Raw genomic sequence first — 57,494 nt, 5'->3', positions numbered from 1 at the left:
GCCAGCTGATAAGCGAATTGCGGACGCTCGACCCTTTACTGCCCATCGCGGTAATCTCGGGGAATCCCGAACAAACCGCAGTCCGTTACAGTGTCCCGGCCTTCGGACGATTGGCGCTCGGGCAGTTACAGTCCCATTTCCGGAACATGAAATGGTTGATCGGTGGCGGCGGCAACCTGTTTCAGGATCGTTCCAGTTTGCGAAGCCTGGTGTACTATTCCGGTTTGGTTCAATTGGCGAAGTATTGCGGGATGAAAATCTTCCTTTACGGACAAGGAATCGGTCCGGTTCGGTCCCGGGTCGGCCAAAGTATCGCCAGGTCGGCCTTGAATCAGGCGGATCTGATCAGCCTGCGCGACAAATTGTCATGGCTGGCTTTGGCGGATCTGGGGGTAACTCGCCCGGAGGTTCACTGGACCGCCGATCCGTTATTGATGATGAATCCGATTTCGAAGACGGCTGTCCGCCGGTTTTGGGGGGAGACCCCGGACCATTGCTCCCGGGTTGGCGTGGTTTTGCGCCGCGAACGCGTCATTCCCATTCGGGCTTGGATAGACCTGGTCCGGTCGCTCCGGAAGGAAAACCGAGTGGCCGTGTATCTCATCATTACCGAACCGAGCGACTTTCAGCTGGCAGCAACGGTGGCGGAAGCCGCCGGAGTCATGCTGTTACCGCCGGCAGCAGATTGGGAAGAGTTGCAGGCGGCGATCGGCGGCCTTGATCTGGTGGTCAGCGCACGTCTGCATGGTTTGGTAGCCGGGGTTGTACAGGGAGTTGAAGGTTTCGGCCTTTCCTGTGACCCCAAAATCGAAGGCTTTTGCCTTCAGTTGAACCTGCCGTTCCAGCAGATGCAAAAAGCTCTGGATTTGGAAGTGCTCAGCGGGCGGATTCTGCGCCAGCTTTATCAGCCGGATCTGGAAGAAACTTGCACTCAAGCGAAGGTATCTTTCTGGCAAAACCGGGCAAGGGAAAATCGAGTATTATTGAAAAAGGTGATTGCTCCAAGGTAAAATGCGTATTCTTATACAGGACATCCCCGTTGATCTGTTGGCTCGGCCGGTATTGCTGGAATCCATTATTGAGTGGTTGAAATTCCCGGGGCAGCCGCGCCAGATTATCACTTTAAACTCTTTGATGCTGGTCAATGCCGGACGGAATCAAGAATTGAAGCGAATTCTATGCGCCGCCGACCTCGTAACCATCGATGGGTTTGGAATCGAGCTATTGTTGCGACGCCGGGGGCATCAGGAAGTTACTCGTTGGGCGGGAATCGACTTGGTCCGCGATTTGTTGGGCTGGTGTTCCGGGAGCGGATTTCCGGTATTTTTCTATGGCGGCCCGCCAGCCATGAATGCCCCGCTCAGACAGGCCATGGCCAACCTCTTCCCGCGGCTCCGGATCGTCGGAATCCGGGATGGATTTAACAACATGGCACCCCAGCCGGCGGTGGTGGAGGAAGTGGAGCGCATTGGACCGTGTCTTCTGTTGGCGGGTCTGGGCTCACCGGCGCAGGAGATCTTTCTGGCCCGGCATTTGCCGCGAATGCCGGGAACAGTCGGGATCGGCGTCGGTGGCGCTTTAGAAGTCTTATCCGGAATGAAAAAGGAAGTCCCCCGCTTCTTCCGGAATTGCGGTTGGGAGTGGCTATACCGTATGGTCCGTGAGCCGGAGCGGTTGCGGAACCTACCGGATTTGCTCTGGTTTTGGTATCAATTCATTCGATTACGCAAGGACGGAGGTGAGTCAAATTGATGAAATTACCACGCATAACCTTCAATCGAGAGACGATCCGGCGAGAGTTCCTGGATTACCTGGGGATCTTAGTCGGAGTCAGCCTGACCTCACTGGCCCTGGCCTGGTTGCAGATTCCCAATAAAATTGCCGCCGGGGGCGTCAGCGGTTTGGCGATTGTGCTGTATTATCTGTGGGGCTGGTCCGTTTCCTGGACGATGTTCATGTTGAATTTGCCGTTATTCCTGGCCTGTTTATGGGTTTTCGGGCCGCGTTTCGGCGCGAAAACGCTCTTTGGAGCGGCATTTATCTCTATTACGCTGGAGTTTTGGGAAAAAGTCATCAAATTGCTGCCGTTGACCCGCGATCCTTTTCTGGCCGCTTTATATGGCGGAGTCGTAGCGGGCATCGGCATGGGAATCGCGTTTCGCTTCCGCGGTACTACCGGGGGAACGGATCTGGCGGCGCAGTTGCTTCACAGATTCACCGGGATTTCGGTGGGACAATCGCTATTGATCTTTGACGGTACGATCATTGCCTTGGCGGGGGTGGTCTTTCGCAGCACTGAACTGGCTTTATACGCCATTATAACTCTTTTTGTGACCGGAAAGATTGTGGATATTATATTGGAGGGTTTTGACTACGCCAAAGCAGCTTTTATCATTTCCGAACATTCGGAAGCGATCGGCCAAAAAATACTCAGTGAACTACAGCGTGGCGCCACTGGTCTGACCGGACGAGGCCTTTATTCCACCACGCGCAAAGAAGTGATTTTATGCGTCATCTCCCGCGCGGAGGTGGTAAAAATGAAGGAGTTGGTCCACCAGATCGATCCCAAAGCGTTTGTGATTATCTCGGACGTCCATGAAGTGCTGGGAGAAGGGTTTAAAGAGTAATAGGCCTTTGAAAGATTATTTTAAACGATTGGATACGGCCTTTTGCCTAATGTAAAATTTAGAAAACTCCCTTTCATCGAAGGGAGTTTTCTTTGACATTCCAGCCTTTTTTCGTGAGACGATATCATGAATTAGGAACCCGGCTGCCTCATATATTTCTTTGGGAGCCTTATCCCTAAAGAGAGATAAAGACCTCAGGATTTTTTAAAGGGGGAGCATACCAATTTTTGAACAAATTTTTGTACAGGAGATTCGGCCTCATGTAAAGATTATTGCAGAGGCAGGGGTAAATCATAATGGCGACCTCGATTTGGCTGTCGCTTTACTGGAAGAAGCGGCGCGGGCCGGTGCCGATGCTGTTAAATTCCAGGCCTTCATTCCGGAAGAGATGATCTTGCAAGGAACCGGAAAAGCGCGCTATCAGCGTGGGGTAGGCGATGACGAAGACCAATATCAAATGCTGAAACGGCTACAAATGTCCCAAAAGAATTTAAAGCTGTTACTCCAAAAGGCGAACGAGTTAGGTATCTTTTTTTTAGCATCGGTATTTGACGAGCAAAGCGCCGATGAACTTCAAGCAATTGCGGCCCAGGCATTCAAGATTCCGTCGGGGGAAATTACCAATTTACCCTTGATACGAAAAGTAGCCGCCTATGGAAAGCCTCTGATTATTTCGACGGGTATGGCGTTGCTTGGGGAAATTGAAGAGGCAGTCCATGCGGTTTTTCAGACCGGTAATCGACAATTGATGCTACTCCACTGTGTCTCCAGTTACCCTGCTCCGTATGACAGTCTCAATCTATCGGTCATCAAATCCTTACAAGCTGCCTTTCAAGTACCGGTCGGTTATTCCGATCACGCCGAAGGCATTGAAGCGGCGGTTGTCGCGGTCGCCTTGGGAGCAAAGTTATTAGAGAAGCACTTCACGCTGGATAAGAATCTCCCAGGTCCGGATCATCAAGCGTCTCTCAATCCGGGAGAATTTCGTCAATATGTGACATCCATCCGGAAAGTGGAGACGGCTCTGGGTAACGGTTGCAAGAACATCGTGGAGGCTGAAAAAGAAGTAAGGATCTTAACCCGGAAGAGTATTGTTGCAACCACCCAAATCGAACGCCACATGGTGATAACCCGGGATATGATAGCACTGAAACGACCCGGGACCGGAGTACCCCCGAAGTATCTCGATTATTTTATCGGAGCACGGGCCAGTCACAGGATTCTCGAAAATACGCAACTTTTATGGAGCGATTTGGAATGGAATTGCGAATAGAGTCCTGTACAATTTACTTATGTCCGGATTAAGCATCAAACATCACTCGGATTTTTACCCAAAACTTACGATATCAATGCCTATTTCTAATCTATCGTTGGTCCCTAATAATGAAAAGCGGGGGTCTATTTCGAATCGTCCCATTTAAGAAGATTCATGACATCGACCTTTTGTACCAGTTTAAGAATCTCTGGTTTGGAAAGAGGGATCTGTTCGCCAGAGTTTAAAACCAATTTCGCCGTTTTTTGAGCGCTTAAGAGAGTTCCTGGGATTGAATTGCTGAATTCTGAAGGAATAATGATTAAATCATTCAATAGAAAGGCTTTGGTGGACTCTTCCGCAAAAACCAGATCTTCGTGTAATTTTTCCCCGCTTCGTAATCCGGTTATTTCTAGAGTAATTTTTTCCCCGTACACTGTCTCGTATCGCTCTAACATTGCTTCAGCCACATCAATCACACGAACGGATGGCATCGGCAGGATAAAAACCGCTCCTCCGATTCCCAAGGCAGCCGCTTTGAGAATCAGCTCCACCGCTTCATCGGATGACATGATAAACCGCGATGCCAAGGGGTCGGTTACGGTCAAGCTCTTTTTGCGGCGCAATTGCTCGAGAAATAAAGGGATAACGGATCCCCGGGCGCCTGCGACATTACCGAACCGTACACAGCTAAAAATGGTCTGATGTCTTCCTTTGATTCCATTACCGGCAATTAGCAACTTTTCTGCAAGTAATTTTGTTGTTCCCAAAATGCTGATCGGATTGACTACTTTATCAGTACTAATGCCGATAACTTGCTTTACGCCTTTATCGATGCACTGGTCGATCAGATTTTGGGTTCCCAGCACATTGGTTTTGACCGCTTCAAAGGGGTTATACTCACAGGCGGATAAGTGTTTGAGCGCCGCAGTATGATAGACCGTATGGACATCTTCTAGAGCTAGCCCGAGTCGTTGCCGATCCCGAACATCGCCAATCAGAAAACGGACATTCTTGGCATTGTCCAAGCTTTGATAGAGTTCGAATTGTTTCGTTTCATCGCGACTATAGATTCGGACTACCGCTGGATGGTATTGCAAAATTTTATGGACAAGCGCCCTGCCAATGGAACCAGTTCCTCCAGTGATCAAGATATTTTTTCCTCGAATCATTTGTTCAAGGCTATTGTTTAGCATCATCAGCACCACTCCATATCTTTACTAGTCTATTATCAAAAAACATGAGCGTACCAAGATTTTAGTATTTTGCTAGGGCAGTGAAGTCAATTTGTCGTCAACCGTTGCGTTTAGGAAGAACAAGAGTCGATGAAAACGCCGAAGTCTTGGTGGGTTGTGCCAGGGAGAATAAAACTTCTGGATAGGCCCATTCATATATTAGTATTACGAATGATAGGTTTCTTTGTGTTTTGGAATGCAGATTTTAAAGACTCGGAGCATTGATCCTCGGGGTTAAGGAGAGATTTAAAGGGGAGATTGGGATGGCGGTTTTTATAATAGCCGAAATCGGAATCAATCATAACGGAGATATCAATATCGCAAAGAAGCTGATTGAAATTGCGAAAGAAGCCGGTTGTGATGCAGTTAAATTTCAAAAAAGGACTATTGAGAAAGTTTATACCAAGGAATTTCTTGATTCCCCGCGTGAGAGTCCCTGGGGGAGTACTCAGCGCGCCCAAAAAGAGGGTTTGGAGTTCGGATTGGCTGATTATCAGGAGATTGACCGTTTTTGCCGGGAAAAAGGGATTGATTGGTTCGCATCAGCGTGGGACTTGGAAAGTCAGGAATTCTTAAGCCAATTCAATTGCAAATACAATAAGATCGCCTCGGCCATGCTTTTATACGAACCGCTTTTACAGGCGGTCGCTTCCGAGGGTAAACATACTTTCATCTCTACCGGGATGAGCGAACTGACCGACATCGAACGGGCCGTACATATTTTCAAGGAAGCCGGTTGTCCCTTCGAACTCATGCACTGTGTCTCCACCTATCCCATGGATGATGAAGATGCCAATTTAAACCGGATTAAGATGTTACAGGATATCTTCAAATGCAATGTGGGGTATAGCGGACATGAAGTAGGATTGGCGATATCATATGCCGCAGTCGCTTTGGGAATCACCTCCCTGGAACGGCATATTACGTTAGATCGAGCCATGTACGGTTCGGACCAGGCGGCTTCCCTCGAACCCGCAGGATTAAGGATGTTAGTGGGAGCGGTGCGGAAGATCGAAAAAGCGATGGAAAGCTGTTCATTTTCCATTACACCCAAGGAAGTCTCCATCAGTAAAAAATTAAGGGCTCATTACTTAAATAATGATTAAGGGAGACTAAAGCTTTATGAAGCCGTGCTATCTATGCGGGGAACAGTCTTTTTTTAAAAGACCGGGCAGTGTGAGGGATAATCCAGATCTTCAAGTCATGGAATGCCGTACTTGCGGCCTGGTCTTTCTTTCTTCCTTCGATCATATCGGCGAAGGATTTTATGAGAATTCACAAATGCATGCTGCTGATTCCACTGTAGAGGATTGGCTTCGGGAAACGGCCGCTGACGATCAACGTCGTTTTGACGTACTTCAATCGCTGATGACGAAGAAGTCGGTTTTAGATGTTGGCTGCGGTAACGGCGGATTTCTTTCTCGCGCCGGCCGGGTGGCTGCAACAGTCATAGGAGTGGAACCGGAAAAGAGATTAAAACCCTATTTCGACCAAGCACAACTGCGAGTTTTTCCCCATATTCGGGAAGCCAATCAATGCTTTGACGTGATTACGCTCTTTCACGTCCTCGAACACTTGCCCGATCCCATAAGTACCTTGAAAGAATTAGCAATGAAGCTGAATCCAGGCGGTTATATCATTATTGAAGTTCCAAATGCCAATGATGCGTTGTTAACGTTTTACCGGAATGAAGCTTTTTCAGAGTTTACTTATTGGAGCTGCCACTTGTTTTTGTTTACCACTCATACCCTGGAACTTGTGGGAAAAAAGGCTGGTCTTCAGGTAAAATACATTAAGCAAACTCAAAGATACCCATTATCGAATCACTTATATTGGTTGGCGGAGAATAAGCCTGGAGGGCATATTCAATGGAGCTTCCTGGACAGTCCGGAATTGCATGCCGCCTATGAGAAACAGCTGGGTTTGATAGGGTGCAGTGATACGTTGTTTGCTTGTTTTGGGGTGAATCAAGATGAATAAGCTCGGTGTGATGCAAGGAAGGTTACTCCCCAAATATCATGGACGATATCAAGCTCATCCGGTCGGTTATTGGCAGGATGAGTTCGAAATTGCCCACACACTGGGCCTCGAGCTTATCGAATTCATCTTTGATCATGAGCAAGCCGAATCCAATCCTTTGCTTCACGAAACCGGGCTCACAGCAATTCAAACGGTTTCCGAACAGACAAAAGTAGAAGTCAAAACTATCTGTGCCGATTATTTCATGGAAGCACCCATCCATCATTCTGTTCAGGAGTTGGCGATTCAAAGCAGTCAGATGCTGCAGAAACTTTTGCGGAATGCTAAAAAGATCGGGGTTACGGATATCGTCATTCCCTGTGTAGACCAGTCTTCACTGAAAAACGAAGCCGACGTGCTGAGTTTTCTCAGAAATATCCGCCCTGCTAAAGATGTGGCGGAAAACTTAGGAATCAACTTGGCGTTGGAGACTGATCTTCCCCCAAGAGCCTTTCGAGAGTTTTTAGCGACCTTGGACTCGAAAATCTTTACCGTTAACTATGATACGGGTAACAGCGCTGCCTTGGGATATGATCCTTTAGAAGAATTGGCCGCCTATGGCGATCGGATTTCGGATATTCACTTGAAGGATCGTCCAAAAGGGGGAAGCTCGGTTCCGCTAGGAACGGGAGATGCGGATTTTCAAGCGTTCTTTGCTGCGCTGGCACAAGTTGGATATGATGGTCCTCTGATTATGCAGGCCTATCGTGATGATGAGGGTATCCAAGTCTTTCGTCGACAATTGGCATGGCTTCGGCCGAGATTGACCGAGTGGGAAGAGCAGAAAAAAAGCATTCCTGAACATAAGGAAGATGTCCAATGAATATTCTGGCGATTATTCCGGCGCGGGGCGGCTCCAAAGGAGTACCAGGGAAGAACATTCGGTTGTTGGGGGGCTATCCGCTGATCGCATTCTCCATTGCCGCTGCGAAATTAGCGAATGATATCACGCGGGTTGTCGTTTCCACTGATTCGGCGGAGATTGCCGCAATCGCCCAATCCTATGGGGCGGAAACGCCATTTCTGCGTCCCGCGGAGTTAGCCCGAGACCAGTCCGCCGATTTAGAATTTATGAGGCACGCGCTCGAATGGTTTCAAAAACATGAAGCTAAAATCCCCGATTATTTGGTACACTTGCGCCCGACCACTCCGTTGCGGGAGCCGCAAGTGATTGAAGCAGCCATTAACCGATTGCTTAATCATCCGGAAGCCAGTTCCCTACGGTCCGCGCATTTAGCTCCGGAATCTCCCTGGAAATGGTTCCGTCTGGACGAACTAGGCTATTTTCGCAGTTTTGGCGGGAATATCGACAATGAAGTTCTGAATAACCCCAGGCAAGCCTTTTCCGATGCATACATCCCCGATGGATATGTGGATGTGGTAATTCCGGCTTTAATCCTCAGTTCCGGGCGGCTCCATGGAGAAAAAATGCTGGCCTTCGTATCGCCGAACTGCACGGAAGTCGATACTGTGAGCGATTTTGAATTATTACAATATCAACTTGAAAAAAACGGCAGCGTATTATGGGACTACTTGAAAGAAAATTATCCGAAAAGAGGCTTCGTTTAAATGTCCGGGTTTAAATTTAGCTTGATACCGAAAGATGTGCCGAGGATTGAGACAGAATTCCGGCGGATCGTGACTCCCATTCCCGTGCCGGAAAGCCTCGACCTATTGTACGCTTTGGAGAAGTATGAATCGGTTTCCATGCACGGCCAGCTGCCGGTAGTTTGGGAGCGGGCGCAAGATTTTCTGGTGTCCGATGCCTGGGGCAATCAATGGATCGACTTTACCAGCACGATCTTTGTAACTAACGCTGGCCACGGCAACCCGCGGATTCTCCAATCATTGCGAGATGTTTTGGCTAAACCCCTTTTGCATACCTACACATACGCCAGTAAAGAACGGGCCGAGTACTTACAATACCTGATTGAAAATACTCCCGCCCCATTTGAGAAAGCTTTTCTCGTATCAGCCGGGACGGAAGCTACCGAAGCCGGCTTGAAACTGATGCGGATGGCTGGATGGAAAAAAGGGAAGAAACGACCCGGCGTGATCTGTTTTGAGGGAAACTGGCATGGTCGTACCATGGGAGCCCAGATGATGGGAGGAAATACTGCCCAGCAAGAATGGATCGGCTACCTCGACCCCAACATTTATCATCTGCCATTCCCCTATCCGTGGCGGGAAGATGCCGTTCGGAATCCCCGAGAATACTTCCGGCGCAGTATGGAGGAATTGCTTCGGGATCAAAAACTGGATGCCGATGCCGATTTATGCGGTTTCATGATCGAAACGTTTCAAGGTTGGGGAGCGATTTTTTATCCTGCCGAATATATCCAGGAACTTGTCGACTTCGCCCGGCAACACCATCTTTTGGTAGCTTTCGATGAAATGCAGTCGGGCTTCGGCCGGACCGGAAAACTCTTCGGTTACATGCACTATGGCGTTGAGCCCGACCTGCTCTGCTGCGGCAAGGGTGCCGGATCGAGCCTGCCGCTGGCGTTGGTGTTGGGAAGGGCGAAGATCATGGATTTACCGGAGATTGGCTCCATGAGTTCAACTCACTCCGCCAACCCGATGGTTTGCGCTGCTGGTAAAGCCAATCTGCAGGCGTTGTTGGAAGATGGGATCATTGAGCGGTCGATACCGCGCGGCGAATTATTCCAGCAGCGGCTGAGGGCAATCCAAGCGAAGTACCCGGATCAGATCCGGTATGTATTGGGTAAAGGAATGGTGGCAGCCCTGCTGTTTTATGATGCCGATGGCAATCCATTGTCCGAACTTTGTTCCCGGATCGCAGAGATCGCCATGGGCAAAGGATTATTGGTAGTCTGCACCGGAAGGGAGTCTATCAAGCTGGGGCCACCATTAACCATTTGCGATGAAGCGCTAATGGAAGGGTTGGAAGTCCTGGATGAAGCGATTAAAGAAGCTTTGGAAGGGCAACCATGATCGGAGGATACCGCCATACTGGCGTGGTGGTGCGAGACCTCGCGCGCGCGGTGGCTTTTTATCAGGAAGTTTTGAATTATACCATTTGGAAACGAGCCGAGGAGCGAGGGACTTATATCGAAAGGGTCGTCGGAATCCCCGGAGTGATTCTGGAGTGGGTCAAATTAAAAGCCCCGGATGGTTCGGTGCTGGAACTTTTGCAGTATGTTTCGCACCCTGATTCCGGAGGGAACCCGGGGCTGCAACCGGCCAACCGGCTCGGTTGCTCTCATATTGCCCTGACAGTCGAGGATATCACCGGATTATATCAGCTCCTCTGCCAAAAGGGCGTTCCTTGTAAAAGTCCACCCCAAATAGCACCGGATGGCAAAGCGAAAGTATTATACTGCCATGACCCGGATGGGAATATCATTGAATTGGTGGAGGACTGCTGAGTCCGGGTATCCTCTTGAATAAGGAGAGGATGCAATGAGTCGGCATGTCAATTTAATCGCCTATAATCAGGTTGAAGAACTCCAAAATTTCAATGACGAAAGTTTCCGGAGTTATTGTTCGGCCAAACTCGCTTCCTGTGATCCGTATGTCAGATTTTTACGAAAATACTGTGTGTCGGTCGCACCTTCCTGGCAAGGAAAGATATGCGAGATCGGTTCGGGAAATAGTAAATTGTTATATCGCCTGGAACAAGCGGGGTTATTAAGAGAAGGGATTGGCTATGAGATCAGCGCATCCCGGCATCGGTTTGCCGAAAAATTTCGAGAATGGGTTCATAGTGAGCATGTCATCAATATCAATGACAATATTCTGAATGCTGCCCATTTGCAACAGTACGATTTGATTATCGGGGTTGATCTGGTCTTCCAACTGATTGCGCCTGTTGCTCCCCATGCCGAAGCTTCTTTAGTGCAGTGGATAACTCAGTCGCTCAGGGAGGATGGTTTCTTACTTTTGCAATTAATGGATTTTAGGAATATTCTGGAAATGATCCGTCTTCAAAACGGAGTATATCATTGGTGGGAAAGGTTTCCCGAATATGACCCTTGGGAATTGGTTTTGGTTCAATTTTCCTTGAATGACCAAAAGGATATCATCTGGAATAAAACCTTTATCAAACGAAACTCCACGGAGCGCTCCCACTTCATCAATGTTTTGCGCAATTATACTCCAGAAACAATGCTAAGCATTCTAGCAAAAGCCGGTTTTACGGGTCGGGTCTTTTCCGGGGATAATTGTGATATTCCGTTGGAACAAGGCGAATATGTTATCCTCGCAAAAAAACAAAGTAGTAGTACCGCGAAAGCGTGATACGGAATGGAATTGCTATTGCATCAAAAACGGGTATTGGTTACCGGATCGTCGCGGGGAATTGGTTTGGCGATCGCAAAAGAATTCCTGGCCGAAGGCGCCCGGGTTGTTTTGACCAGTCGCCATCAGTCGGATCTCGATCGATTGCATCGGAATCTGTCCCAGGCTTATATTGGCAGCGAGTTACTGGCTTTGGCATGTGATTTTACCGACAGCGACTCGATTCTAGGCTTGAAAAATAAAATCGTTACCTCCTGGAGCGGCCTGGATATTCTGGTGGTCAATGTAGGAAGCGGCGAAAGCGTGGCTGAGCCGCTTCCACCCGCAGCCCATTTTAAGCGGGTGGTTCGAGTGAACTTCGATTCAGCAGTGGATACGGTCCGGGAATTCTTCCCATTGCTCCAAACAACGCGGGGGAATATTCTTTTCATCGCGTCAATAGCCGGGCTGGAAGCCTTTGGGGCACCGGTAGACTATGCGGCAGCCAAGAGCGCGCTAATCGCCTTTGCCAAGAATCTGGCGCGCAAGGTAGGCGGTATGGGCGTCCGGGTCAATTGCATTGCGCCAGGTAATATTTATTTCCAAGGCGGGAGTTGGGCCGGAAAAGTTAAAGCCGATCCGGAACGGGTCCAAACGATGTTGCAAATGAACGTGCCGCTCCAACGTTTTGGCCGGCCGGAAGAGATCGCTGTGGCGGCTGTTTTTTTGGCGTCGGAACGTTCTTCCTTCACCACGGGCGCTTGTTTGGTTATCGACGGTGGGCAAACGGTAGGCATATAAAAGCGTTGTGATAAACCCTGTCCGAAGGCCAGGGTGAACACAAAAGCTCAGAGAAGCAAGTGATAAAGTCGGTTTTAATATCCTTTTGCAGGTCGAATCGAAGTGAAAGAGACTTTATCACATGGCTTTTAATCGATATAGCATTTTGTGAAAGCGTAAACGGCTTTGTTCTCGAAAAGTGCGGTGAAGCGTTCGCGCTTTTCGTTCCAAACCCGCCAACGCTTTCGCAAAATGCTGTAGGAATCGGGTGGAACATTATGCGAGAGCTGTTTGATTTATCCGGCAAAGTAGCGGTGATCACCGGCGGGGCTGGCTTTTTGGGGCAGAAGCACGCTGAAGTCATTGCCGAATACGGTGGCACACCGGTATTAATTGATCTTAACCCGGCCCAATTGGATGCCGCGCTAAAGAATCTGGCATCCCAATATGCGATGCCAGCCGCCAGTTTTGTGGCGGATATTACTCGGGAAGATCAGGTACGGGATGTTTATCGTCAGATCATGGACCGTTTTGAGCGTATCGATATTTTGATTAATAACGCGGCCAATAATCCCAAAGTGGACGATTCCAATCAACTTTTGAATACTTCGCGTTTGGAAAATTTTCCGTTGGAATTATGGCTTGATGATATCGCGGTAGGTTTAACCGGTTCTTTTCTATGCTGTAAATATTTCGGGCAGGCCATGGCCACGGCCGGAAGAGGCAATATCATCAATATCTCTTCCGATCTCGGGATTATCGCTCCCAACCAGCACCTGTATGAAAAAGAGGGTCTGCCGGACTCGCAACAGAGCGTTAAACCGGTGACCTATTCAGTAGTCAAAACCGGACTGATCGGGCTTACCCGGTATTTGGCCACTTACTGGGCGGAATACGGCGTCCGCTGCAACGCTCTGTGCCCGGGCGGGGTATACAGTGGTCAGGGTCAAGAATTCTTGACGCGGATCCAGACTTTGATTCCCATGGCGCGAATGGCACAGCCCGATGAACTGAAGGGGGCGGTGCTGTTTCTGGCTTCGGAAGCATCTTCCTATGTTACCGGGGCGGTTATCGTAGTGGATGGCGGCCGTAGCGTTTGGTGAACCATCGGTAAAATCAGTATTTCCCATGTACCGGCCTCACGGTTGTGTGGCCCACTATCTACAAAGATCCCGAGTCTGTTCCTCATAATACGCCAAGTAGTAATTCCGCCAGCCGCAGATCGTCTTCCGTGTCAATATCCACTGACCGGAGATCGGGCATGCGATAGGAAATTATTTTTTCCCCCAGCAACTGCCCGCTCTCCAGGACGGTTTGCGTACGAGAAATATAAATCGCTCCGTTTAACCTAAATAAGGCAGCTTCATGGCTGTAGAAGCCGCGCGCTGGATTGATGAAACCATTCTCTTCCGTCACTAAATGGGAGGAGAATATGGGATTTCGGTTGACGCTGACGACACTGTCCGCCGAAGCTGTGCGGAGCAATTGAAAGGCGGTCTCCAGGTCAATCGCTGTCCGGAGAGGAGAAGTGGGTTGGAGCAGCACGAAATAATCGTAATGAATCCCCTCGGCGGCTTGGAGATAATTTAGTGTGTGGCGAACTACCTCGACGGTCGGTGTTTCATCGCCTGCCAATTCTTTGGGGCGCAAGAACGGAGCGTCGGCCCCGGCTTTTTGAGAGAGTTCCCGGATCTCCGGCGAATCGGTCGATACAATCACCCGAGCCACACTCGGGCTCCTCAAGGCGCATTCGATACTGTAAACGATCAACGGCTTCCCCGCCAGCAACCGAATATTCTTGCCGGGGATCCGCTTGGAGCCGGACCGAGCCGGAATGATCGCCAATAGCGTTGTGGAAGAATTCATGATAACCTCCATTCTGGCCATCGCCACAAATCTTATCTTTCACGCTACACCTGGAGGCAGTTCGTACGGATTTTTACTTGACGGTAAATGTATAATTAGGCATAAATATATTTATGTCATGGAGAATCGATAACCCAAGCCTTATATAAAGCAAAAACACGGAAAAATGCGGTTATCACCATGAATTGAGGTATTGATGCAGAGGCCAGTTGGTCAAGATTTTGTTTCTTTACGAATGCTCTATGAACAGATCGAGCTTCTCCGTAACCGGATGCAGCAGCTGTGGAATGAAAAAGGTTATACCGATCGGGAAGTCTTAAACGCCAGCATTGAATGGGATCACTTACTGAATGAATATCAACGGCGGGTCGCGGAAAAAGGCCGGCGCTGAAAGTCCATGGAACCGGGAATCCCGGCGGCTTTTGACCTGGGCCGTTCAAAGAGGTGAAAGTTTCAAAGCTGCTATCGCCGCGTGATTGCAGAGAGCTCAAATGGGTGGGCTTTCTTTTCTTTTCGCATCGTTTTGTGGATACGTGATCAGGTTGAGGAGCTGAAAGAAAACGTTTTGTGAATCACGGATCTCTTTGGTGACTGAGAGAGCTCTTTCAGTCGCTCAGCAAGCTCGTTTTGTGAATAAGAGAGCTCTCTCAGTCATTCAACAAGCTCTTTTTGTGGATGAGAGAGCTTGTTTTGTGAATCAGCAAGCTCGTTTTGTGAATAAGTGAGCTCTCTCAATCGCTCAGCAAGCTCGTTTTGTGGATAAGCGAGCTTGTTTTGTGAATGGGAGAGCTTGCTCAGTCGTTCAGCAAGCTCTTTTTGTGAATAAGCCATCTGTTTTTGTGGATAAACGGTTCCGTTTGACGGAGTAAATGGTTTTGGTTGTGGATAAGCCGGAGAAGTGCAGCTAAAACTGCATAAAGTCAGGACGAAATAATCCCGCCATATCCCAATCTCCCAGCTGTCAGCTTCAAAAATTATTCCAAAAAATCAACAAAATCCATTGACTAAAAATAACGTCTGCGGTATAATATAGCCATGATGCAACCTTCCGGAAGGGTTCATGCTACCCATTCTATTTACAGGAGGCAATGAACATGTCACAAGAGGTAAACGAACGGACCCCTTCAACCATGGATTCAACGCCGGATCCAACGAGAAAAACCGGCCCGTCCCGCTCGCTCGACGCCAAACTGGCCCGGATTGCCGAATTGATCGCCGGGATTCAAGCCCATGCCGAGCCGTTGGAGAAACGGGGCATTGATGCGGCGTTTATTACCCAATTCAGCGCCGCTTATCAGGCGCTGGTCGACGCCCACAACGCGCGGTTGGCCTGCAAAGCCCGGATGATGGAGAAGACCGAGGAGATCCGGGCCAAACTCAGCCAGATTCAACGGACTTATTCGGATGCCCGCGCCCAAGTGAAACGGATCTTCCCCAAATCCACCTGGCGCGAATTCGGTATCACCGACCAAAGGCTTTAATCACTGACCATTGGACCCGGACGGATGCCTTTGACGGATTGCCGGAGAAGAAAAACAGAGGCGTTTATTTTTTACCCCTTGTGTTCATCTCAGACAATGAATGGCGACAGAAAGTAAACGTTCTATCCCAAGGCCGGTTGGTCGGACGGGGCAAGGGTCGAAAAAGCCTGGTGACCTTCGGTCATCGGGCTTTTTTGTATTTTAGACAATTTTAAAAGCCATGTGATAAAGTCTTTTGAATCGGAAATCAGAAGGCAAAAAGGTTTATAAACGACTTTATCACTTGCTTTTCTGAGCTTTTGTGAATACCCCGACCTTTCGGACGGGGTTTATCACAACGCTTTTAAGAGATGGAAGGTTTGGGCGAATTTTGCTGCGAAGCGATCACTATATCCTGCGTCATCAGGATGGAAAAGGGATTTAGCAATGGAAATTCCGAAGGAGTTTTAGGCAATCCCTCCTTGATGGCAGAGTCTCTCTATTTCGGCGAAGAGACGTTTGGATGCTGAGCCATCGGGAATACAAAATTCAGCCAGGAACTTCTGGTACTGATTCACCGCATTGGTTCGATAGCTTTCATCGCCAAGCAGGCGTTGAACCACTTGCTGTAATTGCGGGGCCTCGGTTACTTTCAAGGAGGCGCCCAAAGCTCCAAAAGAAAAAGTAGGCCGAATGGGTTCGACTGTAATGACGGGGAGTTTGAAGAACATAGCCTCCAGGGCCGCCGTCGAGTAATAGGTGATGAAGATGTCGGCTCCGCTGAGCGCGTCATAAAGACTGATATGACCGAAACGAACCACTTTGCAATTGGGATATCCAGCGGCCAATTGTTCGTGGGGCAAGGGATTTTCCCCGGGGTGTAGCATGATCACGAGGAATAGATTCGGTATGGAACGCAACCCTTCCAGCACAATCGGGGTTACTGTTTGGGCGTATCGAAAGATCTGCGTAGCGTACACCACTACCTTTAAGGTTGGGCTAATCCCCAACATCCGGCGTAGTTTCTCCGGACCGCACCACTGATGATTGAAAACAATATCAAACCGTGGCGAACCGATGACGCCCACTCGTGACTCGGGAAAACCGAATTGTTGATACCATTTTTTGAACGATTCCCCCCAGACCAACTTTTTGGTAGCCAAAATTGGGATATGGGAGAAGAGATCGTTTTCAGCAATCAAACCGTGTTGCACGGTGAATGAGGGAATGCGGTGGGACCGGGCAATTAGATTTAGCGCACCATCCATCGAGTAGGTGGAGGAGATAGTCAGAACCGCCGCGACATTGAGCCTGGCGAAGAGCGAATGAACGGCATCAAAGACCCGGACCAGGTCGGGAATGACTTTTTCGAACCAATGCAGTAAATCAAGGCTTCCGAATAGAGGATCGTCCTTATGATTCTGAATTACTTTCGCGATTTGACGATTGAGTCGTGAAACCGCTGTGGGATTATCGGAATAATTATTTTGGATATTATGGGAGATCAGGTCCGGGCGATTGAGTTTGATAAGATCGACTTCAGCCTGGTTTGGACTGATTAGAAAAAAACGGTCGTGGGGCAGATAGAGTGAAGCATTGTCGCCAAACCCGCCTCGCATTACGATGACGCCCTCAGGGTGCGGATCATATGGATAGGGCCCATCTAGCCATGAATAGATTTGGGAGTTAACTATCTTTCTCATCTCGTCCTGGACGTATGGAAGATATGTTTGTAAGCGGCTTTCCCCAATAAAACTCATAAAATGGCGATAAACATAATGACAGATCGGCACGCGGTGGTACGTAACCCCTTGAAAGGCCTCAAAAAAACGGCGTAATGTAACGCAGTAAAAAGAGTTTTTTGCTTTCATCGGCAACCCCTTATGAGAAGTTTTTAGAAGCCATGGGATAAAGTCTCTTTCCAATCGATTCGACTGGCAAGAGGATTTCAAAACGACTTTATCCCTTGCTTCTCTGAGCTTTTGTGTTCACCCTGGCCTTCGGACAGGGTGAATCACAACGCTTTTAGACAACGCCTCCGCTGCGGCAGACCATTTTTAACTGGTCAAAGAGTCGTTTGGATGCATCACCGTCGGGTATACAATACTGGGCAATGAACTGCTGATAGCGCTGGATGGCATTTTTTCGAAAGTCTGCATCATTCATCAGCTTCAAGATGGTCTCGTTGAGTTCGGCGGAGGTGGTGACGCGTAATGAGGCGCCAAGCTCTCCATACGAAAAGTAGGATGACAACGGTTCCACCGTGATGACCGGAAGCTGAAAGAGCATTGCTTCCAAGCCGGCGGTCGAACAATGGGTAATAAAGAAGTCGGCACCGCTAAGGGCGTCATAGAGGCTAATCTGCCCGAATCGAACCACTTTACAGTTGGAGTAGCCGGCAGCTAATTGTTCATACTGGGGGACTAGCGCGCTTTCGGCCGGATGCAATAACATCACCAGGTAGAGACCGGGAATGGACCGAAGGCCATTCACAATCAGTGGTACAATGGTTTTCATTTCGGTGCCGGTGGCATAGACCATGATTTTTTGCGTTGGATTGATGCCGAGCTTTTGGCAGAGTTCCTGTTTGCCGCACCATTTTCTATTGAAAATAACATCAAAGCGCGGCGAACCAATGACGGAGAGGCGCGATGCGGGGAACCCCAATTTCTGATACCATTGTGCCACCGCATTGCCCCAGACCATTTTTTGCGTAGCCCCGATCGGAATATGGCAAAAAAGATCACGTTCGACGATTAACCCGTGTTGCAGGGTGAACGACGGGATGCGGTTGGCTTTGGCAAACAAATTGAGAGCGCAATCCATCCAGACAATCGAGGAGATAGTCAATACTGCCCCGATATTCAACGTTTCAAAAATCGAATGAACCGCATCGAAAACGCGGACGATTTCCGGTGTTTTCCCGTACAACCACCGCAGTAAATCGGCGCTTCCAAAAATTGGATCGTTCTGTTGTTTCTGTATTACCTTGGCAATCTGTTGATTCAGCAACTCTACCGCGCGGGGATTGGGCCGGTAATAAGATTCAATATTCAAAGCGGCCAGATCCGGACGGTTACGGTGGATCACATCTACCTCTGCCTGGTTCGGGCTCAATAGTACAAAACGCTCTTTCGGCAAATGCGACGAAGCAATATCGCCAAATCCTCCCCGCATTAAAATAACTCCATCGGGGTGCGGATCGTACTGATAGGGTTCATCAAACTGATGGTAGAGTGCAGTATCGGTTATTTGGGCCATTTCCGACTTCAAGCCGGGCAAATTATCTTTCGCCCAATTAAGTTTCCAACGATTTCTCGCAAAAAAAAGGAATGAGTAGTGAAGGTAGCGGAAGACCGGTACACGATGGTAGGTAATGGTCCGAAAACTGTCATAAAAGCGACGCAATAGCGCGCCGTCAAAAGCCGTTTGTTCGTTCATGCAAATACCCTCTTATTTTGTGAGTACAAGCTCAAAAAGTTTGATCCATTCTTTGGCAACCACCGGTAATGAACGTTGCGTTTCCACCCATTGCCTGGCTTGCACGGCAATTTTCGAACGAAGTTGGTCATTGTGGATTAGGTTTTTGATAGCCTCATACCATTCCTGCTCCGCATTGGCCGCTAAGATCCCTGTTTTGTCAGGCTGAACATTGGTGGAGTAGGGCGGGATATTGGAGTAGACTCCAGCGATCTGGCAAGCTCCGTATTCGCGCAACTTATTATCGGTTTTGCAACGGTTATGGGGTAAATCCAATAGCGGACACAATGCGATCTGCCAATTCCGTTTGTAAAGGTCCTGCAAAAAAGCGGTGTAATTTGGAATGAACGGCGTGAAATTGACATTGGCGAGTTTTTTCAACCCTTCGGGAAGACAACCGATAAAGTCCCAGTGGATATGGGGATATTCCTTTGCCAGTCGCTGAATGGGATTGATGATAAAACGGAAGTCCTGGTTGTGGTGGATCGTACCGGCGTAGCCGATCGTGAAATGCGGATTCTTGGGCTTGGGTAGGCTGTCGATGATGTTTAGATCCACGGCGTAGGGTTGATATAAGGTCTTCCGATTGTACTTGGAAATCAACGGTATTAGTTCGGGAGAACCGACTTTGACGACATTCGCGGTCTGTAAAAATTGTTCAATGGTTTTCATGATATAAGGATTTCGCATATACTGTCCGATGGGGAGTTCCTCCGGAAGGTCGAAAAAATTGTCGTCTATTTCATAAATAACGGGAATCCGGGCGGTTTTGACCGCATTTAATACGCGTAGGCCATTCGGGTGGCAATTACGGTGAAAAACCGCCACGTCGACCTGTTGAAGCATGTTCGCTGAAAAACCGTTTTCTTTCACTAACTGCCAGGAGATGGCTTTCTCATTTTGCAAATAGGTAAATGGCCGGATTATCGAAATTTCCGTGGATGGAACCGGTGTTTGCACAATGCAAAGTATATTCAGCATCCGTTAACCTCTGACAGTGTTTTATTAAAAAGGAATACAACATTTTGCCAAAGCGTTGACGGGTTTGGAGTGAAAAGCGCGAACGCCTCACCGCGCTTTTCGTGAACAAAGCCGTTTACGCTTTATCAAAATGCTATATCACTGGAATATTCTCCAGACTTTGCCGTGGCGGGAAAGAGAAGAAGCTCATAGCAACTTAATAGTATAAAATATTAGGCAACACCTTTTTTCGTGTCAAACCCGGAACGCTGGTTATTCTTTTTTCGATTGGCGCTGAACTGGGGTTGCGCTATGGAACTGTACCCTTTTACCGTCAACAGATCGGACCTTAATTTTGGAAAAGCCGCCTTGGATAATTTCTGTGCCAAAAGAAGCGGGTTTGTGACGGTTATCATGCGTTTATCCCGGCAGCACCCTCATTCCTAGCGAATACTATATATCAGCATAAAGGCAATTGGCGGTAATGATGAATGTCCGAATTGGCTAATCCGATGTTTTCGCGTCAAGTGAATCGTCCGTCCATCCTCATTGCTACACCGGAAGATGGCGTACTGACCCAGATGGCGTATTCGATTCCTTTCGCCACGCTTTCCCAAGAAAAGCTCGAATGGCGGTTGGTCTTTGAAGCGCATCTCCAAAGATCCGATCTGGCGGGTGTCGATTGTTTGATACTCTGCCGCTGTTCCAACAGCGCCACCTTGTCGGTGGTTCGGTTTGCCAGGCATCACGGAATTAAAGTCCTTTACGAACTGGATGATAATCTGCTCGAACCGCCGCTCGATGAAGAGTGGGGCCGCCGTTATTCTCAAAGCTGTCGTCCCCGCGTCATTGAGCTTTTGCTGGATGAGAGCGATCTGATTAAAGCGGGTTCTCCCGAATTGGCCCGACGGCTGTTACGGCGCGGTTATCGAGCGATTTATCAGCCTTATGCAATCAATCTGCTACCGTTGCAACCCGAAAGAGTGACGCCGCCATACCGGGTCGGTTACTTCGGAACCCGGCATCACCGGAGCGATCTCAACCGGATCTTCCCGGCACTGCTAAAAGTGGAGGAAACGTTGGGGCCGAAGGTGGAGTTTCAATTTATCGGTTGCCATCCTGACCGTTGGGAAAAGTTACGTCATGCGAAAGTCCAAGGGCCCATCACCGATTATCAAAAGTTTCTGACCGAACTGGCTAGTTCCGGGTGGACGCTGGGACTAGCGCCGCTCCGGCCGAGTTCCTTCAACCAAGCCAAAAGCGACAGTAAATTTCGCGATCTGTCCGCTGCCGGAGTAGTCGGAATATACGCCGACGTCGCACCGTACCGGAATACGATCCGGCAGGGTGTCAATGGCTGGCTATGCGGCGACGATCCTCAGGAATGGTACAGAACCATCATGCGCTCCCTCGCCAGTCCGCACCGACGAAAAATGCTAGAGAATGCCCGAGCCCAACTGTTAGAACGTAACCATCCGACAATCATTGCCAACCAATGGTTAAGTCTGATTCAAGAGTTATTTCATGTATGAGGAGAGGTGTAATAAAATGGCTACCAGTTCACGATGCTCCCGAGGCAGCGGACTCAGCAGCCTTCCCGCCCCGGCGGGGTCAGGTCCCATATCGTGCTGTCTGCCGTTTGTCTGCGAATATAGTACTTCCATCCAGCGTTTTAACGACCAGATCACCCGAAGCGTGCTCGCTCGGTTACAACGCCGTTGTGTTACAATTCCCGTTGCTCCGGCGCAGCCGGTACTGTTGACTAGTGCCACTTTCCAGGAGACCTTAACGACTACTGTCACTCTGACAATATCAGCAACTGCTCTGAATGTCGTCAATGTGACTTTGAGTAATGTGCGTTTTGAAATTGTCGGGATTTCTTCCATTATCGTCCGGGTATCTGGAGATGTGGTAGCTACCATCCAATACACGGGAATCGATGGCTTGCCGCATACGGATACGGTAACGGTTCCCTTCGTTTTCTTACAGACCATACCCGGGACTTTCCCGCCCAATGTGACGATAAGCGGTAATCTGGCCATTGTAAACCAGATCATCACTGTGGAAGAAGATCCTAGTACGTTGGCAATCACTGCGGTGACCATAACCTTAGTGTTGGCTGATACCATCCAAGTGTTTTCACCTGCCGCATAATCACCCAACCGGGCTATCAATAAAAGGACTGGAATCAATGCCAGTCCTTTTATTTGATGGAATGATAGAATCTAGGATAGGAATTGAGTACAGAGGATATCGTGCGGAACTGGAGGAAGCCGGCAAACGGCGGAGAATTCTCTAACGTGATATTATGACAGCTGATAAATGCCATCAACCTAATCCCATCGCCGCGGGCAAGCGCATACCATAATCCATCACCGCGAAACCTAACCCAACGTGGCAGAGGTCCGACGGTTAAAAGGGGGATTGAACCGTGAAGGGTGTTATACTGGCTGGTGGAACCGGAAGCCGTTTGCTTCCGTTGACTCGGTATACCAACAAGCATCTTTTACCGGTCGGCAGGTACCCAATGATTTGTTACCCGATTGAGCGGCTCAAGCAAGCCGGCATTTCGCAGATTATGGTGGTGACCAGCCGGAACTATATCGGACAAGTGATCGAACTGCTCGGCAGCGGAGCGGAATGGGGCATAAAATTTACGTACCAAGTACAAGAAGAAGCCGGAGGCATTGCCGCGGCATTATTGTTGGCGGAAGAGTTCGCCGCCGGAGAGCGGTTGACGGTCATCCTGGGAGATAACCTGTTTGAAGCGGATCTCCGGCCGTATTTGGAGAAATTTCTCCAACAGCCATCGGGAATGAAGATCCTTCTAAAAGAGGTGGATGATCCGCAGGGCTATGGAATCGCCGAGCTTCAAGACGGAAAGGTAATTGGGATTGAGGAGAAACCGCAATTTCCCAAGTCGCGTCTGTGCGTGACCGGAATTTATTTTTACGATTCGCAAGTGTTTTCCATTATAAAGCAGCTCAAACCTTCGGGGCGGGGTGAATTGGAGATCACCGACGTGAATCGGGCTTATCTACAACAAGGCAACCTGACCCATGAGATACTGGACGGCTGGTGGATCGATGCCGGAACCTTTCATTCATTGGAACTCGCCCATCAATATACCAAAAACTTAACGTTGAACCTCTGGTAATACGGCAGGAAACCGGCTAGGACGGCTTCATAACGACCGCCGGATTGGAACCGGATTGCAATAATCCATCCAGTTCGACCGGGATGCTCTCTCCGCCCTCGGATAACGAGTGAAAAGATAACTGAAAACGATCTTCATAATGGTGCAGTAATTCCAGAAGGAAAGGCCAATCATGCCGAAGCATGGAGCGGTTAAGCTCAAAGACGACTTGGGCCACGGCCTTTTTTTCTAAAATTGGACCTAAGCCGAGTAACGCATGGTATTCGCCGCCTTCGATATCGATTTTGATGAGGTCGATGAAGGGATGAGTTTCGAGGTGCCGGGAGAGCGGCTCCGCAGCCACATGGAGTTCTATGATTTCATCCGGATAGTGCCGGAAATAATCGGATCCGTGGCGGTGGATAGAGCTGTTGCCGGCAAAGCGTTTGGCAATATGCAAAGTAAGCTCCTTCTCCTCGGAATAAACGGCCTTTTGGAAAACGTGAGTCCGGTCGTGGAGATAGTTGATGGCCAAATTATCCAATAAAATCGAGTACAAATGAGGATGGGGTTCGTAAGCGATCACCTGTCCCGTTGGACCGGCTAGTATTCCGAGTAAAACGGTAAAATAGCCGATATTGGCGCCGACGTCGATGACAGTCTGGCCGGCCCGGACATTGCGGAGCAGATACTTGGTTAACGGCGCTTCATGAACGCCTGTCAGCATCAGGTTCAGCGAGACACTCAAGTCGTCAGCGGGTGCTAACAGACGCTCCCCTAACGAGGTCTCAATCAAGAACCGGTTATTTCCGATATAAATTCCATACATCCTCTTCAGCCTCGCTTTTTATTCTTGCTCATGCCATGGGATGAGATGGGGACAGGGGGCCAGGATGGAACGATACTGTTCCAAGACTCCATAACGTCCCTCGGGATCAAGCTCTCGATAGCGGCGGAATTTGGCCACCCGGTCGGCAGGCCTGGACCAGCCCAGGTGCTTGATACGCAAAGGATTGGCCGCGACGCGCAGCTCCAGAATATTCCGGGGAAACCTCCCGCAATGCTGAGGGGTCTCCTGCCATTGATAATCGAAATCCGGGCGGTATCGCACTAAAAATGGCCGGTAGGTGCGATGGGCCTGCCAATAACGGTCCTCCCGGTAATGGGTTTCGTTCCAGAAATCAAACAACCGGAATGTATAGACATCGACGGATGCATCGTTCAAAAGACGAGGCAACTCCGTAACCGCCCGCTCCTCAAAGAGTTCATCGGCGTCGAGAATCAAGATCCACTGCGGCTGCGTCGCGATTGCCATGGACCACAATTGCCGCCGGAGGATAATCTCGTTGTGAAAGGCGGGAGCCGGGTTGGACACCAGGGAAAGCGGGATCCCGGCCAGCGCTTTTTGGCAGATGGAAACGGTCGGATCCTCGCTGGCGTCATCGACGATGACCACTCGTTCGACATACTGACGGGCCTGGGCGAGGACTGGCTCAAGAAAGCGCCCGGCTTCGTTCCGAACCAGCATTGCCAGGGTGAGTCCGTTGCCCGAAATAAAACCGGGAACGGGACGGGCGGAGGTGGGGAGGCCTTTCGTCGAATCTATGCGGCGAAGGTATTCCGCCACGCCGGATAATTCCGATTCCCGGTAAATATGATAAGGCGGATAATGGGTATCGGCAAACAGTTCAAAACCGAGCGCCGCCGCACGGATGCAAAAATGGCGGTCTTCCCCTGTCAAGCCCAGGTTGTAAATCTTCCGGAACGCGACTCCGGCCAGCAGCGCCCGCCGGCTGATCAGCGTACAGGCGCCCAAGCCGCCTACCTTATAAGTTCCGGGCTGCCGGAGCATCGACAGGAATTCGGCGGTGCGGCGGCCGGCCTCCTCCTCAGAGATGGTTTCATCGGCTGCTTTGGGGAATAGCCGGTACTGATCCCCCAGCCAAACTTGGGGCAAAGGCGGAAGCTCAGGATTCCAGCGCGTCCAGAAAACCTCGGAAACGATATCTAAGTTGAGCAGAACCAGATGGACCAGGGTTTTGGGATGCAATACCAGATCCGAATCGGCCAGCAACAGGAAGTCGCTGCCCCGTTCTTTGGCGGCTGCAATGAAGCGGTCCTTATAAGCGGCAACTTTCCAAATTAACCGCGAGCGCCAGTGATGGGTCAGTTCGTCACGGAGATATTCTTCCCCTCCGTTACCTGGGAGGATAGTGACCCGCTGCTCTCCGGTCCGGGCCCTGAATTGGGTCAACCATTCGCTGGGTGTTTCGTTATCATCAATAAAAAGAAAATCGGTGTCGAGGTTCTCCGTTTCCAGTTTCACCAGAGAATCAAGGAATTCTTTTAGGATGATTGGTTTCTGCCGAACCGGGCTGGCAATCAATACTTTGGTCATGCGTCCATCCCTCCTTTTCCGGATAGCCTTCCGCCGGGATTGTCAAGTGCAATGTAAGGTCCAGGCCCCAGTGGAGTAGCTTGCAAATTGCCGGGCCGCTGATTTCCGGCTCAGGCGGCAGCCGGCATGGGTGGAGGGCGAGTCGGATCATGATTTCCTGCCCGAGGAGGTTGAGGCAGGAAGCGTTCAGCGCTAGCGGAGGAGCCCATCCCTGACTGCCGGTGGTTTCGACCAGCCGGCGGCAAGTTTGGTCGGCCTCCGCCCACTGCCGCTCGGTTACGCATTGCAAGATTTGTAAAAGCAGTAACCCCCATGCCAAGGGTAGATCCTGCCGGCTTAAAAAATGTTCGGCAAGCTGTCTCTTGGCAGGAATGCATGCGGCCAGTTCCGGCCAGTCGGCCTCCATCTCGGATCGTTTCTTTAACTCCAGCAAATTGGACCATGGAATCGGATTCTCCGTCTCGGCAGCCGCGGACCCATGACATGCGGCGGTTGCCGGTGGAAGATGCTGCCGCAAAGAAAGCAGATCGTCATCCAAAATACTTTTGGAAGGCTCGACGGCCAGCGTGGTCCCGAAGCTTTGCCGGAGATGGCTCAAGGCGCTTTGATAGTTTTTCTTCCGAAACGCCAGGAGGCTCATCAGCCAGTGCAAATCAGGATCCTCGGGCAGCATGCGGAAGGCCCGTTCCAGAAACACCGCCAGTTGCGGTAAGCGTTCCGTTAGCCAAAGCCCAACGCCTACCGCTAACAGTATCTCGTGGAAAAAACCTTCTTCGCCATGTAACAGGGTTAAAGCGCGCTCCAGAAAAACCAAGCCGTTTTCAAGCCGTCCTTCTTGGTAATGCTCCATTCCCAAGCTGTATAATAAGAATGGGTCCTGCGGGCTTTTATTCAAAGCCTGTTCAATCAGACGGATATTGCGGCAGTGTTTATCCTTTCGCCGAACGACCTCGGAGCGGTAACCGGAATGGTTGATGAGGAGTGGAGCTTTGACGAGCCCGGAACCGTTATTATGCCTCAGGATCGATCCAGCGACTTGTTCATGGATGATTCCGTCAAACCGGTAGATCGGTTTATTCCGGAAAAGCCGGACTACGTAGTCAATGCTTTCCCTATGATTCTCCAGTTGACTGCGGATGGTCAGATAGTAGCCTTCGATCCGGGTGTCCCGGAGTAAGGTTTGGAAGTCATCCGTGGTCGTCGGTTCCAGCGTTTCGTCGGCATCCAGCACGAGAATCCAAGCGCTCTCTGCTTGTTCCAGCCCGTAATTGCGGGCTGCGGCGAAATCGCCGCTCCAATCCCAGTCGAAAACCCGGGCTCCGAGAGCGACCGACAATTCCCGGGTCCGATCGGTTGAGCCGGTATCGACTACAATCATCTCCGTCACGAAAGGCCTGGCACTGTTCAGACAGTCCGCAATCACCGCTGCTTCATCCCTGGCGATCACACACAAGCTCACCGAAATGGCGGACACCCGTCAAATCTCCCTTCATGCCGGTCCGGAATTGACAAAGTTTCCGCCAGAGCTCGGCTTTTTGTCGAAAATAAGCGTCCAAAGCGACAGGGCCCCTAAACGATAGACGGGCTAAGACGTTGAGAGTGTGAACGATGAGTCCTTCATAAGGGGATGCCGTAACCAATTTCTCGGCGGCGCGCGCTTTCAGGCAATTCTCCACCAGTTCGACGAGGGTTTTGATGATTACAGGCTGTGAAGCGGCTTCCGGACGGCAGCCCAGGCGGCAATGCGTTACCCAATGGATTAGATTCAGATAGGCGATAGCCTGGATCCGGCTGCCCGGGAGCCGCCAGAGCAGAAGCGCATCGCGTTTGGCGGCCGAATAATTGGCTGTCAGAAGCAAGGCACCGACCCGCTCCTCCAGCAATGGCTCCGGAGGATTTTCACGATGAGTCAATTGGTTCAACTCTGCCAGCGCCGCCCCGGGTTGGCCGGAGAAAAGCAACCAATGAACCGTCTGCGCCGGTTGGACATGACGGCGGATCTCCGGGTCTTCCAAGCAGCGGGCGGCGATGCCGGGATGGCCCGCTTCAAAAAATAATTCCGCCAGAATGGCGCCGCGCTGACCGTCACGCAAGTCGCCGTTGCGCAAAAAATAATCGCGGGCCGGTTCGGCCCCGAGTTCATTCAAGACCGCCAGGAAAAGCGGGTAGATGACAAAAAACGCATCGGAGTGATTATTCAGCGCCTCGCGATAGGAGCGGATGGCTTGCTTCCTTTTTCCCAGTTGTTCCTGGCAGTAACCAATATGGAAAAGGGCCAGGAAAGAGGCGCATCCTTGGGTGTGAAAGAAGAAGGGGGGCGGTGGGCCTGAGCGGACAGCTTCTTCAAACCAGTCCATGGCAATCTGGTATTCGCCGCCGGCCTCCAATAATAGCCCCCCGTGAAAAAAGAGGTCGGCATAATTCGGGTATCGTTCCGTCTCCGCCAAACAGAGCGCCAAGGCTTCATCCACGCGGCCAACCGCTTTGAGCGCGGTGATGTAGTAATGGAGCGCCGGCGTCCGAAAGATGATCTGGTCCTCGGCCATAGCCCGGCAGGCATCTTCAAGCAACGGCAAAGCGCGGGCGGGCTGATTCAGACCCAGCCATTCCAGACCCAAATAATATTGGAGGAACGGATTGACCGGATCGGTGCCGAGCTGCCGCCGCAGGAGGGCGAGATTACGGCCGCGTTTACGGTTTCGTTCCCGTTCGCCGGCGGCATGATGCCGAATGATGGGATGAACGGCGAGGCCGACCCGCTTCGGATCTTGGATGATAATCTGCTCATGAATGGACCCTTGAAAGCGATACTCCGGAGTGTTTCTGAAGAGCCGCAGCACTTGGTGGACGGTGGATTCCCGGGTTGCCGGGTTTTGGTTGTAGAGAGGCAGAAAGTAGGCATCCAGCCCCGAATCGGCTGCCAATAAAGCATCCAGCCCTCCCTGGCTGCTATCCAGAGTTTCATCGGCGTCCAGCGAGAGGATCCAGTCGCCGCTCGCCCGGGAAAGTCCATAGTTGCGCGCGGCGCTAAAATCTTGGTGCCAGGCATATTCATAAATGCGTTCGGTAAATTGCCGGGCGACAGCGATAGTTCCGTCTTGCGAACCCGTGTCCACGATCACAATCTCATCCACCTGCCCCGACAGGCTGTGCAGGCAACGGGCCAGGTTTTGCTGTTCGTTTTTGACGATCAAGACTGCCGAGAGGGACGGTTTCATTGCTCCTGCGCCTCCCGGAGCAACTTTTGGAGGACCGGAATCTCCGGAAACTGTGCAACGGCCTCTTCCAGCAGCTCCCGCCGGAGTTTTTGGTAAAGCCGGATCAAGGCGATATAAAACCGCGGCTCTTTGGGATCCAGCGCCAAAGCCTGCCGGTAGAGCGTTTCGGCATGAATGGCATTGCCGCGATCCCGTTCCACTTCAGCCAGGTCATAAAGGGCCGCGGCCGACTCGGGATGGGTTTCGGCATAAAACCGGAGATATTGACAAGCCTCATCCAAACGCTGGTAGCGATAGTACAGCTGTCCAATGGCACCGGCCTGGCCGCTCAGCACCTCCGGGTCCAGCCGGTTTAGCAGGGATTCGGCCAGGGCAGATTCATTCAAGTCGATCAAGCGGAGCAGGATATCCAGGAGCAGGGAGATGCCGTCCGGTCCCAGGCGAACTCCGGCGGTTTTGGCTGGTTTCCCGGAATCCTGGCCCCTTTTTAAGAGCCGTTTGGCCCAGGCCAAAAAGATAGGCTGGCCTTGGCTATCCGTCAATTCGAAGATCTTTTGCTGCTGCGGCAGGACATGCGTGAGCAGACTGATCACAGCCGCGGTATCTTCGGATAAACCCAGAGTCTGGAGCTGACGGGCCAGGGAAAGCGTTTTGCGGCGGTTTCCCTGAATCCAAAAGCAGAGTAATTGATTGAGCAGGGCCAGCGGATAGAGGGGATCCGCTGGCGGAAACTCCTTCAAAAGATGGAGCGCTTCTAAAAAACGGCGTTGCTGGCAGAGGCAGATCGCCCGCCATAATTTTACTTCTCCCGGCACTTGGGGTCCGGCCGATCCGGATTCCAAATATTGTAATGCCAGGGCGTAAGCGGACTCCTGAAACAGAATCTGCCCCAACCAGAGCTGAGCCTGGGGGGTACAGAAATCGCAGATCTTCTCCAGGCATTGCCGGGCGTACTCCGGGTCATCCTGAGGCTTGAGCAGCCGCACGATGCTCCGGAGCGCCGGGGCAAAGGCGGGATTATCGCCTAAGCTATGAATGTAATACTTTAACGCTTCTTCGGGGTTGAGGAAGACCTCAGCCAGTTGCCCCAGCTGATAATAGGCCCGGAAGCCGCGAATGCCGCTGAACGACGCGTAGTAGCAAGGTTGTTCGGGCATGGCGGCGGCTTGCCGGAAGGCATGGTAAGCCTGGACATAGTCGCGTTGCTCAAGATGGCTTAATCCGCCGTAATAATAAAGATCGGCATAGTTTGGAAAGAGCGATAGCCCGATCCGGACGGTCTCCAATGCCTGCTCGGGACAGCCGGCTCCTTGATAGGCCAAGACGAGGTAGCGCAGGAGTTTGGGCAGGTAAATGGCGGCAGGGTCAATTCCATTGGCGGCTTGATGCAGCTCGACGGCAGCCTCGTCAAAACGCTCCGCCCGGTACAGCTCCACGCCGTAGTGATAGCGGAGCAAGCGATTCTGGGGATCTCTTTCCAGCTCCGCTTGGATCAGGCGCAGGTTACGGTTTTTTTTATCCTTGGCCTCAATCGCCTGGTTTAGGTAGCCGTAATGGCGGATTATCAAATTTTCGGCCGTTTGATAACGCGCCGTTTGATTCTGTTCGAGGATGACATCCACGATCTGTTCGTGAATGGCGCCCCGAAACCGGTAAGCCGGCCGGTTCCGAAAAAGCCGGAAAACGAGGTCCGGGCAGACTTCGTTCCAATTCTCGTTCCCCAAATAATTGAGGATCTTGACAAAATAGCCTTCCACCGCAGGAGTGGCCGTGATTTGGCGCAAGATCCGGGCGCTCTCCGGCGTTAGTTCCTCATCGGCGTCCAGGAACAGGATCCAGTCTCCGGAAGCATTCGCTAGGGAAGCGTTCCGCGCCGCACTAAAATTGCCATTCCAGGGAAAGGAGCTGACCCGGGCTCCAAAACTTTTCGCAATCTCCAGCGAATTATCGGTAGATCCGGTGTCCACCACAATCAGTTCATCAACCGCCCCGGCCGTGCTTTTCAGGCACCGGGGCAGGTTATCCGCTTCATTTTTGACAATCATACATAGACTGACGGTGCTCATTTTGGGCTCGCTTTCTATGCTTTCAGTATTTCATGGGATTTCCGTCCTAATATATGCATCGGGACTGTGACCTTCCACTGATTGGGCCATATGCTATTACTGAAACCCCTTCCACGGGCTTTTACGGGCTATTGAATCGAAAGGAGGCACCCTGATGCCCAACTTTAAAATCTTCCAGGATAATCCCGATCAAGTCCGCATCAAAATCTATGGCGGGAACAATACCGCTTTCAATACCGATTCTTCCGGCAATCTCAGCATCACCAGCACGGGTTTGGCGATCACCGCCCCGGCTAACGGCTTGACCGTCACCGCTCCGTCCGGCGGCCTGTCGATTACTCCGCCCACCAATGGCTTGGCCATCACCAGCACGGGTTTGGCGATCACCGCCCCGGCTAACGGCTTGACCGTCACCGCTCCATCCAGCGGTCTGTCGATCACTCCGCCCACCAATGGCTTAGCCATCACCAGCACGGGTTTGGCGATCACCGCCCCGGCTAACGGCTTGACCGTCACCGCCCCATCCAGCGGTCTGTCGATCACTCCGCCCACCGGCGGTCTGTTGATCACCAGTGCGGGTCTGGCGGTCCAATCTACGCTGGCTACCACCGACGTTTCGGCGGTTCGCCCCAATTTTACGAATACCGCCGGCTCTCCGGATACCACCTACAATGTTCTTAGTTTATCGGAGTACACTTTTGGGCTGGTCAACTCTTCGTTGGCCGCCAACGCTCAAGCCGTGGCAAAGCTCCAGGTCAGTCCGGACGCCACCAGCTGGGTCGACAATACCAGCTATGTCACGCTGAATGTCGGCGATGTCACGGGACTGGTTTCGACGGTATTCCTCAAATACGCCCGGGTGTACTACGCGGCGGTGAACGCCGCCAGCGCGGTTACGCTCAACATCTTCTTCCAGGGCCATAGTTAAAACAAGGGAGGACCTTTCGTCTTCCCTTGTCATATGATAAGACAATCGAGACTTTTCCTTAAAAAGGGTGAAGGTTTTGCCGGAACCGGAAATTGATCGGTGTCATTCAGAGAGTTTCCTGGTAAAAAAATTGTTGGCGCGATTGACCGCGCAAACAATCGTTGAAACCCCACTCGATTTGGCGCTCGAGCAGCTGAAAGACTGGCACGTCACCCCGCTTGAAATTGCCGCGATTCCCCATGGCGGCTATTTGACCATGGAGGGTTCGGTCCGATTGGAGGTGGAGTGTCTGGAGCCCGCCGGGGTGATTATCCATCGATGGCGGGATCTTCCCTTCTCGCTGCTCGTTCCGGCCAAGGAATGCTGCTGCGAAGCTCAGCTCAGAGTCGACTGCAAACCTCCGGCGGTGAATTACCGTGCGGATGGGTCAGCGCTGCGACTGGCTATTACCTTGCATTTCGAAATCCAGATTCTAAAGGAGGCATGCGTCACGAATTCGGAGCTATATCCGCGCCGCGGCGTCGAGATTTCCGGGCATCGCGATTGGACCCAAAATGCCACGGTGACGAGCGCCGATTCGCTGCAAACGGTTTTGACCGAATCGATGGCCGACTATTTCCAAATGAGCTATTGCGTGATGAACCGGCATCCTGTAAACAGCGCCTTGATTGGACTGGAGATCAGCCCCGACGGCCGGGAATGGCTGGCCGATTCGTTGGAGCTGCCGCTCGGGCCCGGCCGGAAAAACATCTTGGTTCCGGAGCATTTTTTGCGGTTCATCCGCTTAACTTACCGTTCGGCCGAGCCCGGACGCCCCGTGGTTCTGGATGTTTGGTTTCAGGCGCAAGCCTAGGATGGTGAATTTCTTGCCGGAAGATTCCGGCGTTTATTTCAGGAGCGTGAGGATGGACCGATTCCAATGGTTGTCGACTATTTGCGCGATATTTCAGCATTCTTGGTGGGAGGCGGGTTTGCGGCCTACCTCACCAAGTATCTCTTCGACCGGTATTTAGCAATCGAACTGGAGAAGCATAAAGGAAAGCTCTCCCTGGAGCTGGAGCGGTTCAAGCATCGCGTCGCCCTGGAGACGGAACAGTATAAGGCGAAATTACATGAGGCCAGCCTGGAGCATGAAGTCAAGTTTACCCGGCTCCATGAGGAACGGGCCCAAATCATCCGTGAGTTGTATCAGCGGATCTTAAAATTCAGCGACAACCTCCGCGATCAGACCATCGCCCTATCCGCGGGCCGGACGGAATCCGGCAATCAGAATGGCGGTTCGTTGATGATCGACATTGTGACCGATGAGCTGATCGATCTATACAGCTATTTTTGGGAAAAGCGGATCTATTTCAGCAATGAACTGTCCATGCTGGTTGAACAGCTCTTCGAAAAGTACCTCGGGCAAATCCAATATTCGTTGAATCTCCGCGGCTATCTCAAGAAATGCCGCGAGGACAGTTTTGACGGGGCCTGTGATCTGGAGCGGATTACGGTGGATGTCGATCAGATGGCCGAAGCCATGAACCGGCTGGAAGAGAAGCTCACCCAGGAGTTTCAGGAGTTGTTGGGCGTCAAATGATTACAATTCGGTCCGGGTGAAACCGAATGAGACCGTCGTCAGCGCCGAACAGGTCAACCGGAAGTAAAGTTGGCGGTCGGCGGTGCCGTAGGGCATGATGACGGAATCGAGAAATTGGAGAATCGTCGGCGCCGTCGCCAGTTGCGCAAAGAAAGCAAAATTAAAATTAAGGGGTAACACCATATTGGCGATGCTCACCGCATCGAAAGAGAGGAGAGAATATTGGTCCGGGAAGCGGACCGGCTTGCCGGAGGAGAGGAGAAGCTGATCCCTTCAAGGAGAAAGCTCCCCCACGGCCCGGGAGAACTGATCCGGATGACGGCAGAGCTTGCCTATGCCGCGGAGATGTCCGCCCGGCTTGGGAAATAGTTCGCCCAAGACTCGGGCGGGCTGTCCCGGGTCCGCGAACGGTTTGCCCGGGAAGCGGAGGAGCCGCTCCTTTCAAGGGGCGAGCTCCTCCATGGCCAGGAACAACTTGCCCGGATGACGGAAGGAGGCGCCAGCGGTTCGTTTCAGATCCGTCAGGCCCGGTAAATAATCGACCGGTCGCCGGGAATGCGTTTCCGGACCGAGGTCCACCAGTTCTGGAGGAGCATTTGACCGTTTCAGATGGAATGCATACGCTCCTGTGCTGCATTCTTTCGGGAATTCGTATAAAATAGAATTTTTTGGTAATGAATTCTATAGAGGATGAAATAAATTTCTTCAGTACGACTTGCAATCATTCCCGACCAACTATTGAGCGACATATTTTTCTTGCCGAATCCGATGAAATGAATCCACTTCTTGCCTTCTTCCAGCCCTTTTCAAGGATGGAAAAGTTAATCCGGAAAATTGAATTCATCTCCCATCGTAAAGAGGAGTTTGCCGATGCGTAAAGAAATAGGACGGGGATTGATGATGGCATGGGCCATCTTTTTTTGGCTCGCTCCCGCCGCCGCCGCTCCGGATCTGTCCGACGTGGCCCGCGGTGTGCTTCGGCTCGTCTGTTTCGCCCCGAGGAGCACGTTCTCCGGTTCCGGTTTTGCCATCGGTAAAACGTCAAGGATTCGTTATGTGGTCACCAACTACCATGTGGTATCGTCCGCCCCGGACCGGGTCATGGTCTGTTGTTCCGGGTCCAAAATGGTCCGAACCAAAGTCATCGGCGCGTATCCGAGCATCGATCTGGCGCTGCTGGAATTGGAACAGCCGCTGGCGGGGATCCAGCCGCTGACGCTTTCTTCCCGTTCCCGGGTCAAATTGGGCCAGAAAGTATTCGCCATGGGCTACCCGGAAGCGGCCGACGAACTGAGTGGGGGCATGGCCTTTAGCCGCCCCGAGGATGTCACCGTCACCGACGGCATTATCAGCCGGATCACGCAACGTGACGGCGTCCGCTATTATCAGACCAACGCCGACATCAACCATGGCAATTCGGGCGGCCCTTTGGTCATGGAGAGCGGCGAGGTGATCGGGATCAATGCGCTGTCCATGGGCGACCTGAAGGCGCAGGGGATCAACGGCGCCATTCAAGTGGACGAACTGCTGCCGGAACTTGTCAAGTTGGGGATCCCCTTCCGGACCGACGTTCTCTTGCCTGCCCGGGGAAGGAACGTGCCGGCGATTGCCGACGCCGCCCCAAACCGGCAATGGGGCGGCGCTGGGCCGGTCTTTTTTGGAGTCGCCGGCCTGTTGGTGTTGGTTCTGCTGAGCGGGTTATTCTGGTTATGGCGGGATGGCAGGAGAAAACGCCAAGTTGCCGCGGCCGCGCCTGAACAGACCCGGCTCTTGAGAGTGGCGGTCCATCCTATCCTCCGGGCCTGCGGCGGAAGCCGGTCCGGGCAGGCCATGAGCTTGATGCCGGGTGAGTGGATACTGCTCGGCCGGGACCCGGGCCTCTGCCAGTTGGTCTTTCCCGCGAAGGATGCGGAGATCAGTCGCAAGCATTGCCGGGTCGGATATGATGCGGAGACGGACCGTTTCCGACTGGTGGATTGCGGCTCGGCCAACGGAACCTTCCTGGCCTCGGGCGAGCGGCTCATTCCGGAGCGCGAGTATGTCTTGCGGGCCGGGGAACGATTTTACCTGAGCAAAGAAGATTACGGATTTATCGTGGAGATCGGAGCAAGGAGATGAGGCGGGCCGGCGCTGGCCCGCCCATGCATGATCCCGTCGGGAAAGGCAACAATACCTTTCGTTCAATCACGGGGCCTTCGCAAAGACGTGAGGACCCGGCAATTTAATCAAAGGAGTTTAACAATGGCAGAGATAACATTCGAGATTGTCGAGCATTTGCTGATTTTATCCGAGAGTCCCCGCGGCTGGACCAAGGAAGTGAATATTGTGAGCTGGAACGGGCGCCAGCCTAAATTGGACATTCGTGAGTGGGATGAGTCCCACGAGAAGATGGGCAAAGGCGTCACCTTGAACAAAGAAGAACTGCTCAAAATCAAAGAACTGCTGGATGAGATGGATCTCGACGCGCTGGAGATCGGCTAAAAATATTTTCCCGCCAAACAGCCTTGTTACGGACTCAGAACCGGCAAGGCTGTTTTTTTGTGGCAGGATTTTCAAAGAGGATGCTGAATAATGTAGTTCAAGTCCGGTACGTTCCAGTCCATGGATGGGGCTTTGTTGATCCTTTTCAAGGCAATACGGAGGCATTCCGGCGATTTCCTCTCGCAAAGTTCGCGCCGGTTCCTATGGACGGGCAGGAGCGGACGGGCGAGGGAAAATGCGAAAAAATCGGTTAAGTCAGGATTTTAATCTTCTAGACGCCTCAATTTCAGGGGTATATAATAGTATGAATAACTATATTTTCATCGGAAAACACGGAAAGAGACGAGGAGCTGCAATAAACCCGGTTAAAAAACCGGAAGAGCCACAGCGATTGCTTTGGAGCCAGTGAGAAAGTTTTTGAAAGCTTTTTAACTTGAGGATTTCTGATTTGTATGACTTTATCGTATGGCTTGCTAAATCTTCGTCCAACACGATAGTATGGGAGGTATTCCATGAGATGTCCTTTTTGTGCCGCTCCCGACAGCAAGGTGATTGATTCCCGGGCATCCGAGGAAGGCAATACCATTCGTCGCCGCCGGGAATGTCTGGTCTGCTTAAAACGGTTCACGACCTATGAACGGATCGAAGAAACGCAGCTGATCGTGATTAAAAAAGACGGTCGGCGTGAGCCGTTCAGCCGTTCCAAGATCTTAAACGGCCTGGTCAAAGCCTGTGAGAAGCGGCCTGTACCCTATGCCGCCCTGGAGAAACTGGTCGACCGGGTGGAGCGGGAGCTCCGGAACCGGATGGATCAGGAGATACCGAGTTCGGCGGTAGGCGAACTATTGATGGAAGGCTTGAAAGACATCGATGAAGTGGCCTATGTCCGGTTTGCATCGGTATACCGGCAATTCAAGGATTTAGCCATCTTCATGCAGGAACTCCAGGACATGCTGGGAACGAGAACCAAGAAAGAAGGAGAAGAGTAAATGGCTATCAACCATGCTGAGATTGGCGACGATGAAAAAAAAGATTTTCTAAAAGTGGTTGAGTTTATCAACCACAACAACGACAAAATATTTCGTTCCATTCGCAAGCGGGACGGCCGGATCGTCGAGTTCAACCCGACCAAGATCGCGGCGGCCATCTTCAAGGCGGCAAAAGCGGTTGGCGGCGAGGACCGGCAGTTGGCCGAGGAACTGGCCGGTGTGGTTATGCAATATCTCCATAAGCAACTGGGAACCGGCATCCCCACGGTCGAAGAAGTCCAGGACGCCGTGGAAAAGGCGTTGATCGAGACCGGGCATGCCAAGACCGCCAAGGCCTATATCCTGTACCGGGATCGCCGCACGCGGCTCCGTGATTCCAAATCGGAGCTGATGGACGTGGTGGAAGAGATTCTGGTTGAAACCAACCGGGAGAATGCCAATATCAGCAACTCACCCTCCGCCAAGATGTTGCAGATCGCCTCGGCGGCCAGTAAAAAATATTACTTATCCCGCATGATCCCCGATGACATGGCGCAGGCGCATACCGAAGGGGATTTTCATATTCACGATCTGGACTTTTACGGCAAGACGCTTACTTGTGTCCAGATCCCGCTGGGAAAACTATTGACCAACGGCTTCAATAACGGGCATGGCTTCATTCGGCCGCCCAAACGCCCCGGCTCTGCGGCGGCTCTGGCCGCCATCATCTTGCAGAGCTCGCAGAATGACATGCATGGCGGACAATCCTTCGCGTTTTTCGATCGCGACATGGCCCAATTCATGGCAGGCGCCGCTGAAGAGGACGTCTATCAAGCCATGGAAGCTCTGATCTATAACTTGAATTCCATGCACAGCCGCGCCGGGGCTCAGGTGCCTTTCTCCAGCGTCAACCTGGGTTGCGACACCACGCCGGCGGGCCGGATGGTGACCAAATGCCTGCTGCTGGCCTATGAGAAGGGCTTGGGCCACGGCGAATCGCCGATCTTCCCGAATATTATTTTCCGGTTGCGGAAAGGGATTAACTTCGATCCGGACGATCCCAATTACGACCTCTTCCAATTGGCGATGCGGGTGTCGGCGCAACGGCTCAATCCCACTTTTGCTTTCATGGATTCGTCCTTTAACGCCCCCTATGGCAGCGAGGTCGCATATATGGGCTGCCGGACCCGGGTCATGGCCAACCGCCATGGCGAAGCGGTCAGCGACGGCCGGGGCAACCTTTCCTTTACTACCATCAATCTGCCGCGGATCGCCATCCGCTCCGGCGGCGATTTGGAGATTTTTTATACGGAATTGGAGCGGCTCATGGTTTTGGCCGCCCGCCAGTTATACCATCGTTACCGGATCCAATCCAAGCTGAAAGTGCGAGATATGCCTTTCCTGATGGGACAAGGGCTGTATCTGGATTCCGAGAAGTTAGGGCCGAACGATCCCATCGGACCGGTGATTAAACATGGCACGCTCTCCATCGGTTTTATCGGCCTGGCCGAAGCGCTCACCAGCCTGACCGGGAGTCATCATGGCCAGAGCCCCGATTCGCAACGGCTGGGCCTGGAGATTGTCAGTTTCATGCGGAAACTGATCGATGGCTTCTCCGAGGAGTATGACTTGAATTATACCTTGCTGGCAACGCCGGCCGAAGGATTGTCCGGCCGCTTTGTCAATTTGGACCGCAAACGTTTCGGAGTGATCTCCGGAGTCACCGATAAGGAGTATTATACCAACAGCTTCCATGTTCCGGTCCAGTATGAGATCGCCTCTTATGAAAAGATCGGGATTGAGGGCCCGTACCATCAACTGACGAATGCCGGGCACATCAGCTACGTCGAGATGGAATCCCCGCCCATCGACAATCTGGAGGCCTACGAGCGCCTGATCCGTCATATGGCCCTCTCCAATATGGGTTACGCCGCCATCAACTTCCCGGTCGATGAATGCACCGCCTGTTTTCACCGGGGAGTCTTTGCCGGGGATTGTCCGGTTTGCGGCTCCTCCGCCATTCGGAGAATCCGCCGGATCACCGGTTATCTCTCGACCATCGACCGCTTTAATGACGCCAAACAAGCCGAATTGCGCGACCGGAGCAACCATTGGCTATGAATAACTCGTCGGTAATGGATACCATCCGGGTCCGCATTGCCGGCGTGGCTCCGGAAAGCGTCGTCGATGGGTCGGGACTGCGTTGCGCCGTTTTTTTCCAAGGTTGCCGGCAGGCGTGTCCGGGTTGTCACAACCCGGACACCTGGGACCCGGAAGGCGGGGAAGAGTTGAGCCTGACGGAACTGGTGGGGCGTTTACGGCTCAACCCGCTGTTGGCCGGGGTCACCTTCAGCGGCGGAGAGCCATTTTTACAGGCACCCGCTGCCGCGGTGCTGGCCGGCTTTTTGAAAGGGCTGGGACTGAATCTTTGGGTATATACCGGGTTCACCTGGGAGTATCTGCGGAGCCGCCAGAGCGAACCTGGCTATCAAGAACTGCTGAATTTGGCCGATATATTGGTAGACGGCCCTTTCCGCTTGGCGGAAAAGGATCCGAACTTGACATTTCGGGGTTCTTCCAATCAACGTTTGATCCGGGTTCCGGAGTCATTGGCCGCCGGAACGATTGTGCTCTGGGAGCCCCAGCGGGTTGTGATTCGATGAGCTGGCAAAGGGACGAATTGAACGGCATTGAGTTCTACCGCAATTCCGAGTTGAACGGGGTGGGGCTGATCCAAGCGGTGACGACCCGCCGGGCCGGAAACATGGCCTTGCATACCGGGGATGATCCCCGGGCGGTATTGCGGCGGCGATCGGCGTTCCTGGAAGGGTTCGGCTTTTCATTGGATGATTTAGTCTGCGCCGACCAAGTTCATGGCTCGAGGGTTCACGTTGTCGAACGGGCTCAAGCCGGGGCCGGGGCGCGTGAAACGCATACCGCCATTTCCGCTACGGACGGACTGGTAACCCGGGAACCTGGACTGCTGCTGGCGATCTTTTCCGCCGATTGTTATCCGGTTTTTTTATATGATCCCAAAACTCCAGCGGTCGGACTGGTTCACGCCGGATGGCGCGGCACCTTGGCGGGGATCGCCCGCAATGCCGTCATCGCCATGGAACGGGCCTTTGGTACCGTACCGGGCGATTGCCGGGCCGTTCTGGGGCCAGCGATTTGTGACCGTTGCTTTATCGTCGGTTCCGAGGTCGCCGATACTTTTGCGATGGAACACGCTGACGCGGTGCGAGCGGAGAACGGACAATACCGGGTTGATTTGGCGGAAGTCAATTCCCGTTTTTTGGAAGAGGCGGGAATCGACCGGCAACGGATCGAAAGGCCGGAATTCTGTACGGTTTGCCATTCGGACCGGTTTTTTTCATTTCGTGCCGAATCAGGAAGCGGCGGCCGGTTGATGAGCGTCATCGGTCTAAAACCGGTCGAGTCGGCGTGAACCGCCGGGAGAACCGCAGCCAACCGGGACGGCGTTCGCAAAAAGTAATGCGAAAATGAGGAACGAACTTTGGCGAAGTCGGAATATGCTGACACTAAAAAGATCTTGACCCATCAGCGGTTTCGGCGCCGATCACCGATTCCCGGAATGCTCAAGGTCATTGTCAGAATAATATTAATTATTCTTCTGTTTGAAGTGGTCCGCAATGTTGTGAGCGGTATGATAACACATCCGGTGGTCGCGCGGTGGGGAACGATTGAAAAGGGCTTTTGGACTGAGGCGCTTTTTTTGCGTAACGAGACGATCTACACCGCCCCCGCGGCCGGCAAGCTGACCGTGACCGGCGTCAGCGGGACGATGGTTCCCGAAGGAGAGGTCATCGCCACGCTCGACAATGGGCGGGAAGGCTCGGTTCCCAAACACGCCCTTCAATCCGTTGCGCAATACAAAACGCTAAAACGGGAACTGGAAGTGTTGACCCAAGATCTGAACCGGGTGGCCCGGGAGCTCAAAGACAAACAGACTATCCTGAGCAAGCTCATTCAGCGGAATCAGAACGCATTCGCGATTAAAGAAGATTTAAACAATCTGGAGCAGGAAAAAGAGCGGATTTTACGAAATATCAATCAAACCGATCAAGCAATCCAAAATTTAAATTCGCAGGCCATGGACCAGAATAATGATTCGGTCATTACCGCCGTGAAGCCGGGTTATCTGTTTTATCAGTACGACGATTGGGAGAACCAACTGACTCCCAAAGACTTCCCGCGGATCACGGAAGAGGATCTTAAACGAAACTTTCGCCTGCATCGCGCGGCGCTTAACGTTGAAAGCGGAACATTTGTCGCCAAGATTGTCGATCCCTTCAACCAGCGGATCGTGGTGCGAGTGAATGCGCAAGAGGTTGGGAATCCAACTCCGCGAACGGTCTGGAGGATTAAGATGGGGGAAGTGCAGACCAAAGCGGTAATCTCCGAAGTCGCCCCGCCGCAACCTGGCGGCAAAGATGTACTGGTGGCGCTGGAAGACCCGGGCATCGGTCAGAGCATCTTGCCGGAGAGACGCTGCAGGATCTTCCTGGTATACCGCCGCAACTCGGGAATTGTTGTCCCCGTGCAAGCGTTAAATAAAAAAAAGGGGGTTACCTTCGTTAAATTAATGAAAGGAGACGGCTATCAAGAAAAAACGGTTCGGGTAATTGAAAACGATGGCGAACGGGCCATTATCGAAGGGATCCAATTTGGAGACACCATCATTTCACGATAGGAGGCCATCCCTTGAAAAAAATATTCGTCTTGGATACCAGCATTCTACTGCATGATCCTCAGGCTTTCAATGCGTTTCAAGACAATGATATCGTGATACCGCTCGCCGTGGTCGAGGAGATTGACGGCCAAAAAAAACGCCAGGATGAAGTCGGACGGAACGCCCGACGCGTTTCCGCCTTTTTGGATAGATTGCGAGAGAATGGGCATTTAGACACGGGAGTCCCGTTGGGTGAAGGACGGGGCACAATCCGGGTGGAGCTTAACCACCAGTTGATCGAAATGCTCCCGCCGGCGTTGGATCGGACCAAAACCGATAATCGAATCATCGCCGTGGCTCTGGCTTTGAAACAGAGTTCCGAAAATCCAGTCGTTTTAATTTCCAAAGATATCAATATGCGGATTAAAGCGGATGCCGTCGGCATCGCGGCCGCCGATTACGAAACGGATAAGATCGAGATTGAGGATGTTTATACCGGTATCCGTTCTTTGAAAGTGCCGCCGGAACAGATTGACCGGTTTTATGCCGGTGGAGAATTAACTTTGGAGATTGAAGGAATCTACCCGAATCAAATGATTATTTTGGAGGATTCGTTCGGCTCTTCCAAATCGGCCCTCGCCCGCCATCTGAGCGGCGGCCGGATGGTTCCGCTCCGTTTCGGCCAGCAAGAGACCTTTGGCTTGAAGGCCCGGAACAAGGAGCAAAAATATGCTTTGGAATTGTTGCTCGATGACGAAGTCCGTTTGGTTACTTTGATTGGAAGGGCGGGCACGGGGAAAACGCTGCTTGCTTTGGCCGCCGGCCTGCAAAAAGTCGTTGAGGAGTCCAAATACCGGCGTTTGGCCGTTTCCAGGCCGGTCATTCCCATGGGAAGCGACCTCGGATTTTTGCCGGGCGACGTGAATGAGAAACTACGGCCGTGGATGCAGCCGATCTATGATAATTTGGAATTCTTATTCAACAATCGGGATCGGAATGAAAAAATTGATCAACTTGTGAACAGCATGAAGGATTTGAATCTTTTGGAGATGGAGGCGCTCACCTATATCCGGGGCAGGAGCATTCCCAACCAGTTCTTGCTGGTGGATGAAGCGCAAAATCTGTCTCCCCATGAGATCCGGACCGTTATCACCCGGGTCGGCGAAGGCACCAAGATCGTTCTGACCGGGGATCCCTATCAGATTGACCATCCGTATCTGGACTCGAACAGCAATGGCCTGACATTTGTGGTTGAACGGTTCAAAAACGAAAAGATTGCCGGACACATCACGCTGACCAAGGGAGAACGTTCCGACTTGGCCGAGCTGGGTGCAAAATTATTGGGGTGATACCAAATGTCGATCGCGGATAACTGGCTCGCTGTAAAGCAACGGGTTGCCGAGAGCGCGGCCCGGGCTGGTCGCGATCCTTCGACCGTGACCATTATTGCGGTGACCAAGTATGTGACCGCCGAACAAATGAATGAGGCGCTACGGGCCGGAGTAACCGATGTGGGAGAAAACCGAGTGCAGGATGCACTCGGAAAATTCCCGGCGCTTGAAGGAAAAGTGGTCAAGCATTTAATCGGTTCATTGCAGACCAATAAGGTGAAACCGGTCATCACGGAGTTTGATCTGATCCATTCGGTGGATCGTAGCGAGTTAGTGGCGGAGTTGCAGAAACAAGCCGCAAAACTCCAACGAAAGGTCAGCTTTTTAATTCAGTTGAATATTTCCGGAGAAATTACAAAGCATGGTTTGCCGCCCCAAGGACTCCCCGAACTGCTGCAGCGGATCCAAGACTGTCCGAATTTAATTCCTTGCGGTTTGATGACCATGGCGCCTTTCTCGGATAACCCGGAGACGGCGCGTCCGGTCTTTCGGGAGTTGACTGATATTTATAAAGAAGCTGCTGTCCGGTATCATCTCGGCGAAACTTGGCGTTATCTTTCCATGGGGATGAGTCAGGATTTTGAAGTAGCGGTGGAAGAGGGAGCAAATTTTATAAGGGTTGGAACCGCGATTTTTAAGTAGTGAGGTGTAGATCCATGGCAAAATGGGATCAAGAAGAGGACAAGTACAACCCACATACCAAGAAAGGTCTTTTCGAAAAGTTTTTGAATACGTTTGGATTTGAGGCTGAAGATATCGTTGAGGAACCCGAGACAGCCGCCACGGTCGAGCCGCGGCCGGTACGCCGCGATTCCCGGGAACGCGGCAAGTTGGTTTCTCTCAACAATCCCAGCAGTAATAACGCCAACAACAGCAATAATAATTCTGCCGGAACCCAGGCTAAACCGGTCCGGTTGGTGATCGTCGAACCTACTTCATTTGAAGAAGTTCAAGCGCTGGTTGACCATTTAAAGAATAAGCGGGCGGTCATTATCAATCTGGAGGAGACTGAAAAAGTCTTGGCGCGGCGTATCGCCGATTTTATGGGTGGAGCAATTTATGCCTTGGAAGGAACCATGCAACGCGTCAGCGGTTCAATTTTTCTTTTTTCGCCGCAGCATATTGAGGTATCCGTTCCTCCGAAATCGGAGTGGCGCGACAAAGAAAAGGATTGGCCGGCTGGACCCGGCGGTGGAGCGGGGACTACTTACCGTAACGATCGGGAAAGGTAGATGGTTATGTTTAAATTAGGTGTGATTGGCGGCGGGGCGATGGGAGCGGCCCTGATCGGCGGCGTAATCCGGAATGGTTTGATTAGCGCCGATAAAATCGGTCTGGTGGAGGTTGACCAACCGCGAGGCCAGGCTCTGCAAAGCAATTTAGGGATTCAACTGTTCTCTTCGGTGGCAAGTATGGCTGCGGAATGCCAGACCATTATCTTGGCGATCAAACCGATTCAACTTTTTGCGATCTTGACGGAATTAGGTACACAGCTCTGCGAGAAGCACCTGGTTATCTCCATCGCTGCCGGAGTGCCCCTGGCTGCGATGGAGAATTCGTTGCCTCAAGCCCGTATTGTGCGAGTGATGCCAAATACTCCGGCCCGGATCGGCAAAGGGGTTTCCGCCTATTGTCTTGGCCAGAGAGCATCCGGAACTGATGCGGAGAAGGTCGAAGCGATTTTTGGCTGTGTCGGTAAAGTGCTGCGTGTTTCGGAGGACAAATTGGATGCGGTGACTGCGGTCAGTGGCAGCGGTCCGGCGTATGTTTACTATTTTATCGATGCGTTGATTAATGCCGGTGTTTATCTGGGTTTACCCCGAAAAGACGCTGCGGTATTAGCCACCGAGACGGTGTTGGGGGCGGCTGAATTATTAAAAAATAGTGGGGAGCATCCTCGCCAGTTAATGAATGAAGTGACTTCCCCGGGAGGAACGACTGCGGCTGCTCTTTTTGAATTCGAGAAGGCCGGATTCGCAGGACTCGTTATGCAAGCGGCGATCGCCGCGGCGGAACGCTCCAGGGAGATCGGTAAAGGCATACGGTGAGCAATGGTGGATCCTACAAACGAAGAAAAACTGTTATTGACTCAGATTACGGAGTTGGCGGAGCGTAGCCTCCATGAACAGCAACCTTTGTGGACGGATTTTTTGGATCCGTCCCAACTGGAACAGGTTAAAGCTGTTCTGGCTTGGAATAACGGAGTCCGGTTTCGGGTTTTTGGCGGTTATTCCAAAGCGGAGCGGCAACGGTTGGTCGTTTACCCCGATTATTATATCGCGGAAGCGATCGAACCGGCGCTGGGCTATTTGCAAATTGTATCGAATAGCCCGGAGGAACTGACGCACCGTGATTTCCTGGGTTCTATATTGGCGCTGGGTCTTAAGCGAGAGAAGATTGGGGATTTGCTGGTGACCGGATCCGTTTGTCAAGTTATTTTGGTTCCGGAATTGGTTCCTTTCATCCTGTCCCACCTTGAGCGCGTCGGAAATAGCCGGGTCAAGACGGCCGAAATTGAACCCGAACAGCTCAATCTGCCCGATATTCGAGAGAAAGAGATTCGAACCACGGTGGCTTCTTTGCGATTGGACGCTCTTGCCGCGTTGGGCTTTGGAGAGTCTCGAACCAAAATGGCCCGTGAGATTCGGGCGGAACGCCTTAAAGTAAATTGGAAGCCGGTAAAAAACCCTGACCAGTTAGTCAGCCCGGGGGATGTTATTTCCATGCGCGGTCGGGGACGGGTTGTATTTCGCGAGCAAACCGGGACGTCCAAGAAGGGCCGCCTGGGCGTGGTTTTGGTTCGCCAGTTATAGACGGGAACGACATTCTGAATGTAAGCTTTGAAAAAACTTTCAAGGAGTGATGATGATGTTAACCCCGGTTGAATTGGAAACGGTCATCTTCCGGCGCGGCATGCGTGGTTACAAGGTGCGCGAAGTGCAAAGCTTTATGAGCCAGATCTCGACCGACTACGAGTTTCTGTATCGGGAAAACAATGAACTGAAGGCAAAACTGGATGAAGTCCAGACCAAGTTGGAGCAGTATGTACAAAAAGAAGAAACCCTAAGAAATGCTTTGGTCCTGGCACAGGAGACTGCGGAAGAACAGATTGGTTCCGCTAAGTTAAAAGCGGATATCATTGTCAAAGAAGCCCAGTTTCAAGCGGAACAGATGAAGGGACGAGTCAAGGATGACATTCAACTTGAGATTCAGAAACTGACTTGGCTCAAGTCGCAAGTGGATTTATTTAAGTGTCAGTTTAAAAGCTTTTTAAATACCCTGTTGACAACGGCCGAACAAGAACTGGATTTGAACATTGTATGGGAGCATTTGCAACGGAATCCTTATCAAAAGTCCGGAGTCGAGCCCGCTGTCAAAGAGGCTGCAGCGACTGCGGAAGAAGCGCCTGAAACCGGCGTTCCTCAATCATCGAACCAATCCTAAGCCGAATATCAGGGCCAACAGTATCGCGACTGTTTCGCAGACCAAACCAGTAAGCAGGATGTGCCGGCTATCTTTGACAGGGATCGCGCCCAGATATAGCGAGTAAATATAGAATGTCGTTTCGCTGCTGCCTTGGATCATCGAGGCGGTCAGCCCAAGCTTTGAATCGGGACCGTATTTACTTAAAAGATCAGCGGTAATCCCGAGCGCCGCCGATCCCGAGAGCGGTTTAAGTAAGCCGAGAGTCAATAAATCGGGGTGGATCCCACATAATTGCAATAAAGGTTTAAAGGCTGCGATGAAGAGGTTCAGCGCGCCGGAGGAGCGGAAAATACCCACGGCAACGAAGATCGCCAGAATATAGGGGGTCAGTTTAACAGTGATCTTAAGACCTTCTAATGCTCCTTGAATGAAGACTTCGTAGACTGCCACCTTTTTCCGGAGCGCGGCACCGAAGATTGCCAACAGTAAAATGGGAATAGCCCATTGCGATAAGGTCGAAAAAAGCTGATACATCCTCTAGTGCTCCTTTCGGTGATACCAATCATCCAATCGCAGAGCAAGGTGGTTAAAGAGCAGTCCGGCGCTGGTCGCAATGAGCGTGATAATCAGGACGGGTCCCAGTACGAGGGCAGGTTGCGAGGATCCGGCCTGTGAGCGGATGGCGATCAAGGTTGAAGGAATGAGGCTGAGACCGCCAAAGACCAGAGTCATAAAGGTGCAAATCTCCGGTGATGCCTGGTTGGGGGTTTGGTTATGACCTTGTAGTTCGGCCATGGTTTTGAGTCCGATAGGCGTGGCTACATTTCCTAGCCCCAGCATGTTGGCGGCGACGGTCATGGAGATCAACCCGAGAGCGGATTGAGCCGTTTTTAAGCTGGGGAATAATAAGGCTAATATGGGTTGGAATATTTTGGCGATCCACTCGGTGATTCCTGCGGTTTCAGCCACTTTGAGAATGCCCGACCATAACGCGATCATTCCGGCCAGACCGAAAGTGAACTCGACCGCTTTGGTAGAGCTGTTAAAGATCGTATCCGAAATTACACCGATATGACCGGTACTGGCGGCCACGAGGATACCGAAACCGATGAGGAACATCCAGATGGTATTGATCAAGATTACCGCCTCCTTTTTTCAAATACTATGTCTTTTTCATGATAAATATTAATGTAGGGCAGACAGTCACAGGTAGGATGGTTTTTTGAGATGGAGACTTTTTCGCAATTGGTAAAGGAAGAAGCGATCCGAAATGCGGTCTCACGATGCGGACAGTGTGATAAAGCGGAGCTTTCGGCCATTATCCATATGGCGGGGAGTATTCATTTGACGGGGAGAGAACGCCTGTCTTTATCCATTACCACCGAATCAGCGGGGATCGCCCGGCGAATCGTTAAATTGATTAAGTCATGCTCCAAATTGGAATCCGAAATCCAAGTCGAACAGAATGAAAAATTGGGCCGTTTACATCGGTATAAGATTATCATTCCTTCTCAAAATGGCGTGATTGAATTGCTCGACGAGCTTGGCATGATGACCCGGGAGCGATATCTGGAGAGCGGGATTGCGCCGCATCTGGTGAAGGACCAATGCTGCCGGGCTTCCTTTTTACGCGGAGCATTTTTGGCCGGGGGCTCCATCAGCGATCCGCAAAAAAAGAATTATCATCTTGAGCTGTTCACTCACAATGAAGAGTTTGCGAACGGGTTGGTCTATCTAATGAGCCTGGTTCATTTAAAGGCTAAGGTAAGCCGGAGGAAAGCCTATTTTGTTGTTTACCTGAAGGAAAGCGAAGCCAACGCGCGATTTCTCTCTTTGATTCAGGCTCATTCCGCAGTGATCAAGCTGGAGGAAGTACGAGTTATCAAGGGGTTACGGGGTGAAGTAAACCGGCGGGTGAATTGCGAGACTGCGAACCTTGAAAAAACTCTCTCAGCAGCTTGGGAGCAAGTTGAGGCTATCAACCAGTTAATAACCCGGGTAGGCCTAGGGATCCTGCCGTCGAGTCTGCGTCGGACCGCCGAACTTCGACTGGAATATCCCGAAGCCACTTTAAAAGAACTGGGCGAATATCATCGTCCACCCATCAGCAAATCCGCAGTGAATCACCGTTTGCGGCTAATACGACAATATGTTAAAAATTTCACAGAAGAAGCAGGAATTTAATTCGTGAAAGAGAAATAGAAATCTGAGGAATAAGATATCAGGTTTGGTCATTAATTTTTTTGTCCAACGTGGGACACAATTATACTAATTGGGACAAAATTCATCCCGCCCGTAGCGACGAGCATAGAGGCGTTTAAAATGGATAAACTTCTATCGTTGCAACAGAAGATAATTCCGGAGTTCGTTCCGCTATTGCTCTCCAGATATCAAGTACTGCGTTCGATTCACTTTTTACAACCGATTGGGCGCAGGGCTCTTGCAGACCAATTACATATGCAAGAACGGCGGATCCGCAACGAAGTCGATCTCTTAAAACAACAAGAGTTGGTAGGCCTCACCAGCGGAGGCATGCAGGTTACCTCTCAGGGCGAAATGCTTTTGTGGGAGATCGAAGTGTATATCCGGGAACTGCAAGGTATAAACTTGTTAGAGCAAAAAATTGCCGAACGTTTCGGCATCGAAAAAGTAATGGTCGTACCGGGCGATTCCGACCGGGATGAAACCGTAAAGAAGGATCTGGCCCGAGTAACTGCAGGCTATCTAAACAAGCGGCTGGAAGAAGGTTCAATTCTGGCGGTTACCGGGGGTACAACCCTGGCTGAAGTGGCCGCTGCTTTGAAATTGCCGACAGTTAAGCGGAACATCACGGTCATTCCGGCCCGGGGTGGGTTGGGCGAGGAAGTTGAGATCCAGGCGAATGCTGTTGCCGCCAATATTGCGAAAGGGCTGGGCGCTTCTTACCGTCTGTTGCATGTGCCGGATGACCTTGGTCAAAAGGCAATGCAGACCATTGCGGAGGAACCGAAAATCAAGGAGATCTTGGATATGGTCCGCCAAGCCAATATCGTGATGCATGGCATCGGGACCGCTGAGGAAATGGCCAGACGGCGGGGAATGCCGGAATGCCAGATTACGGAGCTCACTGAACGAGGTGCGGTGGGGGAAGCTTTCGGATATTATTTTGCGATTGACGGGAGTGTTATCCATTCGACATCCAGCGTCGGGCTGCAATTAAATGAACTTGAGCAAATCGGGGAAGTCATCGCGGTGGTAGGCGGCGCAAGCAAGGCTGCGGCCGTCCAAGCGGTACTGACCAACGCTCCCCGCGATGTATTGGTCATTGATGAGGGTGCGGCCCGTGCCATGATGGATTTATTCTATCGTTAGGTTTTAAACGGTGGTTATCCGCCACCGAAACATATTAAAAATGGAGGAATTGAAATGGCTGTAAAAGTTGGTATTAACGGTTTTGGCAGAATTGGTCGGCTGGTTTTCAGCGCTCTGCATGACAAGGGATTACTGGGCAAGGACGTCGACATTGTGGCAGTTGTCGATATCAGCACGGATGCGAAGTACTTTGCGTACCAATTAAAATATGATTCCGTGCATGGCAAATTCACCGGACAACTGGCCACCGAGAAGAGCGCTCCTGAAGTGGAAGCCGATGATGTGCTGATCGTTGACGGTCACAAGATCAAATGCGTAATGGCGACTAAAGATCCCAGTCAATTGCCTTGGAAAGAGCTCGGCGTCGATTACGTTATCGAATCCACGGGTCTGTTTACTGATTCCGAGAAGGCCAAAGGCCATCTGGCCGCCGGCGCCAAAAAAGTAATTATTTCCGCTCCTGGTAAAGGCCAAGTTAAGACTATCGTAATGGGTGTCAATGAAGGCGAGTATGATTCCGCCACCCACGATATCGTTTCCAATGCTTCTTGCACCACCAACTGCCTGGCTCCGTTGGTTCATGTTCTTTTAAAAGAAGGAATTGGCATTGAGACCGGTTTAATGACCACCATCCATTCCTATACCGCCACTCAAAAGACCGTGGACGGTCCTTCGAAGAAGGATTGGCGCGGCGGCCGGGCAGCGGCCATCAACATCATCCCGTCGACCACTGGCGCGGCGAAAGCTGTCGGTGAAGTTCTGCCGGCTACCAAAGGCAAGCTCACCGGGATGTCTTTCCGGGTACCGACCCCTGATGTTTCGGTGGTGGATCTGACCTTCCGGGCGACTCGGGACACCTCCATCGAGGAGATCGATTCCTTAATGAAGAAAGCCTCGGAAACCTATCTCCAGGGTGTTCTCGGCTACGCCAATGAAGAAGTGGTCTCCACCGACTTTGTACATGACAACCGCTCGTCGATCTATGACTCTTTGGCGACCCTGCAGAACAATCTGAAGGGTGAGAAACGCTTCTTCAAAGTCGTTTCCTGGTACGATAACGAATGGGGTTATTCCAACCGTGTTATCGATCTGCTGACTTATATGGTAAAGCAAGACCAGAAATAATGGTTCCCAATTTTATAGGGGCGATAGCCATCGCCCCTATTCATTGAGAGGAGGAAGACAAATGAACAAATTATCCATTGACGACATTGATGTAAAGGGCAAACGCGTATTCGTACGGGTGGATTTTAATGTCCCAGTAGACGACCAGGGGAATATCACCGACGACCGTCGGATCAAGGCGGCGATTCCCACCATTAAATCCCTGTCCGACCGGGGGGCGAAAGTCGTTCTGGCATCTCATTTCGGCCGTCCCAAAGGAGGGCCCGACAATAAATACCGGATGGATGTCATGGGTAAACGCCTTTCCGAGTTGTTGGAAAAACCTGTAGTCAAAGTCAATGACTGCATCGGCGAAGAACCGAAGAACGCCATTTCCGCGATAGACCCCGGCGGCGTGGTGTTATTGGAGAATGTCCGGTTTTATAAGGAAGAAGAAGCCAACGACGAAGCATTCGCCAAAAAGTTGGCCGAGTTGGCCGATATCTACGTGAACGATGCCTTTGGCACCGCGCACCGCGCTCATGCGTCCACCGCGGGAGTGGCCAAATTCCTCCAACCCGCAGTAGCCGGTTACTTAATGCAGAAAGAGATCGATATTATGGGCAAAGCCCTGAGCAATCCGGAGCGGCCATTCGTGGCTATCCTGGGTGGGGCGAAAGTCGCCGATAAACTCGGCGTCATCAAGAATCTGCTCGAAAAGGTCGATACGCTGATCATCGGCGGTGGAATGGCGTATACATTTTTGAAAGCCCAGGGCTATGAGATCGGAAAATCGTTGCTCGACGCCGAACGGATCGAATTTGCCAAAGAAATGCTTGCCAAGGCCAAGGAAAAAGGGGTTCAATTATTGCTGCCGGTTGATACGGTAGTGACCGATAGTTTCAAGCAGCCGACCTTCTCCAAGACCGTGACCGCTACTCAAATTCCGGCTGACCTTGAAGGCGTGGATATCGGGCCGGAAACTATCAAGCAGTTCTCCGAGGCGATCACCGGCGCCGGAACTGTGGTTTGGAACGGCCCCATGGGTGTGTTCGAACTGCCGCAATTTGCGGTCGGAACCCGGGCTATTGCGGAAGCCTTGACCCGTTGCAAGGGAACAACCATCGTCGGTGGCGGTGATTCGGCTGCGGCTGTCGAACAGATGGGCTTCGCCGAAAAAATGTCCCACGTTTCGACCGGTGGCGGCGCTTCCTTGGAATTCCTCGAAGGAATTGTCTTGCCGGGCGTGGCTGCATTATCGGATAAATAATCCAAGAATTAAAAACCCGTTGCCCGGGCTGTCATTTGGCGGTCCGGGTTGCGTTACGATTAGGGAGGCCATCATGCGCAAACCGATTATTGCTGGGAATTGGAAGATGTATAAGACCATCCCCGAAGCAAAAGAGCTCGTAAAGGGGTTAGTAACAAAACTAGCGGGGCTCGACGGGGTTGAAGTAGTCTTTTGCCCGCCGTTCACCGCATTAAGCACTGTTAAGGAATTGCTTCAAGGAACGGGACATGGTTTGGGTGCCCAGGATTTATACTGGAAAGAACAAGGTGCTTTCACCGGCGAAGTCTCGCCGCTCATGTTGAAGGATGTCGGTTGCGATTACGTCATTATCGGCCATTCGGAGCGCCGCGAGCATTTCGGCGAGACTGATCAGACGGTGAATCAGAAAGCCAAAGCCGCTCTAGCTCACGGGATCAAGCCGATCATCTGCGTCGGCGAGTCGTTGGCCCAACGCGAGGCCGGAGAAACCAGCGCTTTAATTAAAGGTCAGACCGAGAAAGCATTGGCGGAGATTGCCCCAAGCGAACTCCCGAAAGTGGTCATTGCCTATGAACCGATTTGGGCGATTGGAACAGGCCGCTCTTCCACAGCGAAAGATGCCAATGAAGTCATCGGCTTGATCCGGAAAACCATTGCCGGGATGTATGGCCATGATCTGGCCGAGCAAGTGCGAATTCAGTATGGCGGCAGCGTGAAACCTGAAAATGTCAAGGAATACATGGAGCAACCGGAGATCGACGGCGCTTTAGTCGGCGGAGCCAGCCTGGAAGTGGAATCGTTCTTCCGAATTGTCAATTATTAAGATTCGTTGTTGCGCGGAGGGAAATTCGTTGAAAAAACTTTGTTCGGATATCCCATCTTGCGCCACAATATAATTGTTTGAATCCGGATCCTGAGTCTAAAAAATTAGGAGGTTTTCAAATGACGTCAATTGTTGACATTTATGCTCGCGAAATTCTTGACTCCCGCGGCAATCCCACGGTTGAGGTTGAAGTGGAACTGGCTGACGGCAGTGTCGGCCGGGCCGCAGTTCCGTCCGGTGCTTCCACCGGCGCCTTTGAAGCCGTTGAACTGCGGGATGGTGACAAAGGCCGTTACTTGGGACGGGGTGTTCAAAAAGCCGTTGAGAACGTGAATGAAGAGATCGCTTCGGAAGTGATCGGACTGGATGCCTTGGATCAGGTAACCATCGACAAGGTCATGATCGAATTGGACGGAACTCCCAACAAGGCTAAGCTGGGCGCCAACGCTATCTTGGGTGTCTCTTTGGCGGTTGCCAAAGCCGCCGCTTCCAGCTTGAACCTGCCGCTTTACCGTTACCTCGGCGGCGTGAACGCCAAAGAACTGCCGGTTCCGATGATGAATATCCTCAATGGCGGGAAACATGCTGACAACAGTGTGGATTTGCAAGAATTCATGGTCATGCCGGTCGGAGCGCCGAGCTTCTCCGAATGCTTGCGCTGGGGCGCTGAGATTTTCCATTCTTTGAAAAAAGTTTTAAAAGATAAAGGATATAGCACCGCGGTCGGCGACGAGGGCGGCTATGCGCCGAATCTAAAGAGCAATCAGGAAGCCCTGGACGTTATCATGGCTGCGATCGAACAAGCAGGTTTCAAACCGGGCGACGATATCATGATTGCTATGGACCCCGCTTCCACGGAACTCTGGGACGAAGCCAAGAAAAAGGGCGAGGAAGGCAAGTATTTCTTCTGGAAATCCAATATTCTGAAAACTTCCGCCGAAATGGCTGATTTCTGGGCCGAACTGGCGAATAACTATCCGATCATCTCTATCGAAGACGGCATGGCCGAGGAGGACTGGGACGGTTGGAAGATGCTCACCGAACGTTTGGGGAGCAAAGTTCAGTTGGTCGGCGATGATCTTTTCGTTACCAACACCGAACGGTTGAGCAAAGGAATTAAGCTGGGTGTCTCCAACGCCATCCTGATCAAAGTCAACCAGATCGGAACCTTGACGGAGACTCTCGATGCCATTGAAATGGCCAAGCGGGCCGGCTACACCGCCATCGTTTCCCATCGTTCCGGCGAGACCGAGGATGCGACCATCGCCGATATCGCAGTGGCGACCAACGCCGGACAGATCAAAACGGGCGCTCCTTCCCGCACCGACCGCGTCGCCAAGTACAACCAATTGTTGCGGATCGAGGACCTTTTGGCCGAAGAAGCGAGCTTCCCCGGCAAAAAAGCTTTTTATAATATCTACCGTTAATGCTCTGCCCCAAAGATATTCGGGAGTGCGCGCTTTTGGTAAAAATAAATGAATCTGAAAACACTCTGTGGGGTTTTCAGATTCATTTTTGAAACCATTTAGGGCTCAGAAATACCGATGAGCGCAAGCAGGACACCTTTTCAAAACTGTAAAAAGAGACTTGTAGATCTCTGCCTATTGTGCTAAAATTATCGAGTGAATGGGTTGGAGGTGTAACGGTTGAGATTATTTTTGCAAATATTGTTAATGATTGTATCCATTGCCTTGACTGCAATTATTATATTACAGCCTAGCAAGGGCGAGGGATTGGGTTCAATCGGTTCCGGCGGACAGATGTTTTTTTCAAAAAACAAAGGGCTGGAGAAATTATTAGATAAGGCTACAATGTGGTTGGCAATCAGTTTTGGCTTATTGTTAATCATTGTGGAACTTTTAGCCAAAAAAATGTAGGGCGGAAAGCCCTATTTTTTTTACCAAACCTTCCGATAATTAATTGTAAATAAACGGTTAAAAAGAGGAGGTTTTCCAATTGAGATTCTTATTCAGCTTAAAATGGCGACTGTTGTTAAGTTTTTTAGGGATCTTTCTCCTGACGGGAATGGTCAATTTTTTGCCTGATGAGAATGTCATTTTAAAAGTAGCGGTAATCGTCGGATTACTGGTTGCTTACTTTATATTGGGTAATTTCTTAATTAACCGCTTAGTCCTGGGGCAGATCAAGCCCTTCATACTTATCTCCAAACGTATCGCTCAAAACGATCTCTCCAATTTGCCCGCGGTCAATGTCAATAATGAGTTTCAGATCCTTGGCGAATCAGTGGATCAAATGCTGAGTAACCTACGGGGGATCTTGCGGGAAAACTTAGATGCTTCGGAACAATTGGCGCTGGCTGCCAATGAGATGTCCGGCATGGTCCAGGAAGTGAGTGTCGCTACCGAGCAGATCACCAACACCATGGACCAGATGTCCAAAGCCACTCAGGAGCAGTTCGAAAGCACTCATCTCTCGGTTTTGGCTACTCAGCAAATGGCTGAGACCGCCCAAGGAATTGCCTCGGAAGCCCAAAAAGCCTCCACATATTCCTCGCAAGCCGCTGAACGCGCCCAAAAAGGGGAAGAGTCCATCGGCCAAATTCACGCGATGATCCTGCAACTTCAAGAGACAGTCGATAATTCCGCCGAAGTGGTTCGCCGCCTCGGAATGCGCTCCGTCGAGATTGGCAAAATCGTCGATGTAATGCGGGGAATCTCTCGCCAAACGAATTTGTTGGCGTTAAACGCCGCCATCGAGGCGGCCCGGGCCGGCGAACACGGCCGTGGTTTCTCGGTGGTTGCAGATGAGGTTCGGGCTTTGGCCGAGCAGTCGACCAATTCCGCCATTCAGATCGTGGCATTGATCAATGAGATCCAAACCGAGACCAAAGCGGCGGTGGAAGCGATGGAGATCGGCACGCGGATGGTGGATGATGTCACGACGTTGGCCATCTCGGCGAAGGACGCTTTCAGCGATATTACCCAGTCGGTCAACCAGACCGTGGGAACTATTCATGAGATTGCGGCAGCTTCGGAGGAGCAGGCGGCCAGCAGCGAAGAGATGACCACCAGTATGCAGACTGTCGCCTCGATTGCGAAACAGAATGTGAATGGCGCCAAACAGGTCGCGGCGGCCACCGAGGAACAAAAGAGCAATATGAGTAAATTGGCCGAATCCTCCACCAACCTGGTAGATATGGCTGAGCGTCTGACCGCGTTGGTCGGCCGCTTCAAAGTAAAATCCGATTTTCAACGGTGCTGGCGGGTATTGGATTGCAATTACATTAATTGTCCGGCCTATCAGAGCCGCGAGGAAAAATGTTGGCTTATTCCCGATACCATTTGTGGCGGCATACCCAATGGTTCAGTGAAGGATAAGCGCAGTACCTGTCATCAATGTGAAGTCTTTAAAGTGAATACCACCGTAAAAAAGAGCGAATAACCCAAAAGCCGGATCCCTGATCCGGCTTAACTATTTTCCTGATTACAATATTTTCCAACCCTTCATTGTCGAACGGAGTATCCGTACCAGAAATCGAATGACTTATTGAAAGTTTACCCGACTCGATTGAAGTGGGGATATGGTTCTGTGGGAAAACAGAAGGGCTTATTTGAAATAATGCAATCATTTTGTAACATAACCAATTCGTAAATTGCATTGCAAACTTGAAAACGCATGCCTATAATATTAATGTCTAAGCTGGCAGTTGATAGAAAGTATGTCATACATTTGACAACCAACAACATATATGCTAGTTGAGGGGGAACATCATTTTGCTTATTTTAGTTTTAAACAGTGGCAGTTCGTCTTTGAAGTACAAGCTTTATCAGATGCAGACCGAGGAAGTACTCGCCGCCGGACTGGTGGAACGGATCGGTAGCACCAACGGCAACGCAGTCATCAATCATCAGAGGCCAGATGGCGAAAAGATCCGGATTGAACAGAGAGTTTCGGACCATAGTGAAGCCTTGAAAGCGGTGCTAGATTTCCTGACCGCGGCGGATCAAGGTGTCGTCCGATCCTTGGATGAAATTAAAGCGGTCGGCCATCGGGTGCTGCATGGCGGTGAAATCTTCTCCAGCGCGGTTGTTGTCGGCGACAAAGAGCTGGCCGAGATCGAAAGCCTTCGCGAGCTGGGACCGTTGCATATGCCGGCCAACATCATGGGAATTAAAGCTTGTCGTGAACTTATGCCCAATACCCCCCAAGTTGCAGTCTTTGATACCGCCTTCCATCAAACCATGCCGCGCAGTTCTTTCTTGTACGCGCTGCCGTATGAATATTATGAAAAATATAAAGTCCGTCGTTACGGCTTCCATGGCACATCGCACCGTTATGTTTCCAACCGGGCCGCACAAATTCTCGGCAAGAATCTCTCCAAATTGAAAATGATTACGCTGCATATGGGGAACGGCAGTAGCGCTGCAGCCATTAAAGACGGCAAATGCTTTGATACGTCGATGGGATTTACGCCGTTGGAAGGTTTCGTCATGGGAACGCGCTGTGGCGACATGGATCCGGCAATCGTACCGTTCTTGCAGAATGCCTTGAAGTTGAACCCTAATGAGCTTGACACCTTGATGAATAAGAAGAGCGGTTTTTTGGGAATGACCGGCTTCAGTGACATGCGTGATATTCAAAAGGCCCGTGAGGAAGGGAATGAGCGCGCCCAAGACGCTTATAATATCTTTATTCAGCGGGTTGTAAAATACGTCGGTTCCTATTTTGCCGAATTGGGCGGTTTGGATGTGTTGGTCTTTACGGCGGGAATCGGTGAAAA

At 51.3% G+C, this 57,494-nt stretch carries 57 protein-coding genes (2 of these 57 cut by a window edge); 43 read left to right on the top strand and 14 right to left on the bottom strand.

Going from position 1 to position 57,494, the window contains the following annotated elements; all coding sequences use genetic code 11:
- The 4 genes from EDC14_RS10800 to neuB all read left to right on the top strand — a co-directional run.
- Window positions 1–1,010 carry the 3' portion of a polysaccharide pyruvyl transferase family protein gene (locus EDC14_RS10800; protein WP_165907940.1) on the top strand. The gene continues 91 nt to the left of window position 1, outside the view, so only the last 1,010 of its 1,101 coding nucleotides appear in the window; its start codon lies off the left edge, out of view; it ends in the stop codon at window positions 1,008–1,010.
- Between the two features lies 1 nt (window position 1,011).
- Window positions 1,012–1,752, top strand: a complete 741-nt coding sequence (locus EDC14_RS10795; RefSeq protein ID WP_132014301.1) for a WecB/TagA/CpsF family glycosyltransferase — start codon at window positions 1,012–1,014, stop codon at window positions 1,750–1,752.
- Window positions 1,752–2,627 (top strand): YitT family protein, encoded by an 876-nt coding sequence (locus EDC14_RS10790; RefSeq protein ID WP_132014300.1) that lies wholly within the window; start codon window positions 1,752–1,754, stop codon window positions 2,625–2,627. Before EDC14_RS10795 ends, EDC14_RS10790 begins: the two co-directional genes overlap by 1 nt.
- Before the next feature lie 217 nt (window positions 2,628–2,844).
- On the top strand, window positions 2,845–3,900 hold the full coding sequence (neuB, locus tag EDC14_RS10785) for an N-acetylneuraminate synthase (RefSeq protein WP_341540155.1): 1,056 nt from the start codon (window positions 2,845–2,847) through the stop codon (window positions 3,898–3,900).
- A gap of 125 nt (window positions 3,901–4,025) precedes the next feature.
- Here the strand turns inward: neuB and EDC14_RS10780 are convergent, their stop codons facing one another.
- Window positions 4,026–5,078, bottom strand: a complete 1,053-nt coding sequence (locus EDC14_RS10780) for a polysaccharide biosynthesis protein (RefSeq protein ID WP_132014298.1) — start codon at window positions 5,076–5,078, stop codon at window positions 4,026–4,028.
- A 299-nt stretch (window positions 5,079–5,377) separates the two neighbouring features.
- Here EDC14_RS10780 and EDC14_RS10775 point away from each other — a divergent pair, with 299 nt between their 5' ends.
- The 9 genes from EDC14_RS10775 (at window position 5,378) to EDC14_RS10735 (ending at window position 13,255) form a co-directional block, all read left to right on the top strand.
- Window positions 5,378–6,220: an N-acetylneuraminate synthase family protein gene (locus tag EDC14_RS10775; RefSeq protein WP_132014297.1), complete on the top strand. Its 843-nt coding sequence runs from the start codon at window positions 5,378–5,380 to the stop codon at window positions 6,218–6,220.
- Between the two features lie 16 nt (window positions 6,221–6,236).
- Window positions 6,237–7,094: a class I SAM-dependent methyltransferase gene (locus EDC14_RS10770; RefSeq protein WP_132014296.1), complete on the top strand. Its 858-nt coding sequence runs from the start codon at window positions 6,237–6,239 to the stop codon at window positions 7,092–7,094.
- Complete coding sequence (locus EDC14_RS10765; protein WP_243662890.1) at window positions 7,087–7,956, top strand: sugar phosphate isomerase/epimerase family protein; 870 nt, start codon at window positions 7,087–7,089, stop codon at window positions 7,954–7,956. Before EDC14_RS10770 ends, EDC14_RS10765 begins: the two co-directional genes overlap by 8 nt.
- Window positions 7,953–8,702, top strand: coding sequence for an acylneuraminate cytidylyltransferase family protein (locus EDC14_RS10760; protein WP_132014295.1), 750 nt, complete (start codon window positions 7,953–7,955; stop codon window positions 8,700–8,702). The genes EDC14_RS10765 and EDC14_RS10760 overlap by 4 nt, the downstream gene beginning before the upstream one ends.
- On the top strand, window positions 8,703–10,088 hold the full coding sequence (locus EDC14_RS10755) for an aspartate aminotransferase family protein (RefSeq protein ID WP_132014294.1): 1,386 nt from the start codon (window positions 8,703–8,705) through the stop codon (window positions 10,086–10,088).
- Window positions 10,085–10,522: a VOC family protein gene (locus tag EDC14_RS10750; RefSeq protein ID WP_132014293.1), complete on the top strand. Its 438-nt coding sequence runs from the start codon at window positions 10,085–10,087 to the stop codon at window positions 10,520–10,522. Before EDC14_RS10755 ends, EDC14_RS10750 begins: the two co-directional genes overlap by 4 nt.
- 34 nt (window positions 10,523–10,556) lie before the next feature.
- On the top strand, window positions 10,557–11,393 hold the full coding sequence (locus EDC14_RS10745; protein ID WP_132014292.1) for a hypothetical protein: 837 nt from the start codon (window positions 10,557–10,559) through the stop codon (window positions 11,391–11,393).
- A 6-nt stretch (window positions 11,394–11,399) separates the two neighbouring features.
- Window positions 11,400–12,173, top strand: coding sequence for an SDR family NAD(P)-dependent oxidoreductase (locus EDC14_RS10740; RefSeq protein WP_132014291.1), 774 nt, complete (start codon window positions 11,400–11,402; stop codon window positions 12,171–12,173).
- A 257-nt stretch (window positions 12,174–12,430) separates the two neighbouring features.
- A complete protein-coding gene (locus EDC14_RS10735; protein WP_132014290.1) occupies window positions 12,431–13,255 on the top strand; it encodes an SDR family oxidoreductase in 825 nt (274 codons plus the stop codon).
- Window positions 13,256–13,337: 82 nt separating this feature from the next.
- On the opposite strand, the gene EDC14_RS10730 is transcribed toward EDC14_RS10735, so the two are convergent.
- Window positions 13,338–14,018, bottom strand: a complete 681-nt coding sequence (locus EDC14_RS10730; protein ID WP_165907939.1) for an acylneuraminate cytidylyltransferase family protein — start codon at window positions 14,016–14,018, stop codon at window positions 13,338–13,340.
- Between the two features lie 196 nt (window positions 14,019–14,214).
- Between EDC14_RS10730 and EDC14_RS10725 the strand changes: the two genes are divergently transcribed.
- A complete protein-coding gene (locus EDC14_RS10725; RefSeq protein WP_132014288.1) occupies window positions 14,215–14,409 on the top strand; it encodes an aspartyl-phosphate phosphatase Spo0E family protein in 195 nt (64 codons plus the stop codon).
- 260 nt (window positions 14,410–14,669) lie between these two features.
- On the opposite strand, the gene EDC14_RS10720 is transcribed toward EDC14_RS10725, so the two are convergent.
- Window positions 14,670–14,849 (bottom strand): hypothetical protein, encoded by a 180-nt coding sequence (locus EDC14_RS10720; protein ID WP_132014287.1) that lies wholly within the window; start codon window positions 14,847–14,849, stop codon window positions 14,670–14,672.
- Between the two features lie 263 nt (window positions 14,850–15,112).
- Here EDC14_RS10720 and EDC14_RS10715 point away from each other — a divergent pair, with 263 nt between their 5' ends.
- Entirely contained in the window at window positions 15,113–15,499 is a 387-nt protein-coding gene (locus tag EDC14_RS10715) for a hypothetical protein (protein WP_132014286.1), read from the top strand.
- A 446-nt stretch (window positions 15,500–15,945) separates the two neighbouring features.
- Here EDC14_RS10715 and EDC14_RS10710 read toward each other — a convergent pair whose 3' ends face one another.
- From EDC14_RS10710 to EDC14_RS10700, 3 genes are all read right to left on the bottom strand, one after another.
- Complete coding sequence (locus EDC14_RS10710; protein ID WP_132014285.1) at window positions 15,946–17,349, bottom strand: CDP-glycerol glycerophosphotransferase family protein; 1,404 nt, start codon at window positions 17,347–17,349, stop codon at window positions 15,946–15,948.
- A gap of 154 nt (window positions 17,350–17,503) precedes the next feature.
- A complete protein-coding gene (locus EDC14_RS10705) occupies window positions 17,504–18,919 on the bottom strand; it encodes a glycosyltransferase family protein (RefSeq protein WP_132014284.1) in 1,416 nt (471 codons plus the stop codon).
- 12 nt (window positions 18,920–18,931) lie between these two features.
- The gene (locus EDC14_RS10700) at window positions 18,932–19,939 is read right to left on the bottom strand and encodes a glycosyltransferase (RefSeq protein ID WP_132014283.1); all 1,008 of its coding nucleotides are present in this window, start codon (window positions 19,937–19,939) and stop codon (window positions 18,932–18,934) included.
- A 470-nt stretch (window positions 19,940–20,409) separates the two neighbouring features.
- On the opposite strand from EDC14_RS10700, the gene EDC14_RS10695 reads away from it, so the two are divergent.
- From EDC14_RS10695 to EDC14_RS10685, 3 genes are all read left to right on the top strand, one after another.
- On the top strand, window positions 20,410–21,450 hold the full coding sequence (locus EDC14_RS10695; protein WP_132014282.1) for a glycosyltransferase family 1 protein: 1,041 nt from the start codon (window positions 20,410–20,412) through the stop codon (window positions 21,448–21,450).
- A gap of 16 nt (window positions 21,451–21,466) precedes the next feature.
- Complete coding sequence (locus tag EDC14_RS10690) at window positions 21,467–22,072, top strand: hypothetical protein (protein WP_132014281.1); 606 nt, start codon at window positions 21,467–21,469, stop codon at window positions 22,070–22,072.
- 277 nt (window positions 22,073–22,349) lie between these two features.
- The gene (locus EDC14_RS10685) at window positions 22,350–23,075 is read left to right on the top strand and encodes a sugar phosphate nucleotidyltransferase (protein WP_132014280.1); all 726 of its coding nucleotides are present in this window, start codon (window positions 22,350–22,352) and stop codon (window positions 23,073–23,075) included.
- A gap of 16 nt (window positions 23,076–23,091) precedes the next feature.
- On the opposite strand, the gene EDC14_RS10680 is transcribed toward EDC14_RS10685, so the two are convergent.
- Genes EDC14_RS10680 through EDC14_RS10660 form a run of 5 tightly spaced genes read right to left on the bottom strand, consistent with a single transcriptional unit; the run spans window position 23,092 to window position 30,736 of the window.
- Window positions 23,092–23,883 carry an FkbM family methyltransferase gene (locus EDC14_RS10680; RefSeq protein ID WP_132014279.1) on the bottom strand — a complete coding sequence of 264 codons (792 nt, stop codon included), beginning with the start codon at window positions 23,881–23,883 and terminating at the stop codon, window positions 23,092–23,094.
- 18 nt (window positions 23,884–23,901) lie between these two features.
- Complete coding sequence (locus tag EDC14_RS10675) at window positions 23,902–25,452, bottom strand: glycosyltransferase (RefSeq protein WP_132014278.1); 1,551 nt, start codon at window positions 25,450–25,452, stop codon at window positions 23,902–23,904.
- On the bottom strand, window positions 25,388–26,926 hold the full coding sequence (locus tag EDC14_RS10670) for a glycosyltransferase family 2 protein (protein ID WP_132014277.1): 1,539 nt from the start codon (window positions 26,924–26,926) through the stop codon (window positions 25,388–25,390). Before EDC14_RS10670 ends, EDC14_RS10675 begins: the two co-directional genes overlap by 65 nt.
- Window positions 26,883–28,670, bottom strand: coding sequence for a glycosyltransferase (locus tag EDC14_RS10665; protein ID WP_132014276.1), 1,788 nt, complete (start codon window positions 28,668–28,670; stop codon window positions 26,883–26,885). The genes EDC14_RS10670 and EDC14_RS10665 overlap by 44 nt, the downstream gene beginning before the upstream one ends.
- Entirely contained in the window at window positions 28,667–30,736 is a 2,070-nt protein-coding gene (locus EDC14_RS10660; RefSeq protein ID WP_132014275.1) for a TPR domain-containing glycosyltransferase, read from the bottom strand. The genes EDC14_RS10665 and EDC14_RS10660 overlap by 4 nt, the downstream gene beginning before the upstream one ends.
- Window positions 30,737–30,890: 154 nt before the next feature.
- Here EDC14_RS10660 and EDC14_RS10655 point away from each other — a divergent pair, with 154 nt between their 5' ends.
- The 3 genes from EDC14_RS10655 to EDC14_RS10645 all read left to right on the top strand — a co-directional run bounded on the left by EDC14_RS10655 (window position 30,891) and on the right by EDC14_RS10645 (window position 33,246).
- Window positions 30,891–31,664, top strand: a complete 774-nt coding sequence (locus EDC14_RS10655) for a DUF6385 domain-containing protein (protein WP_132014274.1) — start codon at window positions 30,891–30,893, stop codon at window positions 31,662–31,664.
- A 133-nt stretch (window positions 31,665–31,797) separates the two neighbouring features.
- The gene (locus tag EDC14_RS10650; protein WP_132014273.1) at window positions 31,798–32,517 is read left to right on the top strand and encodes a DUF6385 domain-containing protein; all 720 of its coding nucleotides are present in this window, start codon (window positions 31,798–31,800) and stop codon (window positions 32,515–32,517) included.
- Between the two features lie 66 nt (window positions 32,518–32,583).
- Window positions 32,584–33,246 carry a hypothetical protein gene (locus EDC14_RS10645; protein WP_132014272.1) on the top strand — a complete coding sequence of 221 codons (663 nt, stop codon included), beginning with the start codon at window positions 32,584–32,586 and terminating at the stop codon, window positions 33,244–33,246.
- On the opposite strand, the gene EDC14_RS10640 is transcribed toward EDC14_RS10645, so the two are convergent.
- On the bottom strand, window positions 33,247–33,429 hold the full coding sequence (locus tag EDC14_RS10640) for a hypothetical protein (protein ID WP_132014271.1): 183 nt from the start codon (window positions 33,427–33,429) through the stop codon (window positions 33,247–33,249).
- A gap of 687 nt (window positions 33,430–34,116) precedes the next feature.
- Between EDC14_RS10640 and EDC14_RS10635 the strand changes: the two genes are divergently transcribed.
- The 13 genes from EDC14_RS10635 to EDC14_RS10575 all read left to right on the top strand — a co-directional run bounded on the left by EDC14_RS10635 (window position 34,117) and on the right by EDC14_RS10575 (window position 46,223).
- Window positions 34,117–35,364 carry a trypsin-like peptidase domain-containing protein gene (locus tag EDC14_RS10635; protein ID WP_132014270.1) on the top strand — a complete coding sequence of 416 codons (1,248 nt, stop codon included), beginning with the start codon at window positions 34,117–34,119 and terminating at the stop codon, window positions 35,362–35,364.
- A gap of 123 nt (window positions 35,365–35,487) precedes the next feature.
- Window positions 35,488–35,727, top strand: coding sequence for a YdbC family protein (locus tag EDC14_RS10630; RefSeq protein ID WP_132014269.1), 240 nt, complete (start codon window positions 35,488–35,490; stop codon window positions 35,725–35,727).
- 512 nt (window positions 35,728–36,239) lie between these two features.
- Window positions 36,240–36,716, top strand: coding sequence for a transcriptional regulator NrdR (nrdR, locus tag EDC14_RS10625; protein ID WP_132014268.1), 477 nt, complete (start codon window positions 36,240–36,242; stop codon window positions 36,714–36,716).
- Window positions 36,717–36,803: 87 nt separating this feature from the next.
- Complete coding sequence (gene nrdD / locus EDC14_RS10620) at window positions 36,804–38,816, top strand: anaerobic ribonucleoside-triphosphate reductase (RefSeq protein WP_132014327.1); 2,013 nt, start codon at window positions 36,804–36,806, stop codon at window positions 38,814–38,816.
- On the top strand, window positions 38,813–39,358 hold the full coding sequence (gene nrdG, locus EDC14_RS10615) for an anaerobic ribonucleoside-triphosphate reductase activating protein (protein ID WP_243662897.1): 546 nt from the start codon (window positions 38,813–38,815) through the stop codon (window positions 39,356–39,358). Before nrdD ends, nrdG begins: the two co-directional genes overlap by 4 nt.
- Window positions 39,355–40,143, top strand: a complete 789-nt coding sequence (gene pgeF, locus EDC14_RS10610; RefSeq protein ID WP_132014267.1) for a peptidoglycan editing factor PgeF — start codon at window positions 39,355–39,357, stop codon at window positions 40,141–40,143. Before nrdG ends, pgeF begins: the two co-directional genes overlap by 4 nt.
- A gap of 288 nt (window positions 40,144–40,431) precedes the next feature.
- Complete coding sequence (locus tag EDC14_RS10605; RefSeq protein WP_132014266.1) at window positions 40,432–41,409, top strand: biotin/lipoyl attachment domain-containing protein; 978 nt, start codon at window positions 40,432–40,434, stop codon at window positions 41,407–41,409.
- Between the two features lie 11 nt (window positions 41,410–41,420).
- Window positions 41,421–42,737 carry a PhoH family protein gene (locus EDC14_RS10600; protein WP_132014265.1) on the top strand — a complete coding sequence of 439 codons (1,317 nt, stop codon included), beginning with the start codon at window positions 41,421–41,423 and terminating at the stop codon, window positions 42,735–42,737.
- A 6-nt stretch (window positions 42,738–42,743) separates the two neighbouring features.
- Window positions 42,744–43,421 (top strand): YggS family pyridoxal phosphate-dependent enzyme, encoded by a 678-nt coding sequence (locus EDC14_RS10595; RefSeq protein WP_132014264.1) that lies wholly within the window; start codon window positions 42,744–42,746, stop codon window positions 43,419–43,421.
- 14 nt (window positions 43,422–43,435) lie between these two features.
- Window positions 43,436–44,011: a cell division protein SepF gene (locus EDC14_RS10590; RefSeq protein WP_132014263.1), complete on the top strand. Its 576-nt coding sequence runs from the start codon at window positions 43,436–43,438 to the stop codon at window positions 44,009–44,011.
- 6 nt (window positions 44,012–44,017) lie between these two features.
- On the top strand, window positions 44,018–44,827 hold the full coding sequence (gene proC / locus EDC14_RS10585) for a pyrroline-5-carboxylate reductase (RefSeq protein ID WP_165907937.1): 810 nt from the start codon (window positions 44,018–44,020) through the stop codon (window positions 44,825–44,827).
- A gap of 6 nt (window positions 44,828–44,833) precedes the next feature.
- A complete protein-coding gene (locus EDC14_RS10580) occupies window positions 44,834–45,592 on the top strand; it encodes a YlmH family RNA-binding protein (protein WP_207930733.1) in 759 nt (252 codons plus the stop codon).
- A 55-nt stretch (window positions 45,593–45,647) separates the two neighbouring features.
- On the top strand, window positions 45,648–46,223 hold the full coding sequence (locus EDC14_RS10575) for a DivIVA domain-containing protein (protein WP_207930732.1): 576 nt from the start codon (window positions 45,648–45,650) through the stop codon (window positions 46,221–46,223).
- Here the strand turns inward: EDC14_RS10575 and EDC14_RS10570 are convergent.
- Together EDC14_RS10570 and EDC14_RS10565 are read right to left on the bottom strand one after the other, a co-directional pair.
- The gene (locus EDC14_RS10570) at window positions 46,206–46,739 is read right to left on the bottom strand and encodes a nucleoside recognition domain-containing protein (RefSeq protein ID WP_132014259.1); all 534 of its coding nucleotides are present in this window, start codon (window positions 46,737–46,739) and stop codon (window positions 46,206–46,208) included. The two genes, EDC14_RS10575 and EDC14_RS10570, sit on opposite strands and share 18 nt — an antisense overlap.
- Before the next feature lie 3 nt (window positions 46,740–46,742).
- Complete coding sequence (locus tag EDC14_RS10565; RefSeq protein WP_132014258.1) at window positions 46,743–47,342, bottom strand: nucleoside recognition domain-containing protein; 600 nt, start codon at window positions 47,340–47,342, stop codon at window positions 46,743–46,745.
- Between the two features lie 108 nt (window positions 47,343–47,450).
- Here EDC14_RS10565 and whiA point away from each other — a divergent pair, with 108 nt between their 5' ends.
- The 9 genes from whiA to EDC14_RS10520 all read left to right on the top strand — a co-directional run.
- Window positions 47,451–48,389 carry a DNA-binding protein WhiA gene (gene whiA / locus EDC14_RS10560; RefSeq protein WP_165907935.1) on the top strand — a complete coding sequence of 313 codons (939 nt, stop codon included), beginning with the start codon at window positions 47,451–47,453 and terminating at the stop codon, window positions 48,387–48,389.
- A 138-nt stretch (window positions 48,390–48,527) separates the two neighbouring features.
- Complete coding sequence (locus tag EDC14_RS10555) at window positions 48,528–49,556, top strand: sugar-binding transcriptional regulator (protein ID WP_132014256.1); 1,029 nt, start codon at window positions 48,528–48,530, stop codon at window positions 49,554–49,556.
- 54 nt (window positions 49,557–49,610) lie between these two features.
- The gene (gene gap, locus EDC14_RS10550; protein ID WP_132014255.1) at window positions 49,611–50,681 is read left to right on the top strand and encodes a type I glyceraldehyde-3-phosphate dehydrogenase; all 1,071 of its coding nucleotides are present in this window, start codon (window positions 49,611–49,613) and stop codon (window positions 50,679–50,681) included.
- Between the two features lie 61 nt (window positions 50,682–50,742).
- The gene (locus tag EDC14_RS10545) at window positions 50,743–51,930 is read left to right on the top strand and encodes a phosphoglycerate kinase (RefSeq protein ID WP_132014254.1); all 1,188 of its coding nucleotides are present in this window, start codon (window positions 50,743–50,745) and stop codon (window positions 51,928–51,930) included.
- A 73-nt stretch (window positions 51,931–52,003) separates the two neighbouring features.
- A complete protein-coding gene (gene tpiA, locus EDC14_RS10540; protein WP_132014253.1) occupies window positions 52,004–52,753 on the top strand; it encodes a triose-phosphate isomerase in 750 nt (249 codons plus the stop codon).
- A 119-nt stretch (window positions 52,754–52,872) separates the two neighbouring features.
- Window positions 52,873–54,180, top strand: a complete 1,308-nt coding sequence (eno, locus tag EDC14_RS10535; protein WP_132014252.1) for a phosphopyruvate hydratase — start codon at window positions 52,873–52,875, stop codon at window positions 54,178–54,180.
- Between the two features lie 219 nt (window positions 54,181–54,399).
- Entirely contained in the window at window positions 54,400–54,630 is a 231-nt protein-coding gene (gene secG, locus EDC14_RS10530; RefSeq protein WP_132014251.1) for a preprotein translocase subunit SecG, read from the top strand.
- 79 nt (window positions 54,631–54,709) lie between these two features.
- Complete coding sequence (locus EDC14_RS10525) at window positions 54,710–56,155, top strand: methyl-accepting chemotaxis protein (RefSeq protein ID WP_132014250.1); 1,446 nt, start codon at window positions 54,710–54,712, stop codon at window positions 56,153–56,155.
- A 332-nt stretch (window positions 56,156–56,487) separates the two neighbouring features.
- Window positions 56,488–57,494, top strand: partial view of an acetate kinase gene (locus EDC14_RS10520; RefSeq protein ID WP_165907934.1) — the 5' portion only. 196 nt of this gene lie beyond the right edge of the window; the window shows 1,007 of its 1,203 coding nt (coding positions 1–1,007); its start codon is at window positions 56,488–56,490; its stop codon lies beyond the right edge, outside the window.

The sequence above is a fragment of the Hydrogenispora ethanolica genome (genome assembly GCF_004340685.1).
Lineage (GTDB): Bacteria > Bacillota > UBA4882 > UBA8346 > UBA8346 > Hydrogenispora > Hydrogenispora ethanolica.
This window is presented reverse-complemented; position numbering and strand designations above follow the sequence as displayed.

Bases quoted from the DNA above. Each gene is read 5' to 3' on its own strand.
- EDC14_RS10715 (WP_132014286.1), top strand. From the start codon at position 15,113: ATGTCACAAGAGGTAAACGAACGGACCCCTTCAACCATGGATTCAACG.
- EDC14_RS10755 (WP_132014294.1), top strand. From the start codon at position 8,703: ATGTCCGGGTTTAAATTTAGCTTGATACCGAAAGATGTGCCGAGGATT.
- eno (WP_132014252.1), top strand. From the start codon at position 52,873: ATGACGTCAATTGTTGACATTTATGCTCGCGAAATTCTTGACTCCCGC.
- EDC14_RS10730 (WP_165907939.1), bottom strand. From the start codon at position 14,018: ATGAATTCTTCCACAACGCTATTGGCGATCATTCCGGCTCGGTCCGGC.
- EDC14_RS10765 (WP_243662890.1), top strand. From the start codon at position 7,087: ATGAATAAGCTCGGTGTGATGCAAGGAAGGTTACTCCCCAAATATCAT.
- EDC14_RS10740 (WP_132014291.1), top strand. From the start codon at position 11,400: ATGGAATTGCTATTGCATCAAAAACGGGTATTGGTTACCGGATCGTCG.
- EDC14_RS10795 (WP_132014301.1), top strand. From the start codon at position 1,012: ATGCGTATTCTTATACAGGACATCCCCGTTGATCTGTTGGCTCGGCCG.
- nrdG (WP_243662897.1), top strand. From the start codon at position 38,813: ATGAATAACTCGTCGGTAATGGATACCATCCGGGTCCGCATTGCCGGC.
- pgeF (WP_132014267.1), top strand. From the start codon at position 39,355: ATGAGCTGGCAAAGGGACGAATTGAACGGCATTGAGTTCTACCGCAAT.
- EDC14_RS10770 (WP_132014296.1), top strand. From the start codon at position 6,237: ATGAAGCCGTGCTATCTATGCGGGGAACAGTCTTTTTTTAAAAGACCG.
- EDC14_RS10665 (WP_132014276.1), bottom strand. From the start codon at position 28,670: ATGAAACCGTCCCTCTCGGCAGTCTTGATCGTCAAAAACGAACAGCAA.
- EDC14_RS10735 (WP_132014290.1), top strand. From the start codon at position 12,431: ATGCGAGAGCTGTTTGATTTATCCGGCAAAGTAGCGGTGATCACCGGC.
- EDC14_RS10790 (WP_132014300.1), top strand. From the start codon at position 1,752: ATGAAATTACCACGCATAACCTTCAATCGAGAGACGATCCGGCGAGAG.
- EDC14_RS10590 (WP_132014263.1), top strand. From the start codon at position 43,436: ATGGCAAAATGGGATCAAGAAGAGGACAAGTACAACCCACATACCAAG.
- EDC14_RS10700 (WP_132014283.1), bottom strand. From the start codon at position 19,939: ATGCTGAATATACTTTGCATTGTGCAAACACCGGTTCCATCCACGGAA.
- EDC14_RS10640 (WP_132014271.1), bottom strand. From the start codon at position 33,429: ATGGTGTTACCCCTTAATTTTAATTTTGCTTTCTTTGCGCAACTGGCG.
- EDC14_RS10720 (WP_132014287.1), bottom strand. From the start codon at position 14,849: ATGGCTTATTCACAAAAAGAGCTTGCTGAACGACTGAGCAAGCTCTCC.
- EDC14_RS10775 (WP_132014297.1), top strand. From the start codon at position 5,378: ATGGCGGTTTTTATAATAGCCGAAATCGGAATCAATCATAACGGAGAT.
- gap (WP_132014255.1), top strand. From the start codon at position 49,611: ATGGCTGTAAAAGTTGGTATTAACGGTTTTGGCAGAATTGGTCGGCTG.
- EDC14_RS10655 (WP_132014274.1), top strand. From the start codon at position 30,891: ATGCCCAACTTTAAAATCTTCCAGGATAATCCCGATCAAGTCCGCATC.
- proC (WP_165907937.1), top strand. From the start codon at position 44,018: ATGTTTAAATTAGGTGTGATTGGCGGCGGGGCGATGGGAGCGGCCCTG.
- EDC14_RS10725 (WP_132014288.1), top strand. From the start codon at position 14,215: ATGCAGAGGCCAGTTGGTCAAGATTTTGTTTCTTTACGAATGCTCTAT.
- tpiA (WP_132014253.1), top strand. From the start codon at position 52,004: ATGCGCAAACCGATTATTGCTGGGAATTGGAAGATGTATAAGACCATC.
- EDC14_RS10645 (WP_132014272.1), top strand. From the start codon at position 32,584: ATGGTTGTCGACTATTTGCGCGATATTTCAGCATTCTTGGTGGGAGGC.
- EDC14_RS10595 (WP_132014264.1), top strand. From the start codon at position 42,744: ATGTCGATCGCGGATAACTGGCTCGCTGTAAAGCAACGGGTTGCCGAG.
- EDC14_RS10705 (WP_132014284.1), bottom strand. From the start codon at position 18,919: ATGAACGAACAAACGGCTTTTGACGGCGCGCTATTGCGTCGCTTTTAT.
- EDC14_RS10675 (WP_132014278.1), bottom strand. From the start codon at position 25,452: ATGACCAAAGTATTGATTGCCAGCCCGGTTCGGCAGAAACCAATCATC.
- EDC14_RS10660 (WP_132014275.1), bottom strand. From the start codon at position 30,736: ATGAGCACCGTCAGTCTATGTATGATTGTCAAAAATGAAGCGGATAAC.
- EDC14_RS10695 (WP_132014282.1), top strand. From the start codon at position 20,410: ATGTCCGAATTGGCTAATCCGATGTTTTCGCGTCAAGTGAATCGTCCG.
- EDC14_RS10635 (WP_132014270.1), top strand. From the start codon at position 34,117: ATGCGTAAAGAAATAGGACGGGGATTGATGATGGCATGGGCCATCTTT.
- EDC14_RS10555 (WP_132014256.1), top strand. From the start codon at position 48,528: ATGGATAAACTTCTATCGTTGCAACAGAAGATAATTCCGGAGTTCGTT.
- EDC14_RS10780 (WP_132014298.1), bottom strand. From the start codon at position 5,078: ATGATGCTAAACAATAGCCTTGAACAAATGATTCGAGGAAAAAATATC.
- EDC14_RS10630 (WP_132014269.1), top strand. From the start codon at position 35,488: ATGGCAGAGATAACATTCGAGATTGTCGAGCATTTGCTGATTTTATCC.
- EDC14_RS10760 (WP_132014295.1), top strand. From the start codon at position 7,953: ATGAATATTCTGGCGATTATTCCGGCGCGGGGCGGCTCCAAAGGAGTA.
- EDC14_RS10690 (WP_132014281.1), top strand. From the start codon at position 21,467: ATGGCTACCAGTTCACGATGCTCCCGAGGCAGCGGACTCAGCAGCCTT.
- EDC14_RS10745 (WP_132014292.1), top strand. From the start codon at position 10,557: ATGAGTCGGCATGTCAATTTAATCGCCTATAATCAGGTTGAAGAACTC.
- EDC14_RS10545 (WP_132014254.1), top strand. From the start codon at position 50,743: ATGAACAAATTATCCATTGACGACATTGATGTAAAGGGCAAACGCGTA.
- EDC14_RS10570 (WP_132014259.1), bottom strand. From the start codon at position 46,739: ATGTATCAGCTTTTTTCGACCTTATCGCAATGGGCTATTCCCATTTTA.
- EDC14_RS10710 (WP_132014285.1), bottom strand. From the start codon at position 17,349: ATGAAAGCAAAAAACTCTTTTTACTGCGTTACATTACGCCGTTTTTTT.
- EDC14_RS10680 (WP_132014279.1), bottom strand. From the start codon at position 23,883: ATGTATGGAATTTATATCGGAAATAACCGGTTCTTGATTGAGACCTCG.
- EDC14_RS10575 (WP_207930732.1), top strand. From the start codon at position 45,648: ATGTTAACCCCGGTTGAATTGGAAACGGTCATCTTCCGGCGCGGCATG.
- EDC14_RS10750 (WP_132014293.1), top strand. From the start codon at position 10,085: ATGATCGGAGGATACCGCCATACTGGCGTGGTGGTGCGAGACCTCGCG.
- nrdR (WP_132014268.1), top strand. From the start codon at position 36,240: ATGAGATGTCCTTTTTGTGCCGCTCCCGACAGCAAGGTGATTGATTCC.